The sequence below is a fragment of the Actinomycetota bacterium genome (genome assembly GCA_040905475.1).
In the GTDB taxonomy this organism is placed as follows: Bacteria; Actinomycetota; AC-67; order AC-67; family AC-67; genus DATFGK01.
Genome location: JBBDRM010000012.1, coordinates 1 through 45,061, shown reverse-complemented (window position 1 = coordinate 45,061; position 45,061 = coordinate 1). Strand labels below are relative to the sequence as shown.

The 45,061-nt window shown below is 68.1% G+C and carries 46 protein-coding genes and 1 pseudogene; 26 read left to right on the top strand and 21 right to left on the bottom strand.

Annotation, left to right across the window (positions count from 1 at the left end):
- Positions 1-70 precede the first annotated feature (70 nt).
- A complete protein-coding gene (locus WEB06_01450; protein ID MEX2554278.1) occupies positions 71-1,153 on the top strand; it encodes an isocitrate/isopropylmalate dehydrogenase family protein in 1,083 nt (360 codons plus the stop codon).
- A gap of 66 nt (positions 1,154-1,219) precedes the next feature.
- Here the strand turns inward: WEB06_01450 and WEB06_01445 are convergent, their stop codons facing one another.
- Complete coding sequence (locus tag WEB06_01445; GenBank protein MEX2554277.1) at positions 1,220-1,942, bottom strand: DUF559 domain-containing protein; 723 nt, start codon at positions 1,940-1,942, stop codon at positions 1,220-1,222.
- Between the two features lie 413 nt (positions 1,943-2,355).
- Between WEB06_01445 and WEB06_01440 the strand changes: the two genes are divergently transcribed.
- The 5 genes from WEB06_01440 (at position 2,356) to trpS (ending at position 6,622) form a co-directional block, all read left to right on the top strand.
- Positions 2,356-2,835 carry a VOC family protein gene (locus WEB06_01440; protein MEX2554276.1) on the top strand — a complete coding sequence of 160 codons (480 nt, stop codon included), beginning with the start codon at positions 2,356-2,358 and terminating at the stop codon, positions 2,833-2,835.
- Between the two features lie 317 nt (positions 2,836-3,152).
- The gene (mdh, locus tag WEB06_01435; protein ID MEX2554275.1) at positions 3,153-4,085 is read left to right on the top strand and encodes a malate dehydrogenase; all 933 of its coding nucleotides are present in this window, start codon (positions 3,153-3,155) and stop codon (positions 4,083-4,085) included.
- Positions 4,086-4,144: 59 nt separating this feature from the next.
- Positions 4,145-4,993: a fumarate hydratase gene (locus WEB06_01430; protein MEX2554274.1), complete on the top strand. Its 849-nt coding sequence runs from the start codon at positions 4,145-4,147 to the stop codon at positions 4,991-4,993.
- Position 4,994: 1 nt separating this feature from the next.
- Positions 4,995-5,615 (top strand): FumA C-terminus/TtdB family hydratase beta subunit, encoded by a 621-nt coding sequence (locus WEB06_01425; GenBank protein MEX2554273.1) that lies wholly within the window; start codon positions 4,995-4,997, stop codon positions 5,613-5,615.
- Positions 5,616-5,629: 14 nt separating this feature from the next.
- A complete protein-coding gene (trpS, locus tag WEB06_01420) occupies positions 5,630-6,622 on the top strand; it encodes a tryptophan--tRNA ligase (protein ID MEX2554272.1) in 993 nt (330 codons plus the stop codon).
- 7 nt (positions 6,623-6,629) lie between these two features.
- Here the strand turns inward: trpS and WEB06_01415 are convergent, their stop codons facing one another.
- From WEB06_01415 to sdhC, 5 genes are read right to left on the bottom strand one after another with little or no spacing between them, the layout of a single operon-like run.
- Positions 6,630-7,349 carry a succinate dehydrogenase iron-sulfur subunit gene (locus tag WEB06_01415; GenBank protein MEX2554271.1) on the bottom strand — a complete coding sequence of 240 codons (720 nt, stop codon included), beginning with the start codon at positions 7,347-7,349 and terminating at the stop codon, positions 6,630-6,632.
- Positions 7,350-7,351: 2 nt separating this feature from the next.
- The gene (locus WEB06_01410; protein MEX2554270.1) at positions 7,352-8,023 is read right to left on the bottom strand and encodes a CADD family putative folate metabolism protein; all 672 of its coding nucleotides are present in this window, start codon (positions 8,021-8,023) and stop codon (positions 7,352-7,354) included.
- A gap of 9 nt (positions 8,024-8,032) precedes the next feature.
- The gene (gene sdhA, locus WEB06_01405; GenBank protein ID MEX2554269.1) at positions 8,033-9,769 is read right to left on the bottom strand and encodes a succinate dehydrogenase flavoprotein subunit; all 1,737 of its coding nucleotides are present in this window, start codon (positions 9,767-9,769) and stop codon (positions 8,033-8,035) included.
- Positions 9,766-10,209 carry a succinate dehydrogenase hydrophobic membrane anchor subunit gene (locus WEB06_01400; protein ID MEX2554268.1) on the bottom strand — a complete coding sequence of 148 codons (444 nt, stop codon included), beginning with the start codon at positions 10,207-10,209 and terminating at the stop codon, positions 9,766-9,768. Before WEB06_01400 ends, sdhA begins: the two co-directional genes overlap by 4 nt.
- Positions 10,210-10,593 carry a succinate dehydrogenase, cytochrome b556 subunit gene (sdhC, locus tag WEB06_01395; protein ID MEX2554267.1) on the bottom strand — a complete coding sequence of 128 codons (384 nt, stop codon included), beginning with the start codon at positions 10,591-10,593 and terminating at the stop codon, positions 10,210-10,212. It lies immediately after the preceding gene.
- Between the two features lie 89 nt (positions 10,594-10,682).
- Between sdhC and WEB06_01390 the strand changes: the two genes are divergently transcribed.
- From WEB06_01390 to WEB06_01380, 3 genes are read left to right on the top strand one after another with little or no spacing between them, the layout of a single operon-like run.
- On the top strand, positions 10,683-12,275 hold the full coding sequence (locus WEB06_01390; GenBank protein ID MEX2554266.1) for a methylmalonyl-CoA mutase family protein: 1,593 nt from the start codon (positions 10,683-10,685) through the stop codon (positions 12,273-12,275).
- 4 nt (positions 12,276-12,279) lie between these two features.
- Positions 12,280-13,653, top strand: a complete 1,374-nt coding sequence (locus WEB06_01385; GenBank protein MEX2554265.1) for an NAD(P)H-quinone dehydrogenase — start codon at positions 12,280-12,282, stop codon at positions 13,651-13,653.
- Positions 13,654-13,657: 4 nt separating this feature from the next.
- Positions 13,658-14,746, top strand: a complete 1,089-nt coding sequence (locus WEB06_01380; protein ID MEX2554264.1) for a hypothetical protein — start codon at positions 13,658-13,660, stop codon at positions 14,744-14,746.
- Here WEB06_01380 and WEB06_01375 read toward each other — a convergent pair.
- The gene (locus WEB06_01375) at positions 14,722-15,981 is read right to left on the bottom strand and encodes a hypothetical protein (GenBank protein ID MEX2554263.1); all 1,260 of its coding nucleotides are present in this window, start codon (positions 15,979-15,981) and stop codon (positions 14,722-14,724) included. The two genes, WEB06_01380 and WEB06_01375, sit on opposite strands and share 25 nt — an antisense overlap.
- Positions 15,982-16,012: 31 nt before the next feature.
- Positions 16,013-17,776 carry an acetyl-CoA carboxylase biotin carboxylase subunit gene (locus WEB06_01370; GenBank protein MEX2554262.1) on the bottom strand — a complete coding sequence of 588 codons (1,764 nt, stop codon included), beginning with the start codon at positions 17,774-17,776 and terminating at the stop codon, positions 16,013-16,015.
- Between the two features lie 77 nt (positions 17,777-17,853).
- Between WEB06_01370 and WEB06_01365 the strand changes: the two genes are divergently transcribed.
- Entirely contained in the window at positions 17,854-18,618 is a 765-nt protein-coding gene (locus tag WEB06_01365) for a biotin--[acetyl-CoA-carboxylase] ligase (protein ID MEX2554261.1), read from the top strand.
- Between the two features lie 6 nt (positions 18,619-18,624).
- Here WEB06_01365 and WEB06_01360 read toward each other — a convergent pair whose 3' ends face one another.
- Entirely contained in the window at positions 18,625-19,506 is an 882-nt protein-coding gene (locus WEB06_01360; protein MEX2554260.1) for a hypothetical protein, read from the bottom strand.
- Positions 19,507-19,922: 416 nt separating this feature from the next.
- Positions 19,923-20,816 carry a GerMN domain-containing protein gene (locus WEB06_01355; GenBank protein ID MEX2554259.1) on the bottom strand — a complete coding sequence of 298 codons (894 nt, stop codon included), beginning with the start codon at positions 20,814-20,816 and terminating at the stop codon, positions 19,923-19,925.
- Positions 20,817-20,988: 172 nt separating this feature from the next.
- On the opposite strand from WEB06_01355, the gene WEB06_01350 reads away from it, so the two are divergent.
- The 8 genes from WEB06_01350 (at position 20,989) to WEB06_01315 (ending at position 26,845) form a co-directional block, all read left to right on the top strand.
- Positions 20,989-22,101: an acetyl-CoA acetyltransferase gene (locus WEB06_01350; protein MEX2554258.1), complete on the top strand. Its 1,113-nt coding sequence runs from the start codon at positions 20,989-20,991 to the stop codon at positions 22,099-22,101.
- A gap of 2 nt (positions 22,102-22,103) precedes the next feature.
- Entirely contained in the window at positions 22,104-22,478 is a 375-nt protein-coding gene (locus WEB06_01345; GenBank protein ID MEX2554257.1) for a VOC family protein, read from the top strand.
- Positions 22,479-22,480: 2 nt separating this feature from the next.
- On the top strand, positions 22,481-23,656 hold the full coding sequence (locus WEB06_01340) for a thiolase domain-containing protein (GenBank protein MEX2554256.1): 1,176 nt from the start codon (positions 22,481-22,483) through the stop codon (positions 23,654-23,656).
- Between the two features lie 5 nt (positions 23,657-23,661).
- The gene (locus WEB06_01335) at positions 23,662-24,024 is read left to right on the top strand and encodes a pyridoxamine 5'-phosphate oxidase family protein (GenBank protein ID MEX2554255.1); all 363 of its coding nucleotides are present in this window, start codon (positions 23,662-23,664) and stop codon (positions 24,022-24,024) included.
- On the top strand, positions 24,024-24,662 hold the full coding sequence (locus WEB06_01330) for a Zn-ribbon domain-containing OB-fold protein (GenBank protein ID MEX2554254.1): 639 nt from the start codon (positions 24,024-24,026) through the stop codon (positions 24,660-24,662). Before WEB06_01335 ends, WEB06_01330 begins: the two co-directional genes overlap by 1 nt.
- On the top strand, positions 24,662-25,126 hold the full coding sequence (locus WEB06_01325) for a Zn-ribbon domain-containing OB-fold protein (GenBank protein MEX2554253.1): 465 nt from the start codon (positions 24,662-24,664) through the stop codon (positions 25,124-25,126). The genes WEB06_01330 and WEB06_01325 overlap by 1 nt, the downstream gene beginning before the upstream one ends.
- A 74-nt stretch (positions 25,127-25,200) precedes the next feature.
- Entirely contained in the window at positions 25,201-25,677 is a 477-nt protein-coding gene (locus WEB06_01320) for a DinB family protein (protein MEX2554252.1), read from the top strand.
- 19 nt (positions 25,678-25,696) lie between these two features.
- Positions 25,697-26,845: an acyl-CoA dehydrogenase family protein gene (locus tag WEB06_01315; protein MEX2554251.1), complete on the top strand. Its 1,149-nt coding sequence runs from the start codon at positions 25,697-25,699 to the stop codon at positions 26,843-26,845.
- 6 nt (positions 26,846-26,851) lie between these two features.
- On the opposite strand, the gene WEB06_01310 is transcribed toward WEB06_01315, so the two are convergent.
- The 3 genes from WEB06_01310 to WEB06_01300 are packed head-to-tail and all read right to left on the bottom strand — an operon-like array spanning position 26,852 to position 30,029.
- Entirely contained in the window at positions 26,852-27,448 is a 597-nt protein-coding gene (locus WEB06_01310; GenBank protein MEX2554250.1) for a hypothetical protein, read from the bottom strand.
- A complete protein-coding gene (locus WEB06_01305; GenBank protein ID MEX2554249.1) occupies positions 27,448-28,635 on the bottom strand; it encodes a TrkA C-terminal domain-containing protein in 1,188 nt (395 codons plus the stop codon). The genes WEB06_01310 and WEB06_01305 overlap by 1 nt, the downstream gene beginning before the upstream one ends.
- Positions 28,635-30,029 (bottom strand): magnesium transporter, encoded by a 1,395-nt coding sequence (locus tag WEB06_01300; protein MEX2554248.1) that lies wholly within the window; start codon positions 30,027-30,029, stop codon positions 28,635-28,637. The genes WEB06_01305 and WEB06_01300 overlap by 1 nt, the downstream gene beginning before the upstream one ends.
- 93 nt (positions 30,030-30,122) lie before the next feature.
- Between WEB06_01300 and WEB06_01295 the strand changes: the two genes are divergently transcribed.
- Positions 30,123-30,941, top strand: a complete 819-nt coding sequence (locus WEB06_01295; GenBank protein MEX2554247.1) for a TylF/MycF/NovP-related O-methyltransferase — start codon at positions 30,123-30,125, stop codon at positions 30,939-30,941.
- Positions 30,942-30,966: 25 nt separating this feature from the next.
- Here the strand turns inward: WEB06_01295 and WEB06_01290 are convergent.
- The 4 genes and pseudogenes from WEB06_01290 to WEB06_01275 form a co-directional block, all read right to left on the bottom strand.
- A pseudogene (locus WEB06_01290) lies at positions 30,967-31,087 on the bottom strand (chromate resistance protein ChrB domain-containing protein).
- Positions 31,054-31,284: a hypothetical protein gene (locus tag WEB06_01285; GenBank protein ID MEX2554246.1), complete on the bottom strand. Its 231-nt coding sequence runs from the start codon at positions 31,282-31,284 to the stop codon at positions 31,054-31,056. The pseudogene WEB06_01290 and the gene WEB06_01285 overlap by 34 nt, the downstream one beginning before the upstream one ends.
- A gap of 11 nt (positions 31,285-31,295) precedes the next feature.
- Positions 31,296-31,796 (bottom strand): DinB family protein, encoded by a 501-nt coding sequence (locus WEB06_01280; GenBank protein MEX2554245.1) that lies wholly within the window; start codon positions 31,794-31,796, stop codon positions 31,296-31,298.
- An 8-nt stretch (positions 31,797-31,804) separates the two neighbouring features.
- Positions 31,805-32,947 (bottom strand): acyl-CoA dehydrogenase family protein, encoded by a 1,143-nt coding sequence (locus WEB06_01275; GenBank protein MEX2554244.1) that lies wholly within the window; start codon positions 32,945-32,947, stop codon positions 31,805-31,807.
- Positions 32,948-33,090: 143 nt separating this feature from the next.
- Between WEB06_01275 and ccrA the strand changes: the two genes are divergently transcribed.
- Together ccrA and WEB06_01265 are read left to right on the top strand one after the other, a co-directional pair.
- Positions 33,091-34,275 (top strand): crotonyl-CoA carboxylase/reductase, encoded by a 1,185-nt coding sequence (gene ccrA / locus WEB06_01270; GenBank protein MEX2554243.1) that lies wholly within the window; start codon positions 33,091-33,093, stop codon positions 34,273-34,275.
- A gap of 53 nt (positions 34,276-34,328) precedes the next feature.
- Entirely contained in the window at positions 34,329-34,862 is a 534-nt protein-coding gene (locus WEB06_01265; GenBank protein ID MEX2554242.1) for a DUF2231 domain-containing protein, read from the top strand.
- On the opposite strand, the gene WEB06_01260 is transcribed toward WEB06_01265, so the two are convergent.
- Together WEB06_01260 and WEB06_01255 are read right to left on the bottom strand one after the other, a co-directional pair.
- Positions 34,816-36,060 carry a winged helix DNA-binding domain-containing protein gene (locus WEB06_01260; GenBank protein ID MEX2554241.1) on the bottom strand — a complete coding sequence of 415 codons (1,245 nt, stop codon included), beginning with the start codon at positions 36,058-36,060 and terminating at the stop codon, positions 34,816-34,818. The genes WEB06_01265 and WEB06_01260 overlap by 47 nt on opposite strands.
- Before the next feature lie 30 nt (positions 36,061-36,090).
- A complete protein-coding gene (locus tag WEB06_01255) occupies positions 36,091-37,269 on the bottom strand; it encodes an acetyl-CoA C-acetyltransferase (protein ID MEX2554240.1) in 1,179 nt (392 codons plus the stop codon).
- A gap of 90 nt (positions 37,270-37,359) precedes the next feature.
- Between WEB06_01255 and mce the strand changes: the two genes are divergently transcribed.
- The gene (gene mce / locus WEB06_01250) at positions 37,360-37,758 is read left to right on the top strand and encodes a methylmalonyl-CoA epimerase (GenBank protein ID MEX2554239.1); all 399 of its coding nucleotides are present in this window, start codon (positions 37,360-37,362) and stop codon (positions 37,756-37,758) included.
- 10 nt (positions 37,759-37,768) lie between these two features.
- Positions 37,769-38,779 carry a glycosyltransferase family 2 protein gene (locus tag WEB06_01245; protein MEX2554238.1) on the top strand — a complete coding sequence of 337 codons (1,011 nt, stop codon included), beginning with the start codon at positions 37,769-37,771 and terminating at the stop codon, positions 38,777-38,779.
- Here the strand turns inward: WEB06_01245 and WEB06_01240 are convergent.
- Entirely contained in the window at positions 38,766-39,227 is a 462-nt protein-coding gene (locus WEB06_01240; protein ID MEX2554237.1) for a hypothetical protein, read from the bottom strand. The two genes, WEB06_01245 and WEB06_01240, sit on opposite strands and share 14 nt — an antisense overlap.
- A 594-nt stretch (positions 39,228-39,821) precedes the next feature.
- Between WEB06_01240 and WEB06_01235 the strand changes: the two genes are divergently transcribed.
- The 3 genes from WEB06_01235 (at position 39,822) to WEB06_01225 (ending at position 44,455) form a co-directional block, all read left to right on the top strand.
- A complete protein-coding gene (locus WEB06_01235) occupies positions 39,822-41,210 on the top strand; it encodes an ammonium transporter (protein ID MEX2554236.1) in 1,389 nt (462 codons plus the stop codon).
- 177 nt (positions 41,211-41,387) lie between these two features.
- The gene (locus WEB06_01230) at positions 41,388-41,705 is read left to right on the top strand and encodes a winged helix-turn-helix domain-containing protein (protein ID MEX2554235.1); all 318 of its coding nucleotides are present in this window, start codon (positions 41,388-41,390) and stop codon (positions 41,703-41,705) included.
- A 5-nt stretch (positions 41,706-41,710) separates the two neighbouring features.
- Positions 41,711-44,455, top strand: a complete 2,745-nt coding sequence (locus WEB06_01225) for a cation:proton antiporter (GenBank protein MEX2554234.1) — start codon at positions 41,711-41,713, stop codon at positions 44,453-44,455.
- Between the two features lie 2 nt (positions 44,456-44,457).
- Here WEB06_01225 and WEB06_01220 read toward each other — a convergent pair.
- A partial coding sequence (locus WEB06_01220; protein MEX2554233.1) for a class I SAM-dependent methyltransferase occupies positions 44,458-45,061 on the bottom strand: 604 nt, incomplete at its 5' end.

Sequence of the window (45,061 nt, the reverse complement as noted above, 5' to 3'; positions counted from 1 at the left end):
GGCCCCCCCGCCACTTTGTTCCCCTCTGTGACCGCACCGATAATGGGTCTCCCTCACGCAAGGAGAACCCATGACCTATCGAGTGACCTTTATCCCCGGCGACGGGGTCGGCCCCGAGCTGTCCGAAGCCACCCGCCGCGTCCTTGAAGCGACCGGCGTCGCGTTCGACTGGGACGTCCAGGACGCCGGCGTCGACGTGATGGACAAGTACGGGACCCCATTGCCCGACCACGTCCTCGAGTCGATCCGCGCCACCAAGGTCGCGATCAAGGGCCCCATTACCACCCCCGTCGGCACGGGCTTCCGCAGTGTCAACGTCGCTCTTCGGAAGGAACTCGACCTCTACTGCTGTCTGCGGCCCTGCAAGTCCTACGAGGGCATCCCCGGCGCCGTCCCCGGCGTCGACATCGTGATCTGCCGCGAGAACCACGAGGACCTCTACGCCGGCATCGAGTTCGAGCAGGGAACCGCCGACGCCAAGAAGGTCATCGACTTCCTCAACGGGATCCAACCCAAACAGATCCGGGAGGACTCCGGGATCTCGATCAAGCCGATCTCGATCTTCGGCACGACGCGAATCGCCAAGTTTGCGATGGAGTACGCGCGCAAGTACAAGCGCGCCAAGGTCACAGCCGTCCACAAGTCCAACATAATGAAGTTCTCCGACGGGCTCTTCCTCCACACCTGCGAGGCGGTCGCCAAGGACTACCCAGATATCGAGTTCGAGGAACGCATCGTGGACAACCTGTCGATGCAGCTCGTGAAGCGGCCGCAGGAGTACGACGTGCTCGTGCTCCCGAACCTGTACGGCGACATCATCTCGGACCTGTGCGCCGGGCTCATCGGCGGGCTCGGGATCGCGCCTGGGGCGAACCTCGGCGACGAGGTCGCGGTGTTCGAAGCGACGCACGGCAGCGCCCCGAAGTACAAGGGTCAGAACAAGGTCAACCCGATGGCGATGATGTTCTCCGGCGTATTGATGCTCCGTCACCTCGCCGAGGACGCAGCGGCCGACGCGCTGGAAGGCGCGCTCGCGGCGGTCATCAAGGAGGGGAAGAGCGTCACCTACGACCTGAAGGAGCGCCGCGACGACCCCACGGCGGTCGGCACCAGCCAGGTCGCCGACGCGGTCATCGACAGGCTGAACGCGTAGCGACGGAACGGTGGCGCGGGGTCGCGAAGTCTGGCCCAAAACCCGACTCGAAACACCACGTTCGGGTCAAGGTTCTGGTCGCGCACGTCGTGCGAGGAGCGCGCGCACGTCGGCGGCGACGCGCCGTGGTCGCTTCGTCGCATCGTCCCACGTCACCCGGTAGACGACCCATCCCAGACTCGTGAGGGCGTTCGAGCGAAAGAGATCGCGACTCCAGTCGGCCTTCGCCGAGTGGAATCGACGGCCGTCGGCCTCGACGGCGACGCGTACCGCGGGATACGCGAAATCCACCCGGGCGACGAACCGGCCGTCTTCCGTGCGAACCTCGTACTGGCGAACCGGTCGCAGGCCTTCGTCGACGAGCAGTCGCCACACGATCGTCTCGAGCGTGCTCTCTGTGGCCGATGAGGGCAGGTCGCCGAGGAGCTCGCGCAGGATCCCGCGGCCGATGACCGTGACGGCGGATCGCTCGAGTGCGTCCTCGAGCTGGCCGCGGGTCGTGAGACGCCGGCGCAACGCCGACTCGATCGCGAGCTCCACCACTGAGGGTCTGACGACCCCGCAGAGGTCCAGAACTGTCTTGGGGACGGACGTCACACGGAACGCACCTCGGATCGTGATGTCGCCGGGCCGCCAAGCCCGGGCCCGATGCACGACGAGCCCCGGGTCGGAGGCTCGTCGCCGTCCCGAGGTCGTCAGCTCGACCGGCGCGGACTCAAGCCCATCGAGGCCCCACACGATGGACGCGGCCCTGTGCGAGGCTGCCGCTCCGGTCCCAAGCCAAAGCATGCTCGCGAAAAGCTTCTGTCTCCAGATCTCGGTAGGATCTCGCGGCAGGCACAGGCCATACACGCCTGGGCGGAGCCTCCTCCAGCGCTCGGCTCGGACGAGGCGCCGTACCGTTTCGAGAGAGACGCCGGCCGCGATAGCCTGAGCTCGGGCGATCGTCCCGTGCTGTGTCGCGGCGAGCGTGGCGCAGGCGGCGAGGCTCGTCGGGACGTGACCTGGCATCGGAACCATCGGGCGGCCGACTGTATGACGGGGCCGGCAACGTGGCACGGGATGGTGACCTGATGGACCCGATCGCGGCCGCCCCGAAGTTTGGCCCGAAGACGTGCGTTCCGGACGCGTTTTAGGTCACACTTGCCGAACGCATCGAAGCAGAACGGCGCGAAACCGACGTGAGAGGGCGAGAGGCACTCGTGGCGAAGACGTCTGGCATCCTCGGCGTCGACCACGTCGCCGTCTTCACCGCGCGTATCGAGCGGGCGGAGAGCCACTACGGCGATCTGTTCGGCGCGACCGTGCTGTTCCGCGCGACGACCCATCATGGGACGTGGGTTGCGATCGACGCCGACGCAACCTGGGACCAGATCCGCCGGCGCGGGCTGCGGGTCGAGGCGTCGTTCCTCCGCGCCGGCGTGGTGACGATCATCGCGGCCGACGAACCCTCGCCGGGGAAGGGCGGCCCGCTGAATCACGTCGGCCTCGGCACCGGCGACGCCGAGTTCAAGCGCATCCGCGACCGGGTGCGTGCGCTCGGATTACGCGAGCACGAGGGCGATTCAGACACGTTCAAGTTCCGCGACGAGCTCGGGGTCCTGTGGGAGGTCTCCCGCGGGATGGAGGCGGCGCACCGGCCGCCGAAGCGCCTGGACCTCGGAACCGGCCGGGTGACCTGACCGAACCGTACTTCTGCACACTCCGTGGCTTCACGGATATGTACTCGCTCGGCGCATCTCGACGGACCGCCAAGGGACTGGGATAGGGCGATCATCACGTCGACCTGTTCTACCTAGGGCACGTAGCGATTCCTCCGGCCCGGGTACGAGGCCAACCGCGTCGCAGCGTGGATCCCGGCGCTCGGCGGCGTCCAGGATCAGCCGGAGCGAGGCATCACCGTCGCCGACCTCGGAGCGAGCCACGGCGTCCTCCATCGTCTTGAGGGACTCCACGCGCGGTCAATACGATGGGCGCTCGCGCCTATGGAAGGGACGTCATGAAGATCACCGTCGTCGGAGCAGGTAAGTACGGTTCCACCACCGTCCAGCGCATCGCCGAGAAGGGGATCTGCGACGAGGTCGTGATGACCGACATCGTCGAAAGCCTGCCACAGGGGCTCGCGCTCGACATGATGCAGTCCCGTCCGATCGAAGCGTTCGAGACCCGCGTGACCGGGACCAACACCTATGACGAGACGGCCGGGTCGAGCATCTGCGTGGTGACGGCCGGGCTTCCGCGCAAGCCGGGCATGAGCCGCATGGACCTGCTCGAAGTCAACGCGAAGATCATCCGAAGCGTGGCGGAGCAGTTCTGTCCCAGCTCTCCCGACGCGGTCGTGATCGTGGTCACGAACCCGCTCGACGAGATGACCTACCTCTTCCGCGAGGTGTCGGGCTTCCCGGCCGAACGCGTGCTCGGACAAGCGGGCATGCTCGACACCGCGCGCTTCAAGCACTTCGTCGCGGAGGAGCTCGGCGTCTCTCCTCTGGACGTCGAAGCGATCACGCTCGGCTCGCACGGAGAGACGATGGTGCCGGTGCCGAGCCGGGTGACGGTCAAGGGGAAGCCGCTCACGGAGCTGGCCGACGCCGGCACGATCGAGCGCGTCGTGCAGCGGACCCGCGACGGCGGCGCCGAGATCGTCGCACTGCTCAAGACCGGCAGCGCGTACTACGCGCCGTCGTCGGCGGCCGTCGCGATGGTCGCTGCGGTCGCCCAGGACTCGGGGGCGATCATGCCTGCCTGCGCCTGGCTCACCGGTCAGTACGGCGTCGAAGGCGTCTACCTCGGCGTGCCGGCCAAGCTCGGCGCCGGGGGTGTGCAGGAGGTCGTGGAACTGCCCCTGGCCGACGACGAGGTCGCCGCGCTCCGGGAGGCAGCCGAGGCCGTGCGGACGAAGTGCGCCGACGTCGCCAAACTGGCTGGGTAGTTGTAGCTCCCGCGCGAGCGCTGGATCCCATCCTGCGCCCGCACGGCTAGACTGACCGGGTGGTCCGCGAGCTACACGTCGACGAGATCGCCGGCGCACTAGCGAAGCTCTGTATCGACATCTGCTACCGCATGTCGCCCGACATGAAGGCAGCGGTGAAGCGCGCCCGAGAACTCGAGGAATCGCCGATCGGACGCGAGATACTCGATCAGTTGATCGCCAACACGGAGATCGCCGCGGAGGGCGAAGTACCGTACTGTCAGGACACCGGAACGACCGTGGTGTTCGTCGAGGTCGGGCAGGACGTGCATCTGGTCGGCGGAGCGCTGGAGGCGGCGATCAACGAGGGCGTCGCCCGTGGTTACACGGAAGGCTTTCTCCGCGGCTCGATCGTGGCCGATCCATTGTTCGAGCGAAAGAACTCCGGCGACAACACCCCGGCGGTCGTCCACACCCGTGTCGTGCCCGGCGATCGCGTTCGGATCACCGTGGACGCGAAGGGCGCCGGAAGCGAGAACATGAGCCGCCTCGCGATGCTCAAGCCGTCCGACGGCATCGAAGGTGTCCGGGCATTCGTTCTCGATACCGTCGAGCGCTCGGGCCCCAACGCATGTCCGCCCGGCATCGTCGGCGTCGGCGTCGGCGGCAACTTCGAGGGCGTCGCGCACTTGGCGAAGCGCGCGCTGACGAGACGTGTCGGGGACCCGAACCCCGATCCCCGCTGGGCCGCGTTCGAGCGGGAGCTACTGGACGGCGCGAACGCTCTCGGCCTAGGCCCCGAGGCGCTCGGCGGCACGCAGACCGTCCTCGCCGTGCACGTCGAGTCGGCGCCGACCCACATCGCCTCGCTCCCCGTCGCCGTCAACATGGAGTGCCACGCGCACCGCGCCGGGCACGTGGAGGTCTAGCGTGCCGGTCTCGGAGCTGCCCGGCGGACTGAAGCGCGTCGAGGCGCCCCTCTCCGACGACGACGTCCGGGCGCTGCGTGCCGGCGACCGTGTGCGCATCTTCGGCCGCGTCTACGGCGCGCGGGACGCGGCACACAAACGCCTGATCGAGATGCTCGACCGCGGCGATCAGCTCCCCGTCGATCTCGCCGGTCAGATCGTCTACTACGTCGGCCCGACTCCGGCGCGACCGGGCGCCGTGATCGGCGCGGCCGGGCCGACGACCGCAGGGAGGATGGATCGCTACACGCCTCCGCTGCTCGAGCTCGGACTCAAGGCGGCCGTCGGAAAGGGCGGCCGCGGCGAGGCGCTGCGCCCCGAGTTCCAGAAGCACACCGCCTGTTACCTCGCTGCGCTCGGCGGCGCCGGCGCGCTCGCGAGCCGCACGGTCAAGCAGGCGCGCGTCGCCGCGTTCGATGAGCTCGGGCCCGAGGCCATCTTCGAGCTGGAGCTCGAGGATTTCCCCGCCTGGGTCGTGAACGATTGCTATGGTGCCGACCATTACGCGACGGTCGCAGAACCGTGGCGGAAGTCGTCCTCGCCGGGCACCTCGCAAGCCTCGAGCGAGCTGGGAGGAGGGTAGGAGCGGTGAAGCGCATCCTGTCGGGCATCCAGCCGTCGGGCGAGGTGCACCTCGGGAACTACATCGGCGCGCTCCAACATTGGGCTGCGCAGCAGGACGAGAAAGACTGCTTCTACTGCATCGTCGACCTCCACGCGATAACCGTGCCGCAAGATCCGAAGACGCTGCGAGAGGCGACGCTCGACCTCGCGGCGACGTTGATCGCGAGCGGCATCGATCCCGAGCGGGCGACGCTCTTCGTTCAGTCGCACGTGCCGGAGCATCCGCGGCTCGGTTGGGTGCTCGAGTGCGTCGCTACCTTCGGCGAGCTCAAACGCATGACGCAGTTCAAAGACAAGGCCGCGAAGCAGAAGGAAGGCAACGTCAGCGTGGGGTACTTCACCTACCCCGTCCTTCAGGCTGCCGACATCCTGATCTACCAGGCGGACGAGGTCCCGGTTGGGGAGGACCAGCGCCAGCACATCGAGCTGACCCGCGACATCGCCCAGCGCTTCAACGCGAGGTTCGGCGAGACGTTCGTCGTGCCGCAGCCGACGATCCCGAAGGTCGGCGCCAAGATCCTCGATCTCCAGAACCCGGCCGCGAAGATGTCGAAGTCGGCGGATTCGCCGCGGGGGACGGTCAAGTTGAGCGACACGCCCGATGAGATCCGCAAGAAGATCAAGACCGCCGTCACCGACTCGGGCCGCGACGTCGTCGCGAGCCCCGACCGCCCGGCGATCACCAACCTGCTCACGATCTACTCGGTCGCGTCCGGAAGGACGATCGCCGAGCTCGAGCAGGAACTCGCGGGGAAGGGGTACGCGGAGCTCAAGGGCGGGCTCGCCGACGCGTTGATCGCGTTCCTCGACCCGATCCAGAAGCGTTACACGGATCTCCAGAACGACCCCGCGGAGCTCGCCCGCCTGCTCGAGATCGGCGCCGAGAAGGCGCACGTCGTCGCCTCGAAGACGTTGGCGACGGCGTACGACCGGGTCGGGTTCCTTCCGCGGAGCGACGGGCGGTAACGAACGCTCAGATCTTTCGGAACAGGATCTGCTGCTTCACTTCCTGGATCGCGCGTGTCACGTGGATCCCGCGCGGGCATGCGTCGGTGCAGTTGAACGTCGTCCGGCAGCGGAAGGCGCCTTCCTTCTCCGCGAGGATGCGCAGCCGATCCTCGGCGCCGTGGTCTCGAGAGTCGAACACGAACCGGTGCGCGTTGACGATGGCCGCCGGCCCGAAGTACTCATCGTTCGACCAGTACACGGGGCAGGACGTCGTACACGCTGCGCACAGGATGCATTTGGTCGTGTCGTCGTACCGCTCGCGCTCCTCGGGCGACTGGAGCCGCTCGCGCTCGGGAGCTGGATCGTCGTTGATCAGGTAAGGGAGCATCGAACGGTACGAGTCGAAGAACGGCTCCATGTCGACGATGAGATCCTTCTCGACCTTCATCCCGCGGATCGGCTCTACGGTGATGGGTTGTTTCAGGTCCTTGATCAGCACCTTGCACGCGAGCATGTTCTTCCCGTTGATGAGCATCGCGTCCGACCCGCAGATGCCGTGCGCGCAGGAACGGCGGAAGCTCAGCGTCCCGTCCACGTACCACTTCACGTGATGGAGGGCATCGAGCACGCGGTCCATCGGCTCGTACGGGACGGTGTAGGACTCCCAGTGGGAATCGTCGTCCGCATCCGGGTTGAACCGAAGGACCTTGAGGACGAGCGCGCCCTCCTTGCGCTTGCGCGCCACGGTTAGGCCGCCACCTCCGGGCACCACACTCGCGTCACGCCGTCGAGCAGACTCCAGAGGGCGTCCAGGCCTTCGGAGGCGGCCTGCACCGCGGCGGCCCGCCGGTCTGCCGGAGCCGTACGCTCGAGCAGGTCCCGCGCCATGTCCGCGTGCCATTCGTCGACCTCGAGGTGGACGGTGAAGAAGCGGAGCGTCGCCTGGTCGTCGATGCTGTAGTGGCGCTTCAGGCCGTCGATCTTCGACTCGGCAACCGCCGGCACCATCGACTCGTACGCGTAGAGCGAGGCGAGGCCGGCCGCGACACCGGATGTGGCGACGCGACGGAACGTCTCGTCGCAGGCGGCCGTCTCGGGAAGCGGCGCCGCGGCGCGGACGTCCTCGCGCCGGCACCCGATCCCTTCGGCGAACCGGAGCCACAGCTCGGGGTGGTTCTCGGAGCCGCGCTCCTCGTCGATCAGGTTCTCGAGCAGGTACTGCCGCGTCTCGAGGTCCGGCGTCTCGGAATGCACCGCCGACAGGTACGTCGGGAAGGAGAGCACGTGGCGGTAGTACTGGCCGGCGTAGCCGCGGAGCGCTTCCATCGAGAGCGTGCCGTTGGTCCACGCCGTGTAGAACGGGTGCTTCAACAGATGCTTGCGCTCGACGAGGGCGTCGATCTCACGTGTCCAACCCATCTTCCCCTCCTAGTACTTCCGCTCGACCGGCTCGTACCGGGTGATCGTAACCGGCTTGTACGAGAGCTTGATGGTGCCGTTGGTCTTCCAGGCGAGCGAGTGTTTCAGCCAGTTGACGTCGTCGCGCGCCGGGTAGTCCTCTCGCGAGTGTCCTCCCCTGCTCTCCGTGCGCGCACGCGCGGCGTGAACGAGGGTCTGCGCCAGATCCAGCAGGAAGCCGAGCTCGACGGTCTCCATGAGGTCGGTGTTGTAGGAGCGGCCCTTGTCGTGCACTCCGACGCCGAGCTCGAAGCGCTCCTGGAAGCGCGCCAACAGATCTTCCTGCTCGCGCAGGCCCGTCTCGGTCCGGTAGACGCCGGCGTTTTCGTCCATCGACCGCTGCAGCTCGTCGCGGAGCCCGCCGGCCGACTCGAGCCGGGTCCGCTCGAGCAGCTCGTTCAGCATCCGCTTCACGTCCCGCTCGGGCTCGTCGCCCAGCGGCGCGTGGTCGAGCCGCTGCGCCTCCTCGGCCATCGCCACGCCGCCGCGCCGCCCGAACACGTTGATGTCGAGCAGGGAGTTGGTGCCCAAGCGGTTGGCGCCGTGCACCGAGACGCAGGCGCATTCACCGGCGGCGTAGAGGCCGGGCACCGGCGTGTTGGCTTCGTCGGCGATCACCTGGGCGTCGATCGTGGTCGGGATGCCGCCCATGGCGTAGTGGGCCGTCGGCTGGATCGGCACGCCTTCCTTCAGCGGCTCGACGCCGAGGTAGATCCGCGCGAACTCGGTGATGTCGGGGAGCTTCTCCTCGACCACCTTGGGGTCGAGGTGATCGACGTGAAGGAGCACGTAGTCCTTCTTCGGCCCCAGCCCCCGGCCCTCGCGGATCTCGACGAATATCGCACGTGAGACCATGTCGCGCGGCGCGAGGTCCTTGATGGTCGGGGCGTAGCGCTCCATGAACCGCTCGCCCTCCGAGTTGCGAAGGATCCCGCCTTCACCCCGCGCCGCCTCGGACAGCAGGATGCCGATCCCGTAGACACCGGTGGGGTGGAACTGGAAGAACTCCATGTCCTCGAGCGGGAAGCCGCGCCGGAGCACGACCGCAGGGCCGTCGCCGGTGAGTGCGTGCGCGTTCGACGTGACCCGGAACATGCGCCCGTAGCCGCCGGTCGCGAACAGCACGGTCTTGGCGCGGAACACGTGCAGCTCGCCCGTCGAGAGCTCGTAGGCCACCAGGCCTGCCACGCGGTCGTCCGCCATGAGGAGGTCGAGGACGTAGAACTCGTTGAAGAACTGGACGTCGTGCTTGATGCACTGCTGGTAAAGCGTTTGGAGGATCATGTGGCCGGTGCGATCGGCCGCGTACGCGGCTCGGCGCACCGGGCCTTCACCGTGATTGCGGGTGTGGCCCCCGAACCGCCGCTGGTCGATCTTCCCGTCCGGTGTGCGGTTGAACGGCAACCCCCACCGCTCCAGATCGAGAACAGCGTCGATCGCCTCCTTGGCCATGATCTCGGCGGCGTCCTGATCGACGAGGAAGTCGCCGCCCTTGACGGTGTCGTAGACGTGCCACTCCCAGGAATCCTCTTCGACGTTCGCGAGCGCCGCGCACATGCCGCCCTGCGCCGCGCCGGTGTGCGAGCGCGTCGGATACAGCTTCGAGATGACGGCGGTGCGGACGTCCCGCGACGCCTCCAAGGCTGCCCGCATCCCGGCGCCCCCGGCGCCGACGATCACCGCGTCGTAGGTGTGGAACGTCGTCATCCGCCGAGCACCGCCGAGCGGCCCTTGGCCGGATCGAAGGTGAGGATCACGAGCGTCCCGAGCAGGATCAGGATGAACGTGACCATGTAGAGAGCGCTCTTCAGCGCCGCGCGCGGGCCGGGGCGGCGCACGTAGTCCTCGATGACGACCTTCATGCCGTTCGCCCCGTGCAGCATGCCGAGGAACAGCATCGTCCAGTCCCAGGTCTGCCAGAACGGGCTCGACCACCGGCCCGACACGAACGCGAAGTCCACGCGATCCACGCCCTCGCCCAGGATGTGCACGATGGTGAAGTGGCCGAGCACCAGGACGACCAGGATCATCCCCGAGATCCGCATGAAGAACCAGGTCCAGAGCTCCATGCTCCCCGAGCCCGGCCGGGGCCGCGCGTATGCGGAGCGACGCTCGCGTGGCGCTGTAGGGCGGGTCGTGACGGCCATCTACAGGCTCCGGAAGAAGCCGCGGCCCATGAAGTAGAGCGCGGGGATCATGAGGATGATGTACAGGCCGAGGACGATCCCGAACAGCTCTTTGTGGCGGTCCGAGAGCTTCGGGAAGAAGTCGATCGCGATGATCTTGAGGCCGTTCAGCGCGTGGAAGAGCACCAGCCCGGCGAGCGCGATCTCCATCAGCCGGATGATCGGGTTGTGATAGACGGCCACCACGCGGTTGTAGAGCTCGGGCCCCCATCCGACGAGAGCCGTGTCGACGATATGGGCCAGAAGGAACAGGAAGACGGCGACACCGGTGATGCGATGGAACGCCCAGGACCACTGGCCCTGGCCACCGCGGTAGACGGTCCCGATCTTCTCGGGGACGCGCACGCCTTTCCCCCCCTGCGACGTGGGCACTCACGCGAGGGAGCGGCACGCACAGCGCGCCCCGCTCCCATCCCCGACTATAGCATTAGGCCATGAGCGACGAATCCGCGGTGGGCGACGAGCGGACCACCCCGTCCGGCATCCCCATCGAGCCGCTCTACCTCCCCGAGCACGCGGCCGATCTGGACCCCGAACACGATATGGGGAAGCCCGGCGAGTTCCCGTTCACGCGCGGCATCTACCCGGACATGTACCGGGGCAAGACCTGGACGATGCGCCAGTACGCCGGGTACGCGAGCGCCAAGGAGTCCAACGCACGGTACCGATACCTCCTCGAGCACGGGCAGACGGGCCTATCGGTGGCCTTCGATCTGCCCACGCAGATGGGCTACGACTCCGACGACCCCGTCGCGCAGGCCGAGATCGGCAAGGTCGGTGTGGCGATCGACTCGCTCGCCGACATGCGGACCCTCTTCGACGGCATCCCGCTTGACAAAGTGTCGACGTCGATGACGATCAACGCCCCGGCCTCGTTGCTGCTGCTCCTCTACGAGCTGGTGGGGGAGGAGCAGGGAGTGCCGGCGGAAAAGCTCACCGGCACGATCCAGAACGACATCCTCAAGGAATACATCGCGCGCGGGACCTACATCTTCCCGCCCGAAGGATCGATGCGGCTCATCACCGACACGTTCGCGTACTGCGCCGACCGCCTGCCGCGGTTCAATTCCATCTCGATCTCGGGCTACCACATGGCCGAAAAGGGCGCGACGGCGGTGCAAGAGGTCGCGTTCACGCTCGCCGATGCGGTCGCGTACGTGGAGGCCGGGCTGAAGGCCGGCCTCGACATCGACACGTTCGGCCCGCGGCTCTCGTTCTTCTTCGTGGCGCGCGAGACCCTGTTCGAGGAGGTCGCGAAGTTCCGTGCCGCGCGCCGGCTGTGGGCCGGCATCATGCGCGACCGCTTCGGCGCGAAGGACCCGCGATCGCAGATGCTCCGCTTCCACACGCAGACCGCCGGCGTTCAGCTCACGGCCCAGCAGCCGGAGAACAACGTCGTCCGCGTCACGATCCAGGCGCTGGCGGCCGTGCTCGGCGGGACGCAGTCGTTGCACGCGAACGCCTTCGACGAGGCGCTCGCCCTGCCGTCCGAGAAGGCGGCGAAGATCGCGCTCCGTACGCAACAGATCCTCGCGCACGAGTCCGGCGTCGACGCCACCGCCGATCCTCTCGCCGGGTCGTGGTACGTCGAGTCGCTGACGCGGGAGGTAGAGCGCAGGGCCAAGGCGTACATCGAGGAGATCGACCGTCGCGGCGGCGCGGTCGCGTGCATCGAGTACATGCAGGATGAGATCGAGGAAGCGGCCTTCCAGGAAGCGCAGGACATCGAAGCCGGGCGCCGCATCGTCGTCGGCGTGAACAAGTACGCCGAGGCCGAAGAGGACCATGTGGAGCTCCTCCGCGTCGATCAGAACGTCCAGGAGGACCAGATCCGCCGTCTCGCGGAGGTGCGGGCCGGCCGCGACCAGGCCGCGGTCAAGGAGTCGCTGGAGGACGTGCGTGCCGCTGCGCGCGGGACCGACAACCTGCTCGTGCCGATGCGCGAGGCGCTGAAGCGATCGGCGACCGTCGGCGAGGTGTCCAACGTGCTTCGGGAAGTGTTCGGCGTCTACCGGCCAAAGAGATAGCCTCGTGCGCATCGTCATCGTAGGCGGCGGCCCCGCGGGGTACGAGGCGGCGCTCGTCGCCGCGGAGCTCGGCGCGGAGGTGACCGTCGTCGACCGCGTTGGCCTCGGCGGCGCGTGCGTGCTTTTCGACTGCGTCCCGTCCAAGACGCTCTGCACCAGCGCCGAGGCGGTGACCTGGCTCGAAGCCGCGCCCGCGCTCGGACTCGCCTCGGCCGACAACCCGCCGCGGCCCGAGGTGAACCTGTCCACGATCTTCTCGCGGATCATCTGGCTCGCGGAGGCCCAGTCCCGGGACATCGAGAAGAAGCTCGCCGTCGCCGGGGTGCGGGTGGTAGCCGGAGCGGCGCGACTCTCGGATCCGCGAACCGTCATCGCCGAGACCGACGGAGAGGACGAGCGTCTCGACGCCGACGTCGTCCTGGTCGCGACGGGCTCGTCGCCGCGCGAGCTGCCCACGGCACTCCCGGACGGGCGCCGGATCCTGAACGCACGGCAGGTCTACGACCTCGAGGACGTGCCCGAGCATCTGATCGTCGTCGGCTCCGGCGCCACCGGCGCCGAGTTCGCGCACGCTTTCAACCGGCTGGGAGCCCGCGTAACCCTCGTCTGCTCACGCGACCGCGTGCTCCCGAGCGAGGACCCCGATTCGGCGCTGGTCCTGGAAGAGGTCTTCGAGCGGCGCGGCATGGAGATCCTCAAGAACGCGCGCGCAGGCGGCGCCCGCGCGACCGATCACGGCGTCGAGGTCGAGCTGGCCGACGGCAGGGTGCTCGCCGGTTCGCATGCACTGTTCACGGTCGGACAGGTGCCGAACTCGGCGGATGCGGGGCTGGAGGCGGCCGGCGTCGCGATCGCCAAGGACGGGTCGATCCCGGTGGACGGAGTCAGCCGCACGAACGTGCCGACGATCTACGCGGCCGGCGACGTGACGGGGCGGATGATGCTCGCCAGCACCGCGGCGATGCAGGGGCGCATCGCGATGTGGCACGCGCTTGGTCAGGCCGTATCCCCGATGCGCTGGGAAGAGGTCGCCGCGACCGTGTTCACCGACCCCGAGATCGCGACCGTCGGACTCTCCGAGGCCGAATGCGCGGAGCGCGGGATCCAGGTCGACGTCCGCAAGCTGCCGTTCGCGACCAACGCGCGCGCGAAGATGGTCGGCCTCGAAGACGGTTTCGTGAAGGTGCTCGCGACGAGGGGAACGCACGCCGTCGTAGGCGGAACGGTCGTCGCGCCGCACGCGAGCGACCTCGTCCTGCCGCTCTCGCTCGCCGTGCACGCTCGCCTCGGCGTCGAGCAGCTCGCGCAAGCGTTCTCGATCTACCCCTCGTTCGGAGGGAGCATCCAGGAAGCGGCACGCCAGCTCATGCGGGGGTAGACGGATGATCGTGCTCCGGGTGCTCGCTACAGCCTCGGGCGTTTTCCTCATCCTCGCGACGCTGATGTCGGCCGTCCGCACCGTCATCCTGCCCCGCGGCGTTCCGGTGCGACTCGGGCGAGCCGTTTTCCGGACGATGCGCCTGCTCTTCGAGCTCCGCGTGGGTCGTGACGCGTCGTACGAACGCCGCGACCGGATCTTCGCGCTGTACGCGCCGGTGACGCTGCTCGTGCTGACGGTGGTGTGGCTCACGATGGAGTTCATCGGGTACACGCTCGTCTACATCGGGATCGGGATCGATCCTCCGCGCGAGGCGATGGTGGTGAGTGGATCGGCGCTCCTCACGCTCGGGCTTATCCATCCGGAAGAGTTCGGGGCTACGCTGGTTTCGTTCACCGAGGCGGCGGTCGGCTTAGTCGTGCTGGCGCTGTTGATCTCGTACCTGCCGACGCTCTACGGCGTGTTCTCCCGCCGGGAAGCGGCCGTCGAGACGCTCGAGGTCCGCGCCGGATCGCCTCCGACGGCCGTGGAGCTCATCGAGCGTTACTGGCGCATCGAGTTCTTCGACGAGCTTCCCTCGCTCTGGGAGAAGTGGGAAGCATGGTTCGTCGAGCTTGCCGAGACCCATACCTCGTTCCCGGCGTTGGTGTTCTTCCGCTCGCCCGAACCCGGGCAATCGTGGGTCACGGCCTCGGGGACGGTGTTGGACGGCGCCGCGCTGTACCTGGCGGCCGTCGACCGGCCGCGTGAGCCGCGAGCCGAGCTGATGATCCGGGCCGGGTATATCGCCCTCCGCCGTGTCGCGAGCTTCTTCCGCATCGAATTCGACAACGACCCGCAGCCGGACGATCCGATATCGATCCAGCGCGAGGAGTTCGACGAAGCCTGCGAGCGACTCGCCGCGGCGGGGGTTCCGATGCGGAGCGACCGGGACGCGGCATGGCGGGATTGGGCGGGCTGGCGGGTCAACTACGACACGGTTCTGCTGTCGATGGCCGCGCTGACCGAGGCGCCGCCCACCCCGTGGACGGCGGATCGCTCACCGATCGTCGCGGAGTTCTCTGAGCATCAACCGGCGTGGCGGCGCTTGTAGCCGACCAGGAGCAACCCACCGGCACCGGAGACACCGGCCAGCGCGAGGAGCCACCACGGCGGCTCAGTCCCTCCGGCACGGCTGCCGTTCCCCGATGCGATCCCCAGGGTGGAAGGGCTCGGTGACGTGGTGACCACGCTCGACGCGACCGGGGTCGGGGTCGCCGTCGCGGCCGGCAACGGTGACGGCGACGGCGGAATCGAAGGCTTCGGTTTGGGTTTCGGCTTGGGAGCCGCCGGTGCCGGCGCGGGAGCGGCGCCGCCCGACTGCTTCGCCTTCCCCGAGTTCGGGCTGATCATCAGCGATGAGGCGTCGACCGCCTCGAACGCGCTCGCCGGCACCGACTTGAGCTCGTCGAGCATGTCGTTCGACCAGTCGTCGGACGCCGCGCCGGTGAAGTACCAGTCGGAGCCGTTGTCGGCCAGGATCATCCCGTGCTTCTTCATCGCCGCGAGGATCGTCTTGGTGTCCGAACGGAAGCCTGAGGTGCTGAAGCTCGCCTTCAGGCGGAAGCGCGCGCCCATCGGCGGGAGGTTCTTGTTGCTCGTGGCGCCGGCCTGATGCCGCGCAGGCCACACGAAGGACCTGTCGGTCTGCGAAGCGGTCATGCGGATCGCGTGGTCGACCTTTCCGGCCTTCACCTCGTCGAGCCGCACGAGCCCGGCGAAGATCGGCAGCCCGGCTGCGTCTGCCGAGGTCCAGCCGGCGGGCCGCAACGCGTTCGACTTCAGGTTCCAGATCGCGCCCGAGCCGGCCGTCGACCCGCCTCCGGGCGCGTATTCGGCGTCGAAAAGCTCGTAGAGCGTGCACGCGTCGCGGTCGATCATGATCGCGTGCCGGTCCGAACCGCCTTCGATCGGCGTGTCGGTGCCGAACGGGTACGGCCCCGGGTCACTCTCGTCCGGATAGGAGAAGTCGACCGGGACATCGGCGTGCGAGGAACCGACGACCGTGTACGGGATCCCGTACGGCATCGGCTCACCAGACGACCCGAAGTCCGGGTGAAGGTCCGTGCTCGCGCCGTCCATCGACGCCATCCAGGCCGCGCTCCGCGGGTGCACCGGAAGCTTCGAGATGTCCGAGTGCCACACGTTGTCGGCCGGGAAAACCGGGCACCCCGACGCTCCCGGCGGCGATAGAGCGCCGGCGCCTGCAGCGGGAAACGCTGCGAGCCCGGCGGCGACCAGGCAGGTCCGTACGGCACGCGCTCGGCGCATCTCCAGGAGTATCGGCATCACGGGCCGCCGTCCCCAGGGGACCGTCGGCCTACTCGATGACGGCGAGCGGGGCCCCGGTCTCGACGTTCTCCCCGGCCGAGACATGCAGCTCCCCGACCGTGCCGTTCCGCGGGGCGCTGATGTGGTTCTCCATCTTCATCGCCTCGAGCACGATCAGAAGGTCGCCCGCTTTGACCGCGTCGCCGACCGCGACGACGGTCTTGACCACCGTGCCCTGCATGGGCGCCCGGACCGTCTCCTTCACGTGCGGCCCCGCGCCCGAGCCGGCCTTCGCCTCCGCGACCGGCGCCGCGGGACGCGAAACGGCGGGGACGGCCGCGGTGCCGACGGCCGTGAGCCCATGCACGGCCACGTCGAACCGCTTCCCGTCGATCTCGACGGTGACCGTGCGCTCCGGTGCGGCGGTTGCGTCGGCCGTCTTCGCCGGGACCGGCTGCGTCAGCCCCGACAGGTCCAGCTCGTTCTCGACGAAGCTCGTCGAGAACTCGCCGGAAGCGAACCGCGGGTGCTCCATGATCATCCGGTGGAACGGGATCGTGGTCCTCACTCCCTCGATCACGTATTCGTCGAGCGCCCGCACCATCCGCGCGCGCGCCCCGTCGCGATCCTCCGCCCACACGACGAGCTTCGCGATCAGCGAGTCGTACGAGCGCGGGATCTCCGAGTCGGCCCCGAACCCTGAGTCGATGCGCACGCCGGGACCGGACGGCTCCCGGTACGCGCCGATGCGGCCGGGCGAAGGGAAGAACTTCTTCGCGGGATCCTCGGCGTTGATGCGGCACTCGATCGCGTGCCCGCGGGTGCGGATGTCGGATCGCGAGAACGGCAGCTCCTCGCCGGCCGCGATCCTGATCTGCCACTGCGCGAGGTCGATCCCGGCGCACAGCTCGGTGACCGGATGCTCCACCTGCAGCCGCGTGTTCATCTCCATGAAGTAGAAGCTGCGCAGATCGGCGTCGAGAAGCGTCTCGATCGTGCCGGCGTTGACGTAGCCGACCTGGCGCGCGATCGACACGGAGCTCTCTCCGAGCGCTCGGCGCACCTCCTCCGAAACGACCGGCGACGGCGACTCTTCGACGAGCTTCTGGTGCCGCCGTTGGAGCGTGCAGTCGCGCTCGCCCAGGAAGAGCACATTGCCGTGCGTATCGGCGAGGATCTGGGCTTCGATGTGGCGTGCCCCTTCGAGGTAGCGCTCGAGGTAGACCTCGTCACGGCCGAACGACATCGCCGACTCGCGTTGCGCCGACGCGAATGCGTCGTCGAGCTCTTTGTCGGAACGCACCACCTTGAAGCCCCGGCCGCCGCCGCCGAACGACGCTTTGATCGCGATCGGGAAGCCGTGCTCCTCGGCGAACGCGCGCACCTCATCGGGGCCACCGACCGGCTCGAGCGTGCCGGGCACGACCGGTGCGCCGGCCTCGACGGCGGCCTGCCGCGCGGCGACCTTGTCGCCCATCCGCTCGATCGCTTCCGCCGAAGGCCCGACGAACACGAAGCCGGCTTTGGTGATCGCCCGCGCGAAGTCCGCGTTCTCCGCCAGGAAGCCGTAACCGGGATGGATCGCCTCGGCCCCGGCGCGTTCGGCTACCTCGAGGATCCGGTCGATGTTGAGGTACGAGGCCGCCGGCGCGGCCTCCCCGAGCAGGAAAGCCTCGTCGGCGTGGCGCACATGGAGGGCCTCGCGGTCGGCCTCCGAGTAGACGGCCACCGAGCCCACGCCGAGCTCGCGGAGCGCGCGCAGAACGCGCACCGCGATCTCTCCTCGATTTGCGACGAGAACTTTCGAGAACATGGCGACCTCGGGCGGAGGGTAGCAGACGGCCGTTCGGGCCTCACGCCGGGTCTTTCCCCTGGTAGCCTCGCCGCCGGATGGAACCCGAGCCGTTCGACCCCGCCGCGTTCGAGCAGGCCGCCCGCGCGGCGTCGTGGGTGCGCCGCGTGATCTGCTCGGCCGAGACGGACTCGACGAACGCAGAGGCGCTGCGCCTGGCGGCGTCCGGTGAACCCGAAGGGTGCGTGGTCGTCGCCGATGCTCAGACGGCCGGCCGAGGCCGCCTGGACCGTTCCTGGTGGTCCGAGCCCGGCCGTTCCTTGCTCACCTCCTGGCTCGTCCGGCCGGCCCTGCCCGTCGAGCGGTGGCCCACGCTGACCCTGGTCGCCGGGCTCGCGGCCGCTCGCGCCCTGATCGCATCGGCGGGGGTCGAAGTGCGGCTCAAATGGCCGAACGATCTGCTCGTCGGCGGCCGAAAGCTGGGCGGCCTGCTGGCCGAAGCCGACGGCCGGGGCGCATTGGTCGTCGGGCTCGGCGTGAACGTTCGCCAGACCGAGTTCCCGCCGGAGCTCGCCGGCCTCGCGACGAGTGTCGCTCTCGAGGGAGGCCGGCCCGTGGACCGGGCATGGCTGCTCGCGGCCACGCTCTCCGGCTTCGGTGCGCGCATGGGAGCGCCGGAGGGAGCGCTCGACGAGTACCGGACGTTGTGCGACACCCTCGGGAAGCGGGTGCGGATCGAGCGCGCCGGCGCGGAATCGCTGGAGGGGATCGCGCGCGACCTATCGGCGATCGGCGCTCTACTCATCGAGTCCGGACGCGAGATCGTCGAGATCGCTGCCGGCGACGTCGTGCATCTTCGCTGACGTTTCCTACGAGATCGAGGTCATCGTGATCTGGAACGTCATGTTGAACACGGCCGAAAGGTTGCCCAGCTGTTCGGGGATGTTCTCGAATGCGAGGGTGCCGGTCATCTTGAGATCGCCGAGTGCCGACAGCAAGAATCCGCTCTCGGTAGCCATCGACTGGATCAGATTCGTCGTGAAGTACCCGTTGAACGTCATCGCGGCGTTGCGCAGCTCGGAAGGCGCGTCGGTGCCGACGAGATCGGCGAGGTCGGCGAAGCTGATGCGGAAGTTGAACGGCGTGTTGGTCGCCGAGCGTATGACCGCCGCCTCCCGGCCGTCGATCACCTCACGGCGAACGAGCGTGGCGTCGCCTCGGTAGCGGATCGTTTCGCCGAACGGGTTTGCCATATCGAGGTCGATATCCCAGCTCTCTCCCGGGTCAACCTTGTGGTGCGGGAGGATGGGGCCGAAGGCTTCCGGGCCGAACATGCCGGCCAGGTCCGAGACCGGATCTGCCTCTCCAAGCTCGAGGAGCCCGGTCCCCTTCGCTTCGAGCACGCGTCCGTCCGGCGCCATGCGAACGTTCAGCGGGGTCGGCGGCGCGGGCACGTTGATCGTTCGTTTGCCCTCGACCACGCGGATCTTCTCGACGGCGTACTGGATCGTCGCCACGCCGCCCTTGTCTACCGCGGTGGTCTTCTGACTCAGGACCATCTCCATGCTGCCCTTGAGAGCCTCGCCGCCGAAGGCCAGGCTTCCGGCGCTTATGTCGAAGGTCATGGCGAGCCCGTACCGGTGTGTCTCCCCGTTCTGGAAGGCGTACTTGAGATTCGCTGCGCCGGCCGACGGGCCGAACGCGAGGAACGCGAGCACGCCGACGACGACCAGGAGGGATCCGGCCGTCATGACCACCGGACGCCGTCGGGATCTCGCCGGCCCGACCGGCCCGGCGGGGAGGGTCGGGTCGGACGGGACCGGAGGAGGTGCCCCCGGTGATTGAGGCGCCTCAGGAGCAGTCGTCGGCACGCCGGGCTGCCGCTGGGGAGCCGGCGGCGGAGCCGCCCGCTCGGGGCTCGCGAGATGGCCCTGCGGGCAGTAGCCGTCTCTCCCGACCTGTCTGCGGCACTGGGGGCAAAGCATCGCCTGAACTCCTAGCTCGACCGACTTTTACCCTATCGGACACGTCTTGGTGACGGAATGACTCATAGCGGCCATTTGAGTTCGGGCCAACGGTCCTATCGGTCGTTACGCGGCCCGACTGAAGGGGCCCGCCGCGGCGCGGCGGGCCCGTTGTCGTGGGGTGGGCGGCGGAGCTGCGGAGGTCAGCCGACCTTGATCGTCCGGTCCTCCATGAAGTCGATGGATCCGTCCATGGCGCTCGCCTCGAACACTTCCAGGGTCCACGTCTGCGGCGTGGAGGGCACGTCGAACTTGATCCTCTTTGTGAAGGGCTCGCGAGCGGGCGCCGCCTCGAGTGCGGTTGCCGAGGTCTGAACCACGACCCTGCCCTTCGCGTCGCGCAGGATGATCCCGACGTTCGCTTCGAACGTCTGAGCGAGCCCGCTGAGGTTCAGGGTTCCACTCGACGACGTTCCATCGAGCGGGCTCCACAGCGTGATCGGCGAGAGGACCTCGATCTCCGGGTCGCGGTCCCAGGGCTGATCCGAGAGGCCGACGTGGCCCCAGAAGTCCTCTATCCGGCGGCCGTTCGACGCTGTTCCCGAGTCCTTGCCCTCGATCGTGAAACGCACCTTCGCGATCGTGGAGAACTCGGTCAGCGTGTAGACGATGGACTGGATCGCGAGCTCCTCGACCCGTGCACCGCCGCTTCCCTCGAGCACTTCGGCGCTCCAGTCGACGGTGGCCACCTCGTCGTTGATCACGACGCTGTTGATCCTCGCGGACTTCGGGAAGGGCACGGTGTGATCCTCGTCCTGCGCCGTGCCGTGCAGCAGCTCCTCGAGCGCCGCGCGGGCGATCGCCTGTGTCTTCGCGACGTGGTGCCGCTCGGGGGTGAGGAACACATCCTCTTCGCCTGCGACCAGGTAGTAGATCGCCACCCGGGTCGTACCGGTGCTCTGAGTGGGGGCAAGGGGGCTGGGCGAATCTGCGGTTGGGGTTCCCGAGGTCTGCGAGCCGGGCGTGACCCCCTGCTGCTGGGTCGAGCAAGCCGCGGCCGCCGCCGCCAGCGTGAGCGTCGCGATGAGCTTCTTCATGGCTTCCTCCTCGATCGGGGATCGACTGCAGAGAACGACCCCCAGCGACGAGGGTACGTTGCAACCCGACCCCAGATATGTACCTTCGGGTAGGCGTCTGCGCTCGCGCGATCGGATGGTCCGAAACGCCCCGCGTTGCCGCTCCTTCTCGGGCGTTGATAGGTTTCCGCGCGTGCCGGGGCTGGAACGCGTTGCCATCGTGGGGGTCGGCCAATCGGGCTTCGCCCCGATAACCGCCGGCATCTCCTACAAAGAGCTCATCTTCGAGGCCGCCCAGCGCGCCTACGCCGACGCCGGCGTGAACCCAAGGGACGACGTCGACTCCTTCGTCTCCGTCGCAGAAGACTTCCTCGAAGGTACGAGTATCTTCGACGAGTACACCCCCGACCAGGTGGGTGCCGCGCAAAGACCGATGCACACCATCACCGCCGACGGCCTCTTCGGGCTCGCGACCGGGGTGATGCTGATCCTTTCCGGGGTCGCCGAAGTGGTGGCCGTCGAGGGCCACTCGAAGATCTCCGATGTGCTCACGCTGGATCGGATCATCGACTTCGCGCAGGATCCGGTGCTGAACCGGCCACTGGAGATCCACCCGTCCCACGTGGCCGGACTCGAGATGCGGCGCTGGATGGAGTCGAGCGGCGCCGGCGAGGAGCAGGTCGCCCAAGTCGTGGTGAAGAACCACCGCAACGCGCTGGACAACCCCTCCGCCGCCTACCCGGCGTTGACCACGGTCGAGCAAGTGCTCGCATCGCAGCCGGTCGCGGAGCCGCTGCGCGCCGGCCACATCGCAGGCCGCGCGGACGGTGCCGTGGTCGTCGTCCTCGCCTCCCAGAAGGCGGCCAAGCGCCTCGCCGGCCGTCCGGTCTGGGTGACCGGCGTCGGATGGTCTCAGGACGCGCCCTCGCTCGAGAGCCGGGATTGGACGCGTGCGCGGTATCTGAAGCTGGCGGCCGACCGTGCCTACGCGATGGCCGGCATCAAGCAGCCGAGCAAGAAGATCTCTTTGGCCGAGGTCAACGACTCGTACGCGTACAAGGAGCTGCAGCACCTGGAGGCGCTCGGGCTCGCCGGCAATGGCGTCGTCGTGAACCCCGGCGGCGGATGCATCGGGCGGGGGAACCTTTTCGAAGCCAACGGTCTCGCTCAGACGGCGGAGTGTGTCGTGCAGTTGCGCGGCGAAGCCGGACGGCGTCAGGTCAAGAACGCGAGCACCGCGCTCTCGGCATCGTGGCGCGGCGTGCCGACGTCGACCGGTGCGGTCGCGGTGTTCGAGGCGGAGTGACCATGCTGAAGCGCGTCTACAACGCGCACTACTGGACGAAGGGGATGGACGCCTCGGTGTCCTTCTACCGTGACGTTCTCGGCTTGACGTTCGCCTCGCGCAGCGGCGACGACTGGGCAGAGTTCGACGCCGGCGGCACGACGGTCGCGCTGCACGGAACCTACGAGGGTCACGCGCCGCCGACCGACGGGGCGACGGTTGTGTTCGAGGTCGACGACCTCGAAGGCGAGATGCGCGCCCTCGGCGGGCGCGGCGTCGCGTTCGAGGGCGAGGTCAACGAGGTTCCGGGATACGGACGGTTCGTGTCGTTCCGCGATCCCGACGGGAACCTCCTCCAGATGTTCGAGCGTGCCGACGTCGCCCAGGGCGAGGAGTAGGGATGGGCAGGAAGGTCGCGGTCGTCGGCGCGGGGATGACGAAGTTCGTCCGACGCGCGCAAGAGACCGGCAAGGAGCTCTCCTGGCAGGCTGCGTCGGCGGCGCTCGACTCCTGCGAGCTCGGGCTCAAAGACGTCGACATGGTCTGCCTCGGCTCGGCGCCGGACGCGTTCGACGGCGTACACATGAAGGGCGAGTACCTCTCGGACGGCGCCGGAGCATGGGGGAAGCCATATATGCGGGGGTACGTCGGCGGGGGGACGGGCGTCTTCACGCCGATCCAAGGCTGGTACACCGTGGCGTCGGGGCTTGCGGACGTGGTGTTGTGTGTTTGCGAGGAGAAGATGTCCTCGACCCAGCCGCACGCCCAGGGCGCGTTCATCACGATCTTCGACAACTTCACCGAGCGGCCGCTCGGGCCGAACCTCCTCTGGATCTTCGCGCTCGAGATGCAGCGCTACATGGCGGTGCACGGGCTCGACAAGAAGGACATCGCCGCGGTAAGCGTCAAGAACAAGCGCAACGCAGCGAACCATCCTGCGGCTCTGTTGGGGGACGCGAACATCACCGTCGAGGATGTCCTGAACTCCGAGGTGCTCGCGTGGCCGGTGCAGCGGCTGGACGTCTCGCCGGTCTCCGACGGCGCCGTCGCGATCGTGCTCGCTTCGGAAGACGTTGCCAAACGGATCACGCCGAAGCCGGTATGGGTGTCGGGCGTCGGCTGGGAGCTCGACACCGCGTACTGGACCAACCGAGACCTGTATTTCCCGTCGTACGTCGAGCGCGCCGCCCGTCGCGCGTACGACATGGCCGGCATCAAGGAGCCGCGCAAGGAGATCAACCTCGCCGAGCCGTACGACCCGTTCGACTACAAGGAGCTGCACCACCTCGAGGGGCTGATGCTGTTCGACAAAGGGAAAGCTCCGGATGCGATGCGGGACGGCGTGCTGTACCGGGACGGCGATCTGCCGTCGTGCCCGTCGGGCGGGCTGCTCGGGGTCGGGAACCCGATCGCGGCGGCCGGCCTGATGAAGATCGCGGAGCTGTTCTGGCAATTGCGCGGCGAGGCCGGTGGCCGGCAGGTCCCCGGCTCGCCGAAGACGGGGGTCGCGCAGGCGTGGGGCGACTTGATGCAGGTCGGCACGGTGGTCGTCATGCAGAACGGGAAGAAGGCGTAGCGCGTGTGGACGGGCTCGCGTTCATCGCCGACCGGCCGCTCGGCGTGCTCGCCACGGTCGGCAAGGACGGCACACCGCACGCCGTGCCGATCGAGGTGCTCGTTCGAGACGGCAAGGTCTACTGCTGGTGCGAGGGGGATTCGGTGAAGGCGCGCAACGCGAAGCGGAACGGCCGCGCTGCGCTCATGGCCTACAAGGGAACGTCGGGAGCGCTCGTTCGCGGACCGGTCCGGCTGTTGACCGAGGCGGATCCGTCGTACGAGTCGATCGCGCGCGGGTTCCTCGACAAGTACCAGCGCGAAGAAACCTTCGGAAACGACAGCCTCATCGAGTTGACGCCCGAGCGCGTCGCGACCTGGGAGGACTGATGCCGCGCGACGGCTCCACGACGCAACCGCTCGATCTCCGCGGTCCGACGTCGCTGTCCGACAAAGAGTTCCGCTCGGGCATCGGCGTGGACTTCGCGGTCGAGGCCCGCTATGCATGGGACGCCGGCGTCGCCATCGGGGGCTACCTCGATGGGTTGAAGCGGGGCGTGATCCTCGGTCGTATCTGCCACGGATGCGATCGGACGCTGGTTCCGCCCCGCATGTTCTGCGAACAGTGCTTCCGTCCGACGGACGCGTGGACGACCGTGCGGGACACCGGCACCGTCAACACGTTCTCGCTCGCGTACATCACGTGGGATATGCGCGAGCTCACCGAGCCCGACATCCCCGCGGTGATCGACCTCGACGGAGCCTCGCCGGGGATCGGGATCATGCACAAGCTCGGGGACGTCGACCCGAAGACCGTTCATACCGGGATGCGCGTGAAGGCGGTTTGGAAACCGCCCGCGGAGCGCGAAGGCTCGATCCTCGACATCGCGTACTGGACGCCCATCGAGCGCGGCTCCAAGAAGGCGAAGCGGAAAGCGCCTGCGAAGCCGAAACCGAAGGCGAAACCGAGATCCGCGGCGGGCGCCAAGAAGTCTTCGAAGTCAAAGGCGAAGGGCGGGCGGCGCTGATGCTCGAGAAGATCACCAACCCGGAACGCGTCCGGATCGTCGAGGGAGAGATCCCGGTTCGCCACCGGTACACACCCGGCATCGCCGGCGACCGGTTCTTCCGGGCCCTCAGGGACAAGGGTCAGATCCTCGGCACTCCGTGCGCGGCCTGCGACGTCACCTACGTCCCCGGGCGTGCGTTCTGCGAGCGCTGCTTCGCGGCGTTGGAGGAGTGGGTTCCGGTCGGGCCCGGCGGGACGCTCGAGTCGTTCACCGCGGTGCACGTCGATCTGCACGGTGAGCGGGTGCTCGAGTCGCAGCCGGTTGGGCTGGTCAAGCTGGATGGAGCAACAACGGTGATGGTTCATCGTCTCTCGTTGGGTCGCGGCGTGCCGCGCATCGGCGCCAGGGTCGAGGCCGTTCTCAGGCCGAAGAAGGCCCGCATCGGGTCTATCAACGACATCGAAGGCTTCCGGCTCGTCTGACGCGGAAAATCTCCCGCGGGGATCGGGACCCGCCGCCTATTCTCTGCCGGGTCGTGCGCGGGGAGGGGAGATCTATGGACGCCGAGCAGCGAACCGAGCTCCTGAAGCGCTACATGGACGGGCACAGGGTCGTCCTCGATGCGCTGGAAGGGATCACCACCGCCGAGCTCGATCGTCGTCCGGCGCCGGACGAATGGACGGCGCGCGAGATCGTCCATCACCTCGCCGACAGCGAGATGACCTCCGCGATCCGCCTGCGGAAGCTGCTCGCCGAGGACAACCCGGTGATAGAGGGGTACGACGAGGCCGAGTTCGCGCGACGCTTCACCTTCGACCGGCCGCTCGAGGCTTCGCTGGACGCGCTGGCCGCAACGCGAGCCACGAGCGCGGAGATCGTTGAGCGCATCGGCGAAGCCGATTGGCGGCGCACGGGACGGCACTCCGAGAGCGGGCCTTACGGGGTCGAGACGTGGCTCGAGATCTACGCGAACCACGCGCACGACCACGCCGACCAGATACGGCGCGCGCGCGGAGCCGTCGAGACCTCCTGAGGCGATACGCTACGGCCCCATGGACTTCCGGTTCACTCCCGAGCAAGACGAGTTCCGAAAGACGGTTCGTTCGTTCGCGGAAGAGGTCATCGAGCCGCGCGCCCAAGAGATGGACGAGACCGGCGAGTTCCCGGTCGACATCGTCAAGCAGATGGGCGCGCTCGGCCTGTTCGGCCTCCCGTTCCCCGAGGAATACGGTGGCTCCGGCGCCGACTTCACGACGCTCTGCATAGCCATCGAAGAGCTCGCTCGGATCGATTCATCGATGGCCATCACGCTCGAGGCCGGCGTCGGCTTGGGGGCGATGCCGATCTACCTGTTCGGGAGCGAGGAGCAGAAGCAACGGTGGCTCGTCCCCCTCGCGCGCGGCGAGCACATCGCCGGGTTCGGGCTCACCGAGCCCGGCGCCGGCTCGGACTCCGGAAACACCCAGACAAAGGCCGTTCTCGACGGCGACGAGTGGGTTATCAACGGGTCCAAGGCGTTCATCACCAACGTCGGTACACCGCTGTCGCTGTTCGTCACGCTGACCGCCGCGACGGGGGAGCGCGGCGGTCAGAAGGAAGTCTCCAACATCGTCGTGCCCGTCGGGACGCCCGGCTTCACGATCGGCAAGGCGTACAAGAAGATCGGATGGCATGCGTCGGACACACGCGAGCTCGCGTTCGACGACTGCCGCGTCCCGGAGGAGAACCTGCTCGGGACGCGTGGGGAAGGGTTCCGGAACTTCCTCATCATCCTGGACGGCGGCCGCGCCGCCATCGGCGCGCTCGCGGTTGGGCTCGCGCAGGGCTGTCTCGAGCAGTCGGTCGCGTACGCGAAGGAACGCAGGCAGTTCGGCAGGCCGATCGCCGACTTCCAGGCGATCCAGTTCAAGCTCGCCGATATGGCCGTCGCGACGGAGCTAGCGCGACTCGCGGTCTACCGGGCCGCATGGATGAGCGATCAGGGGATGCCGTTCAAGAAGGAAGCCTCGATCGCGAAGCTCTTCGCGTCGGAAGCGGCCGTCACCGCCGCGCGCGAGGCCGTCCAGATCCACGGCGGCTACGGTTACATCAACGAGTCGGCGGTCTCTCGCTTCTATCGCGATTCGAAGGTGCTCGAGATCGGTGAGGGCACGAGCGAGGTTCAGCGGATCTTGATCGCCCGGGACCTGCTCGGCTCGTAGGGCTCGTCAGCCGCCGGGCGCGACCGACCCGGCCGTTCGGAACTGGACCTCCTTGAAGGCCTCGATGTCGTAGGTCTGATACGCGACCGCACCCAGGGCGCCGACGAGCACGACACCGGCCACCATCCCTTGGAAGATGCGCCGCGCTCTCATCCCGATCGCGGCCACGGCCATGCCGCCGGCCGCGCCGCCGGCCAGCGTGAGCAACCCGATCCGGAGGATGAAGCTTCGGATCGCGGTCCCGCCTTCCTCCTTGATCAACGTCGCGAGCGAAGATGGGTCTTTGGTGGCGAGCAGCGCGTCGGGCAGCGACGGCTCGCCGACGACGCTGATCACGGTGCCGCGGAAGCTCAGGAATCCGGTGTGCGTGTTTGCCTCGGCGAAGCCGGGGGTGAGCCGGCCGGCGACGTTCACCGCGAGCTCGGTCGTGCCGGAGGTCGACGGCCTCATCTTCATCTCCACCACGATCGGCCCTATCCGATACGGGGCCGATCCGAAGGCCGATATCGCGACCAGCGATCCCGCGGCGCCGAGCAGCATGGCCGCTGCGAGCCAACGCACTTGCGCGACTTGATGCGGTGGGGCGATCGCGGACCCTTCCATCACTTCTCCTTCTCATCCGGCGAGGCACAGATGTCTTCGAGCTCGGAGGCGCCGTCCTCGGGCCCGACGGCGAGGATCCGGTCCCCGGCCTGAAGCGTCAGCGCCCCACGGGGCCGATAGATCCAGCGTCCTGCGCGCTGCACCGCCAGGACGTCCATCCCGGTCTCCGTCCGAAGGGACAACGCGCGGAGGCTGCGGCCGTCGGCGGAGGAGCTCTTGGATACCGTGACCTCCGCGACCACCTCGTCCGCCTCGGCGAGCGCCTCCGCGATGATCGGATGCGGTTCTTCCTCGCGCTCGACGAGCAAGGTCATCTCTTGCGCGGCGTCGGCGATCCGCTCGGCGGCGAAAGCCAGATGCAGGAGCCCACGGAGCTCGTCGGAGTCGGCGCCCTCGCTCACGGCGCGCAGGACCCATCGCTCGAGCTCGTGATGCATCTCGTCGGTTGCGTCCTCCAGCGAAGCCACCTCGGCCGCGAGGCCCTTGTCGTGGAACAGGACCGCGGAGTACGCGAGCCCGACGGCGACCTCGGATGCGTTCTTCATCTCGACGAGGAGGTCGACGGCACGGTCGATGCCGGTCAAGGTCTTCTCAGCCGGCTCACGGAGGTCCCGTCGCGGGGCGCCGGCGAGCTCGCGCACGAGGTCCACGCCCTCCTCGGGGCCTTGAAGGAACAAGACGTCGCCGCCGGCCAGCACCTCGTCGCCTTCCGGAGCGAAGATCCATTGAACGTCGCGCCGGATCGCGATCGCCCACATACCGGTTTCGGTCGGGAGTGCGAGCTCCTCGAGGGTCTTGCCTTCGATCAGGTTCTCGTCGCGGAGCCGCACGCGCGCGACGACCTCCTCCGCGTGGCGGAGGTCGTCTCGCAGCTGGCTCGGGACCCCGAGATCCTTCAAGACCACGCGCGCGATGTCCTCAGCGGCATCGCCGATCTTCTCGATGGTGCTGGCGAGCCCGAGTACACCCGACATCGCTTCGGCGTCTTCCGGCGACCGGGCGGCAAGGATCGCGATCTGGCGCAGACGGTCGATGATCAGCCCCATCTTGTTCTCGAGCTCGAGGACCTCCTGTGCGATGCGGTCGTCGCCGAAGAAGACGGCGGCATAGGCCAGGTCGACCATCAGCTCCGAGACGTCCTTCGCCTCGGCCAGGAGGTCTTTTACGGTCCGCGGCTCCTCGGGCATCAGCGAACTCCCAACAGGACCACGACGCCGATGACGCTGACGACGCCGACGAGGTCCATCGCACTGGTGATCATCGGGATCCCATGATTATCGGGGTCGAGGCCGAAGCGGAAGGTAGCGACCGCCGTCGCGTAGGCCATGATCGCCGCCCCCACCGTACAAAGGTACCCGGCGAGCAAGGCGATCCCGATCATCTGGAATACGCCGGGGCTCGCGAACCCGAGCGCGATCGCCACGTAGTGACTGGTGAGTCCCGTGAGTCCGAAGTTCAGCAGAGCCCAGGGCCCCGCGAGCGAGATCTCCAGCGCCGCGAGGCGCTCCGGGAGCAGGCGCGGCCGGATGGAGCCGAGGTGGAGCCGGCTGGCGAGCCTGCTGGCGACGATCCCCCCCAGGGCCCCGGCGTTCTCGAGGAACGGGGGCATGAGCACGAGGAGCGCGGGAAGGCTGGTGAATCGGTCGAGCCGGTGTTCCACGATGGTGCCGGCGAGGATGTTGACCAGGCCGGTCAGAGCCAGCACAAGAACGCTTTCGCGGAGGATACGACGAGCGGTCGGGAGCTTGGTTCGGAATGTCTGCACCAAGCACAACGCGCACGCGAAGGCGCACGCGAGGCCCACCCCGAGCGTCACGTTCTCGGCCTTGGCGATGTAGGAGGCTGCGAACAGCGCCGGCAACGTGATGAGATCGCCCATGAACGTGATCAGCGGGGCGGCGACCGAGTCCAGGTCCCACTCGCGGCGATGGCCCTCGCGCGCAAGCAGGACGGTGAGCCCCAGGATGAACGCGCTCGACACGACGCCGCCGATGACGCTGATCACGACGTAGTCCCAGATAGAGATGCTCGGAAGACCCGTGGCCGCCGACACCGCGCGGGCGGCTCCCGCGAGGAAGAGCGACGTCGTGAACGTGAGCAGTGTCGCGGCGTAGATGTTCTGATAGAGAACCCCGCGCTTGTCGAAGCCGAACCGGAAGAGCCCGGCGTGGATACTCGTCCCCAGCCGAGAGCCGAGGGCGCCGAAGATCGCACCGCGCATCCCGATCGCCGCGGGGATGAGGATGAACAGCCCCGGCAAAGCCTTCAGCCGGTTCGACATGAATCCGAGCGCCAAGCCCGTCGGAAGGTTGCCGACGGCCGACACCGACAAGGCCACCATCCCCTGCCGGAGCGTTACGCGCTCCGCGCGCCAGTAGGCGAAGACGTCTCGCAGCGCGCGGGCCGGGCGCGCGACCGCGACGACCGGCGCTCGCGCGGCGGTCTTCGCCGCCCTCGCCGGGACCCGCGCGACCTGGACGGAGACGCGCGACAGCTGACGCGCGCGCTCGATCCTGCGCTTGCGCCGTTCGGCCCGAAGCCGGTCGCGGTCCGGGGTCTGCGTCCTCGCCGGCCACCGCACACCTCACCTCCTTCATTGCGGGGCTATCGTACCCCCGGCTCGATGCGGGTCCCGGCACAAGGGCAAACTGCCGATCATCGGGGGTAGTGTTCGATGCCTATGCTCTCCGGCTTCGCGAAGCGGCTGCTCGAACGGACCGTGGCCAGGCGCGGCTATCAACTCGTCCCGGCGAGACAAGCCGATCCGCGCAAGGTGCCGGCCGATCTCGGCGACGACGCGAAACGGCTCTTCGAGCAGGTCCGGGATTACACGATGACGACGCCCGAGCGCGTCGCCTCTCTGCAGGACGCCGTTCGGTACGTAGTGTCGGCGGGCATCCCCGGCGCGATGGTCGAGTGCGGCGTTTGGCGCGGCGGCAGCATGATGGCCGTCGCGCACACGCTGCGAGCGATGGGCAGCGAGGACCGCGATCTCTACCTGTACGACACGTTCTCGGGGATGCCGAGCCCGGAGGCGCGGGACGTCGACCTCCTCTACGGCGTTTCCGCGGCCGAACGTCGGGCCCGGCACCAGGAGAAGCTCGGGAGCGATCCGATCCCGACCACACTTCAACTCCTTCCGCTCGAGGACGTGCGCCGTCTCATGCTCGACACGGGATACCCGGCGGAACGGCTCCACTTCGTGGCCGGTCTCGTCGAGGAGACGATCCCTCGTGAGGCGCCCGAGGCGATCGCCGTGCTCCGGCTCGACACGGATTACTACTCTTCGACCCGCCACGAGTTCCAGCATCTGTACCCGCGCGTCTCCGACGGTGGCGTCGTGATCATCGACGACTACGGGCGGTGGAAGGGATCTCGGGAAGCGACGGACGAGTACCTCGCCGAGCACGGCTTACACGTGCTTCTGCACCGGATCGACGCCGCCAGCCGGATGATCGTGGTTCGTCGGCCTCCCGGCCCGCGCGCCTTCTAGCCCGCTCGCGCGTTCCGGCACGACGGAAGGTCGCTTCAGGTTTCGATGTACCGGCGGATAGGCCAAGGACACGCGATCCGATCGGTCTTCGGCCGCGCCCTGGTGAGCCACTTCATTGCTCCACGGGCTCGATCTCGGTGGCGTAGAGGTTGAAGATGCGCCCGTCGTCGAGCTTCACCTCGAACGCTCCTTTGGCGCCGTCGAAGCCCGGCGTGACCCACTCGATGACGCCTTCCATCCCGATGATGTCCTGGGGCACCGGTGTGCCGGGCTCGGGATCGGGACGAAGCGCCACGACCTTCACCCGTTCGCCGGGCTGGAGCTGATCCTTCTTGCGTGCCATGAGACCTCTCTTCAGTCGCCGGTCGAGCCGTCGATCAGCTCGCGGGTGATGTCGGCGTGCCCGGCGTGCCGCGCCGTCTCCTCGATCATGTGAACGAGGATCCAACGCAACGTTCTCGGCTTCCCCCGCGCGTCTACCGCCGAGAAGTCGTCGAGCGATGGAGCAGCTTTCACGATCTCGCTCGCTCTCGCGTACTGGGACCGGTAGAACGCTGCGACGTCCTCGATCGTCCGATCCTCGGGAACCTTGAAATCGATGTCGGGATCCTCTTCGCTGCCCGGGATCGGCTCATCGGGCTCTCCGGCGAAGCAGGTCCGGAACCACCACTGTTCCACGTAGGCGAGGTGCTGGACCAGGCCGATGAGCGAGTTCGCCGTCTCTGCGGGTTTCCATCGCGCCTGCTCCTCGGTCAGGCCCTGGAGCTTGGCGATCATGGTCTCGCGGTAGTAGTCGAGGAAAGCGACGAGCATGGTGCGCTCGTCGGCCGCATACGGTGGATCCACTCGCTCCATGCTCCTCCTCAGCGGGTCAGTGTGCGGGCGATGACGAGCCGTTGTATCTGATTCGTGCCCTCGTAGATCTGCGTGATCTTGGCGTCACGCATCATGCGCTCGAGCGGGAAATCCTTCATGTAGCCGTAGCCGCCGAGCACCTGCACCGCGTCGGTCGTCACGGCCATGGCGGTGTCGGACGCATACGCCTTCGCGATGGCCGCCCAATACGACACGCGAGGGTCTTGCTCGGCTACGGCAGCCGCCGCCTTGTACACGAGCAGCCGCGAAGCCTCGACCCGCATCGCCATGTCGGCGAGCATGAACCCCACGCCCTGGAACTCCGCGATCGGCTGGCCGAACTGACGGCGTTCCTTCGCGTAGGCGGTGGCCAGGTCGAACGCTCCCTGCGCGATGCCGAGCGCCTGCGCGCCGATCGTCGGCCGCGAGAAGTCCAAGGTCCGCATCGCGTACGTGAAACCAAGGTTCTCCTCGCCGACGAGATCCTCGGGCTCCGCCCGGTATCCGTCGAGGATGACCTCGCGCGTGGGCGAGCCTCGGATCCCCATCTTGTGCTCCTCGCGGCCGATCGAGAACCCCGGGGAATCACGGCGGACGACGAAGGCTGAGATGTTCTTCCCGCGACTCCCCTGCGGATCCGTCACCGCGAACATCAGATACGTGTCGGCCGGTCCGGCGTTCGTGATGAACCGTTTCGTTCCGGTGAGCACCCAGCCCCCTCCGTCGCGGATCGCGCGGGTGCGCATGGCGGCAGCGTCGGATCCCGAGCCGGGCTCGGTCAGGCAGTAGGCGATCTGCCGCTCGCCGCGGACGACCGCACCGAGGACGTCCTTCCGCTGCGTGTCACTGCCGGCGAGCATGATCGGGATGGACCCCAGCCGATTCACCACCGGGATCTGTGAGACGGCGGCCGACCAGCGGCTGATCTCCTCGACCAGGAGGACGAACTCGATGGGCCCTCCGGAGCCGCCGACGTCCTCCGGATACCCAACGCCCATGAGCTCGTTGTCTACGAACAGCCGGTGCATGTCCCAGGGGAACTCGTCGGCCTCGTCGATCTCCGTCGCGCGCGGCCCGACCTTCTCGTCGACGAGCCGGCGAACGGTCTGGCGGAAGAGCTCTTGCTCCTCGCTCAGCCGGAACCCCTCCATCGCGCTCACCCTAGCGCAGCCGGTTTGACGCTGGCGCGGAGAACAGCAATAACTGGCGGACCAAACCGCGAGGAGGTTCCGCAGTGCCCAAAGACCTATACGCCGTCGGCGAGATCCCGCCCATCGGGGACGTTCCGAAGCGCATGCATGCGCAGCTCATCAGGCCGGAGCGATTCGGCGATCCGGAGAAGGCGTTCCAGATCGAAGAGATCGAGGTTCCCGATCCCGGCCCCGAGGACGCGCTCGTGCTCGTGATGGCCGCCGGGATCAACTACAACAATGTGTGGGCGGCGCGCGGGATCCCGGTCGACATCACGAAGGTTCACGGCCGGTTCGGCGAACCGACCGATTTCCACATCGGCGGCTCGGACGCTTCGGGCGTCGTCTACGCGACCGGCGACAAGGTGAGCACCCTCAAGATCGGCGATCGGGTCGTCGTGCACTGCGGTCAGTGGGAGTCCGACGACCCGATGGTGAAGGCCGGCGAGGATCCGATGTTCGCGAACTCGTTCCGGATCTGGGGCTACGAGTCGAACTGGGGATCGTTCGCGCAGTTCACGAAGGTCCAGGCGCATCAGTGCATGCCGAAGGCGCCGCACCTCACGTGGGAGGCGGCGGCCGCGCCGACGCTGGTCGGCGCGACCGCGTACCGGATGCTGACCGGCTGGCCCCCGCACGCGGTGCGGCCGGGCGACGCGGTGCTGGTGTGGGGCGGCGCCGGAGGGCTGGGCTCGATGGCCATCCAGATCGTGCGCGAGCTGGGGGGCAAGGCGGTCGCCGTCGTGTCGAGCGACGACAAGGGTGAGTTCTGCAAGAAGCTCGGCGCGGTCGGCTACATAAATCGAAAACGCTTCGACCACTGGGGCGTGCCGCCGCACTGGACCGACACCGAGGGCTACAACAACTGGCTCACCGGCGCGAAGGGGTTCGGAAAGGCGCTTTGGGATGCGCTCGGGGAGAAGCGGAGCCCCCGCATCGTGTTCGAGCATCCCGGCGAGGACACCGTCCCGACGTCGATCTTCGTGGCCGACACCGGTGGGATGGTCGTGATCTGCGCCGGAACGACGGGCTACAGCGCCGTCGTCGATCTCCGCTATCACTGGATGCGGCAGAAGCGCTTCCAGGGATCGCACTTCGCCAACGACGAGCAGTCGAACGCGTTCAACGATCTCGTCGTGGCCGGCAAGATCGATCCGTGTCTGTCGAAGACGTTCTCCTTCGAAGCGATCGGAACCGCGCACCAGCTGATGTTCGAGAACCGCCACCCCGAAGGAAACATGGCGGCGCTCGTGAGCGCGCCGGAGCCGGGGTTGAAGGATCTGCCGTAACGGTTGCCGCCACGCGATCGCGGGGAAGAACGCCTCGACCAGGAGGTGATCGCATGGGTCGGTTCGGCTTGGGCTCGACGTTCAGGATCCGGGACCGGAAGTTCTACGGCTTGCGAGGGTTCGAAGGGAAGCCACTCCACCCGCCGTTCACCGATATCCCCGTCGGCGCATACGTCATCGCGCCGGTCCTCGACGTGATCGGGTACATCGGTCGCGACCGGACGTGGGGACGCGACCTCTTCGTCGCGGCCGGCTACACCTTGCTCGCCGGCGCGATCGGGTCTCTGTTCGCGGTGCTGACCGGCTTCGTCGACTGGCTCAAGATGCGGCCGGGTTCGGAGGTGCGCCGGATAACGAACAGCCACTTCCTCGCGATGGTCGTCACGAACGTTCTCGTGGTCACGGATCTCCTCCACCGGCGCGGGATCGACGAAGAGGTGGTTTCCGTGGGGCTCATGATCCATAGTCTCGCCGTGCTCGTCGTGATGACGTTCGGCGCCGCGATCGGCGGTTCACTCGTATTCGACAAGGGGTACCGCGTCAGGATGCGGCAGGCGGCCGCCGGCGAGCCGGGCGAGCAGGCTTAGCCTTCGCCGAGGCGGGCTTCACGACCGGCGCCGGCTCCGGCTTGGTCGCGGGCTTCGTCGCCACCGGTCGCTTCGCGAGCGGCTTCAGATGCGCGCCCTGCCCGGCGGTCGCGATCGGCTTGCCGATCTTCACGCGGCTGATCTGCGTGTCGCGCGCATGGAAGTACGCAGCGACCAGTCCGGCCTCGGCTTCGATCGCGGCCATCGCGCGGGGCGCCGGCTCCTCGAAGAGGCCGATCCGGATCGCGATCCGCTTGTCGGCGAGCGTGTAGTCCCACAGCCCGGCGACCTTCCCTTCGACCAGGATCATGCTTGTAGCGTTGCCACCTTTGTCGTACAGGTAGGGCAAGACCTCGGCGTCGGCGAAGCGCGTCCGCGACGGTTCCGCGTACCCCATCGTGTAGGAGTCCCATGCCGGCAGGAGGTTGACGCGGTTCGCGACCGGCCGCGTCCCTTCGAAGCCGCGAACGTCCTTCTCGAACATCAGGAGGCCGTCCCCCAGGTCGGCCGGATCGTGGGCGCGTATCGCGGCCTCGGCCTGGGACGCCGGCACGCCGGCCCACCACGCGAAGTCCTCGACGGTGACCGGGCCGAACGCCTTGATGTAGTCGCCCGCGAGCCAGGTCAGCGCTTCCGTTGGGTCGGCGTCCGGGAGCTCGTGCCCGAGCCAGACGCGCATCGCGGCGTACGTGAAGAGGTTGGACTGCACCGTCTTCGGCTTCACGCGGATCAGCTTGCCCTCCGCGCAGAGTGCCTGAAGGACCGGCGTTAGCTTCTCCGGCGGATCCTTGATCGCCTCGCGGATCGCGTCGGCGGTCATCGGCCGCCCGGCGGCCAACAGGATCTCCCGTTCGAGCCGCGTGTACTCGTCCTCGGTTATCCCTTCGCGTTTCAGGAGAAACACGTACGGCGCTGAGGTATCGGTCGCATGGAACGCCATGTGCGCGGTTTCGACGTGCAGCATCCACACCGTTCGGCGCATCGCCGGCAGTCGCAACGCGATGCGCGACTCGACCGCGCCCTCCACCATGCCCTGCCCGAGTCGCGGGACGCGCGCGAGCAGCGAGAGCGCGCCTTGTGGGTTCGCGCTGTAGACGCCGATGATCGAGCGGAGGCAATCGTCGATGCCGCGGGACGACCGGTCCAGCCGCTGGCGTCTCCACGACCACCAGCGGATCTGCTCGAGGTCGGCGCTCACCCGGCTCCCGCGCCGCTCGCCGAGCTCGCGCTACACCTTGATGATCAGCGCGTCGCCCTGACCACCGCCGCCGCAGAGCGCCGCGGCACCGGTTCCGCCGCCGCGCCGCTTGAGCTCGTTGGCGAGCGTGAGGATCAGGCGCGCGCCGCTCATCCCGATCGGATGCCCGAGCGCCACCGCACCGCCGTTGACGTTGACGCGGTCCTCGGAGACGCCGAGATCCTTGCCCGATGCGATCGCGACCGACGCGAACGCTTCGTTCATCTCGTAGAGGTCCAGCCCCGCCGCGTCGAGGCCGGCCTTCGAGGCCGCCGCCTTGATCGCGTTCGCGGGCTGCAGGTGAAGCGAGTTGTCCGGGCCGGCGACCTGACCGTGCGCGACGACGGTCGCGATCGGTTCGAGTCCCAACGATCTTGCCTTGTCGGCGCTCATCACGACCATAGCCGCGCCGCCGTCGGAGATCTGCGAGGCGTTGCCCGCGGTGATGGTGCCTTCTTTCTGGAACGCCGGTGCCAGCTTCGCGAGCGACTCGGCCGTGGTGCCCGGCCGGATGCCCTCGTCCTCTTCGATCAGGATCGGCTCGCCCTTGCGCTGCGGGATCTGCACCGAGACGATCTCGTCGCGCAGGCGGCCGGCTTTGGTCGCGTCGGCGGCGCGCTCGTGCGAGCGAGCGGCCCACTCGTCCTGCTCGGCCCGGCTGATGCCGCGCTTGGAGTTCACGGTGTCGGAACCGTCGCCCATGTGCTTGTGGTCGAACGCGTCCCACAGGCCGTCCCAGATCATCAGGTCGACGAGCTTGGCGTCGCCCATCCGTGCGCCCGTGCGTCCCTTGGGCATCGCGTACGGGGCGTTCGTCATGGACTCCATGCCGCCGGCGATCGCGATCTCGATCTCGCCGGCGCGGATCAGCGTGTCGGCGAGGTGGACGGCGTTCAAGCCGGACAGGCAGACCTTGTTGATCGTGATGGCCGGTACGTCCATGGGGATGCCGCCCTTGGTCGCTGCCTGGCGAGCCGTGATCTGCCCCTGGCCGGCCTGCAGCACCTGACCCATGATCACGTAGTCGATCTGCTGGCCGGACAGGCCCGCGCGCCGCAGCGCTTCGGCGATCGCGAATCCGCCCAGATCCATGGCGGTGAAGTCGGCGAATCCTCCCAGGAACTTGCCGATCGGCGTGCGTGCGCCGGAGACGATAACCGTTTCGCTCATCGAGAGAACCCCCTGCTCTTGAGGCCTTCTGGCGCGATCTGCCAGGTTCTCCATCCTAGCGCGCCACGCGGAGCGGGTAGAATCCGGCCGATGTTCGACCGGGTAGACCACGTGGGCATCGCGGTGAAGGACCTCGAAACCGCGATCGCCTTCTACGAAGCCGCGTTCGGCGTGAAGCTCGCACACCGCGAGACCGTTGAGGAACAGGGCGTCGAGGAAGCGATGTTCCGCGTGGGCGAGTCCTGGATCCAGCTCCTCCGGCCGCTCGGTCCGAACACCCCCGTCGGCAAGTACATCGAGAAACGGGGCGAAGGTGTGCACCACATCGGGTACGGCGTGTCGGACCTGAAAGCCGTCCTGGAGCACCTGAAGGGCGAGGGGATGCAGCTGATCGACGCCGAGCCACGTCGGGGCTCACGGGGATCGATGGTCGCGTTCGTTCATCCCAAAAGCGTCGGGGGCGTTCTGGTCGAGCTGGTGCAGGAGTGACCTCGGTCCGGTGACGTCGCGCCCCGTCCCGCCCGAAGTCTCGATCGTCATCCCGGTCTACAACGAGCAAGAAAGCCTCCCCGAGCTGGCCCGGCGATTGCGCGCCGTGCGTGACTCGCTTCCGCCGAGCGAGGTGATCCTTGTGGACGACGGCTCGACCGACGGCTCCAGCGCCGCGCTCGACGCGCTCCACCGGGAGGATCCCTGGTTCCAGGTCGTGCGCTTCACGCGCAACTTCGGCCAGACCGCGGCGATGGCCGCCGGGTTCGACCACGCGCGCGGGCGCGTGATCGTGACGATGGACGCCGACCTCCAGAACGACCCCGCCGACATCTCGAAGCTCCTCGCGAAGCTCGATGAAGGCTTCGACGTCGTCAGCGGCTGGCGCGTCGATCGCAAGGACAAGTATTGGAGCCGGCGGATCCCGAGCGGCATCGCGAACCGGCTCATCTCGCGGATCTCCAAGGTTCAGCTCCACGACTACGGCTGCACGCTGAAGGCCTATCGCCGCGACGTCGTCGATGAGCTCGAGCTGTACGGCGATGCGCACCGATTCCTGCCGGCGCTCGCCGCGGTCGTGGGGGACCGCGTCGCCGAGATCCCGGTCACGCATCACCCGCGCGAGCACGGTCGCTCGAAGTACGGGATCTCTCGCGTGTCGAAGGTCTTCCTCGACCTCCTCGCGCTCCCGTTCATGTTGCGCTTCTTCAACCGGCCGATCCGGTTCTTCGGCGGATTGGGGCTGATGTTCGGCGCGGTGGGCTCGGCGGTGCTCGGCTACCTCGCGTACCAGCGGCTCGTGCTCGATCGCTCGATCGGGACGCGGCCGCTGCTGTTCCTCGGTGCCCTGCTGGTGATGATGGGGGTGCAGTTCATCTCGCTCGGCCTCATCGGCGAGCTGGTGATCCGTACCTACTACTCGTCCCGCGGACGCCACGCGTACCACGTCCGGCGCGCGCTCACCGGATGCACGCCGGGCCATCACACCTGCGGCGCCGGAGAGACGATCACGCTTTCGTAGGCGTTCTGCGCCGGGCCGAGGCGGCCGCGCGTGCCCATCGAAGCATCTCCCCGCGCAAGTGATCGAGCCCGGCCGCGCCGACCCGGTAGTAGATATCGCTTCCGAGTCGCCGCGGTCGGGTTCCCGAAGGCCGGAGCCCGACCGCGCTCGCGGTCGACGACCACGGGAACAGCTCGAGCTCAACGGGGAACAGGAAGACGGTGGAGCGGATCCAGCCGGTCGCCCGGCGTAACGGACACACACCGCTCAACGCAGGCGTCTCCAGGCGAACACTGGGGAGCTCGAGGACGAGACGTCCTCGGTCCACCTCGAGGCACCAGTGCTCATGCCCTTCCGGCGCGCCGCTCCCGACGTCGAGAAGAGCCAGATCGAGCGCGGTCGCTGCGGAGTCGGGCGGAAGGTTCACGACGCGCTCCATGTAGGACGGTCCGGGGAACCGATACGTCATCTCGGTGACCTCCTGGTCTCATTTGGGCTCCGGCTCACGGTAGAGGCGCTTTGTTTCACCGATGAGTCATCGGCGTGAAGTCGTGGTGAACGTCGGAGGAAACGGCCGGAATTAACCTGCGTTTCATGGGAACGAAACCGCCCCGCAACATGCGTGTGCCAGCATGCGCGCGGGAGGTGACGCGGATGGAGCTGATCGTAGGAGCGCTGCTTGAGGTCATGGACGACGAGGACTTGTGCGCGGCTCCGCAGCGCGACCGCCTCGATGAGGCGCTCGCGGCGCGCTGCGCGTCGCTGTAGGGCTCGGGCACCGGCTCGACGGTCACGGGGATTCGGCCGGGAGACCCAGCAGAAGATGCCCGCCAGGCCGGGACGTTCGCCGACGACGTCGGGCGTCCCGGCCCTTCTTTCTGTGCCGGCGATGCGCGAGATTTGATGGAGGGACGAAAAACTCTTTTACGCGGTCGTAACGGCGATGACACAGGGATGAAACAGGCGCCCGTTATGGTCGCTCCGACGCTCGAGGACTGGAGGTCGGATGGGCACACGCAAGCGCAGGTTGCTCGTGCTGGGGGGAGCCGCGGTCGTCTTCTTGATGGCATCCCCCATCGCTGCATGGGCGCAGGGGGCCGAGGGACCGTCGGCGGAGACAATCGCGATCGATACGGTCTGGACCCTGTTGGCGGCCTTCTTGGTCTTTTTCATGCAAGCCGGATTCGCGATGGTCGAGGCTGGGTTCACGCGACAGAAGAACGCCGCGAACATCGTGATGAAGAACCTGATGGACTTCGGCATGTCATCCATCGCGTTCTGGGCGGTCGGATTCGCGCTGATGTTCGGAGCCGGGAACGCGCTCTTCGGAACGAGCGGCTGGTTCCTCAGCGGTGGAGAGGGCACCTTCGATTCGCTTTCGTGGGCGACCCCGCCGCTTTCCGCGAAGTGGATCTTCCAGGTGGTGTTCGCCGGAACAGCGGCGACCATCGTTTCGGGAGCCATGGCAGAACGAACGAAGTTCAAGGCGTACATCCTGTACAGCGGCCTCATCTCGGGCCTCATCTATCCGATAGCCGGGCACTGGATCTGGGGTGGAGGCTGGCTCGCAACGCGAGGATTCCTCGACTTCGCCGGCTCGACCGTCGTGCATTCCGTCGGCGGATGGGCGGCCATGGTCGGCGCGATCATGCTCGGCCCGCGGATCGGCAAGTACGGTCCCGACAAGAAGCCTCGCGCGATCCCCGGGCACAGCATGCCCTTGGCCTTCCTCGGCGTGTTCATCCTGTGGTTCGGCTGGTTCGGGTTCAACCCCGGCTCCACCCTGGCGGCGAACGAGCTCGCAGCGCACATCGCCGTGACGACGAACCTGGCGGCGGCCGCCGGAGCGATCATGGCCATGTTCACCGCATGGATGTTCGGCAGGAAGCCGGACGTCGGCATGACCGCGAACGGTGCCCTGGCCGGCTTGGTCGCGATAACCGCTCCGTGTGCGTTCGTCGAACCCTGGGCGGCCGTCGTGATCGGAGGCATCGGCGGCGTGCTCGTGTACTTCGCGGTCAAGGCGTTCGATAAGGCCGGCGTGGACGATCCTGTCGGGGCGGTCTCCGTACACGCGATCAATGGTGTGTGGGGCACGCTCGCCGTTGGGATCTTCGCCGCCCCGCGCCTTGTGGAAGGACTGACCAACGTCACTCCTGGTCTCGCATACGGTCATGGCTTGGGCCAGCTCGGGACGCAGGCGCTCGGGGTGGTCGCCGTTGCCGGCTGGACAATCGTGAGCGCGGCGATCGTCTTCGGATTGATCAAGGCCACCGTCGGGCTTCGCGTGAGTCGTGAAGAGGAGATCGAGGGCCTCGATATCGGCGAGCACGGCATGTGGGGATACCCCGAAGCTTTCCTCGGGCCCACGGCACTCGCGACGCCGGAGGCGATCGCGACCGCACGAAACGGCGTGAAAGCCGAAGCGGACGTGGTGCATCCCAGGATCTAGTCACGCGCACGCCGAGGGTGGAGGAAGGATGGTCCTTCCTCCACCTTGGCTTCTCAAGTCAGGGGCGCGGGACCGGCTGGCAGGATGCGTCGCTTCACCGGTTCGTCCGACAAAGATTTAATCCGCAGGAAACACGGGCGAAAAAGGCCGGTAACGTCCCTCACCTACTCTGGGAGCATGACGAACGCGGCTCCGGTCACGATGGGGGCCATCGTCCTCGGCAGATTGTGGGTAGACGTCGAGAGCTACCGCGCCGAGTTCGCCGGTCGCGCTCTCACCCTCTCGCGCTCCCAGCTCGAGCTCCTCGCGATCCTGGCCGCCAATAGGAACCGCGTTGTGTCCCGAGACGAGCTTTCCGAGGCGCTTCGGCTTGCGCGAGGCCGGTCGGTCGACGTCCTCCTGTCCGGCCTGCGGCGTGAGATCGGGCGGGACTTCGTGAGGAATATCCGCAACCGCGGCTGGATCGTCGAGCCCGGCACGCTCGAAGAGCGGTAGCCGGCATGGATGCGGCGCCGCTCCTATTGCGGCTGTTCGCCGTCCTCGTCGCGGCGCGGATCGCCGCCGAGGTCGCGGAGCGCTTCCGCCAGCCGGCCGTGCTGGCAGAGATTGCGGCGGGGATCATCATCGGTCCGTCGCTTCTGGGCCTCGTGCACCATGACGAAGCCCTCTCGCTCCTGGCCGAGCTCGGAGCGATCCTGTTGCTGTTCGAGGTCGGTCTTCACATGGACCTCGCCGATCTCCGGAGCGTCGGTGGGGACTCCATCCGCGTTGGCGTTATCGGGGTCGCCGTACCGATGGGTGGAGCGCTGGCCGTGGTTCGGGTGGTGGGTGTCGACGGATCCGCGGGACTGTTCCTCGCCGCCGCGCTCACGGCGACCAGCGTCGGCATAACCGCCCGCGTGTTCGCGGATATGCGCGCCCTGACCACGCCCGAGGCCCGGACCGTGCTCGGAGCGGCGGTCGCAGACGACGTCATCGGTCTACTCATCCTCACCATCGTGTTGCGGGTCTCGACCGGCGGCGGTCTGGATGCGGCCGGCGCGGCCGGCGTGCTCGGGGCGGCGCTGGCGTTCGTGGTCGTCGGAACCGCCGTCGCTCACTGGATCGTTCCACGCGGCCTCGCCGCGGTCGCAGAACGGGCACGCGCCGATGGCACGCTGCTGGTCGCCGGCGTCGCCCTGGCGCTGGGGCTTGCAGGCGTCGCGTCGTGGGCGAAGCTGGCCCCGATCGTCGGCGCGTTCGTGGCAGGCGTCGCCGTGGGCTCGAGCTCGGCCGCCGACGACCTTCAGCGGAGGCTGGCGCCACTCGGCCACCTGCTGATCCCGATCTTCTTCCTGTCGATGGGGGTCGACACCCAACTCGGAGCGTTCACCGACTCGAAGGCCATGGCCATCGCCGGCGTGCTGCTCGTCGTCGGCTTCGCCGGGAAGATCGTGGCCGGCCTCGGAATGAAGCGCGGATCAGGCGACCGTCTGCTGGTCGGCATCGGGATGATCCCTCGCGGAGAGGTCGGGCTGATCTTCGCCGCACTCGGCCTGTCCGGCGGGATCCTCGACGCGCAGCAGCACGCCGCGCTGATCCTAGTGGTGCTGGCGACGACCGTCGCGACGCCTCCACTTCTTCGCGAGCGGACGCGGCGCATCCGCCGTGCGGCGACGGCCGCGATATCTCCGATCGAGCCACCCGGGGGCTGGCTCGAGATCACCGCCGAGACGGTCGAGCTCTCGACGATGCTGGGAGCAGAGCCGCCCACCGAGGAGGCCGCGCGGATCGGGCTCGACGCCGCGATCGCGTGCGCCACGCGGCGTCCCGGCGGGCGCTTGCTCTCGTGGCTCTCGGCGTTGCCGGACGAGTCGGTGATCTGGGATGAGGACCTGCGCCGCCGGCTCGTCGCTTTGCTGCTGGCCGGCTCCGGGCGTTCCTGGAGGTTCCTCGAGCTCAGCGGCCTGATCGCGATCCTCCTCCCCGAGATCGACGCGGCCTTACGCCGTCGGATCCGGGATCCGTTCGACCTGGATCCCGTCGGTGCGATCGTGTGGCAGGAGCTGTCCGATCTGACGGCTCTCATCCGAGCCGGGAAGGATCCGGCGGTCGAGGTGTGGGAGCGGATGGACAGGCGCGACCTGGTCGTGCTCGGCGCGTTGGCGCGCGGGGCATTCGACGGGCGGGGGAGCCCGGAGGCAGTCTCCCGTTTCGCGAAGGGGATCGGACTCCCCTCGGCGGACGCCGAGACGGCGGCCATGCTGACGGCCGAACGGCACATCCTTCCCGCGGCGGCGACCCGGCTCGACCTCGGCGCCGAAGAGGACGTCCTCGAGATCGCGTCCCACATCGGGACGAAGGAGCGGGCGGACGGCCTGTACGTGCTGGCGACGGCGAGTGCATCCGATCCGACCCAGCGCGAAGCGATCCGCGAGCTGTGGAAGCTCGTCTCCGATGTGCTGTCGGACCCTGAGCTGGTGGATGCGTCGGCGTCGGATCTGCTCGAGCTCCGGCGCGACGAGGTCGGCCGCGCTCTGGAACCAGTCCTCCCCCGCGATGAGGTCCGGGCGCACCTGGCCGACGCGCCGCGCCGGTATCTCCTTTCGCAGGACGTCGCGGCGATCGCTCGGCACGTCCGCATGACCGAGACGCGCCCCGTCCGCGGAGAAGTGCGTCTCGAAGCCGAGCCGGACGGCGAGCCCGGACGATGGATCTTGCACCTCGCGTTCGTCGACCGGCGCGCCGCGCTCGCCGATGTCGCCGGCGCGATCTCCGCGAAGGGGATCTCGATCGACGAAGCCGTGGTTTCCACGTGGCGGAGCGGTATCGCCGTCGACGTGTTCCAGGTTTCTGCCGGCCCGCGGACGGATTGGGACGAGCTAAGGAGCGCGGTCACAGCCGCGCTCGACGGCGAATCAGAAACGCCGGTCGAGCCGGTCGACGCGACGGTCGCATTCGACGACCGCGCCTCGCCTTGGCACACGATCGTCGAGCTCCGCGCGCCAGACCGCCGGGGGTTGCTCGCGCGCGTCGCCGCATCGCTCGCCCGGGCCGGCGCGCAGATCCATCAAGCGACCGCCGCCACCCGCGACGGCGAAGCCGTCGATACTTTCTTCGTCACGGGCCGGCGCGGCGGCAAGCTCGATCCGGCGGAGCAGCGATCGGTGCGGGCCGCGCTCGCCGGAAAGCCGGTTCGACGCTTCCGCCCGCGCTTCGCGGTCCGAGACGCCGGCCGGCTCGTCGCCGGGTCGCGGAGGGACTAGCCTCAGCCGGGCACGCGACCGGTCAGCAGGAGCATGATCGCCCAACGTTTCAGGCCTGGGATGCGTGCGAGCCCCCGGTCGACCGCATCCCAAAGGCTTCCCCATGATCGCGGTGCCGGCGGCGTGTAGAGGAGTCGTTCCAGACGCACGTCCTCGAGCCCGGCCGCACGTCCCCACGCCTCCAGCGAGGCCGGCGAGATCTTGAAGACGTTGCGTTCGGCCGGCGTCGAGGCGCCGACGAGCATCGTTGAGGGGAACTTCCAGTTCGGCTCCATCGCGGCGACCCGGCCGCCGGGCCGAGTGACGCGCGCCAGCTCCGCAACGCCGCGGCCCGGCGACGAGAGGTGGTGCAAGGTTCCCGAGCAGAACGCCGCGTCGAACGTTCCATCGGCGAACGGCAGATCATGCGCATCGGCGATCCCGAGCGCGACCCGCCCCGTGTACGGCTCGAGCCGCTGCGAGGCGATCGCGAGCATCGGCTCGGAGGCGTCCAGCGCCGTCACGACGACCGTCGTGTTATCGAGGAGCCATCGCGCGTGAAGCCCCGTTCCGGTGCCGACCTCGAGCACATGACCGCCGCGCGACGCGCCCAGCGCGTCGGCGATG

Coding starts and splice junctions, on each gene's coding strand:
- WEB06_01450 (MEX2554278.1), top strand. CDS start 71: ATGACCTATCGAGTGACCTTTATCCCCGGCGACGGGGTCGGCCCCGAG.
- WEB06_01445 (MEX2554277.1), bottom strand. CDS start 1,942: ATGCTTTGGCTTGGGACCGGAGCGGCAGCCTCGCACAGGGCCGCGTCC.
- mdh (MEX2554275.1), top strand. CDS start 3,153: ATGAAGATCACCGTCGTCGGAGCAGGTAAGTACGGTTCCACCACCGTC.
- WEB06_01410 (MEX2554270.1), bottom strand. CDS start 8,023: ATGGGTTGGACACGTGAGATCGACGCCCTCGTCGAGCGCAAGCATCTG.
- sdhA (MEX2554269.1), bottom strand. CDS start 9,769: ATGACGACGTTCCACACCTACGACGCGGTGATCGTCGGCGCCGGGGGC.
- WEB06_01400 (MEX2554268.1), bottom strand. CDS start 10,209: ATGGCCGTCACGACCCGCCCTACAGCGCCACGCGAGCGTCGCTCCGCA.
- WEB06_01390 (MEX2554266.1), top strand. CDS start 10,683: ATGAGCGACGAATCCGCGGTGGGCGACGAGCGGACCACCCCGTCCGGC.
- WEB06_01380 (MEX2554264.1), top strand. CDS start 13,658: ATGATCGTGCTCCGGGTGCTCGCTACAGCCTCGGGCGTTTTCCTCATC.
- WEB06_01375 (MEX2554263.1), bottom strand. CDS start 15,981: ATGCCGATACTCCTGGAGATGCGCCGAGCGCGTGCCGTACGGACCTGC.
- WEB06_01370 (MEX2554262.1), bottom strand. CDS start 17,776: ATGTTCTCGAAAGTTCTCGTCGCAAATCGAGGAGAGATCGCGGTGCGC.
- WEB06_01365 (MEX2554261.1), top strand. CDS start 17,854: ATGGAACCCGAGCCGTTCGACCCCGCCGCGTTCGAGCAGGCCGCCCGC.
- WEB06_01360 (MEX2554260.1), bottom strand. CDS start 19,506: ATGACGGCCGGATCCCTCCTGGTCGTCGTCGGCGTGCTCGCGTTCCTC.
- WEB06_01355 (MEX2554259.1), bottom strand. CDS start 20,816: ATGAAGAAGCTCATCGCGACGCTCACGCTGGCGGCGGCGGCCGCGGCT.
- WEB06_01345 (MEX2554257.1), top strand. CDS start 22,104: ATGCTGAAGCGCGTCTACAACGCGCACTACTGGACGAAGGGGATGGAC.
- WEB06_01340 (MEX2554256.1), top strand. CDS start 22,481: ATGGGCAGGAAGGTCGCGGTCGTCGGCGCGGGGATGACGAAGTTCGTC.
- WEB06_01330 (MEX2554254.1), top strand. CDS start 24,024: ATGCCGCGCGACGGCTCCACGACGCAACCGCTCGATCTCCGCGGTCCG.
- WEB06_01325 (MEX2554253.1), top strand. CDS start 24,662: ATGCTCGAGAAGATCACCAACCCGGAACGCGTCCGGATCGTCGAGGGA.
- WEB06_01320 (MEX2554252.1), top strand. CDS start 25,201: ATGGACGCCGAGCAGCGAACCGAGCTCCTGAAGCGCTACATGGACGGG.
- WEB06_01315 (MEX2554251.1), top strand. CDS start 25,697: ATGGACTTCCGGTTCACTCCCGAGCAAGACGAGTTCCGAAAGACGGTT.
- WEB06_01310 (MEX2554250.1), bottom strand. CDS start 27,448: ATGGAAGGGTCCGCGATCGCCCCACCGCATCAAGTCGCGCAAGTGCGT.
- WEB06_01305 (MEX2554249.1), bottom strand. CDS start 28,635: ATGCCCGAGGAGCCGCGGACCGTAAAAGACCTCCTGGCCGAGGCGAAG.
- WEB06_01295 (MEX2554247.1), top strand. CDS start 30,123: ATGCCTATGCTCTCCGGCTTCGCGAAGCGGCTGCTCGAACGGACCGTG.
- WEB06_01285 (MEX2554246.1), bottom strand. CDS start 31,284: ATGGCACGCAAGAAGGATCAGCTCCAGCCCGGCGAACGGGTGAAGGTC.
- WEB06_01280 (MEX2554245.1), bottom strand. CDS start 31,796: ATGGAGCGAGTGGATCCACCGTATGCGGCCGACGAGCGCACCATGCTC.
- WEB06_01275 (MEX2554244.1), bottom strand. CDS start 32,947: ATGGAGGGGTTCCGGCTGAGCGAGGAGCAAGAGCTCTTCCGCCAGACC.
- ccrA (MEX2554243.1), top strand. CDS start 33,091: ATGCATGCGCAGCTCATCAGGCCGGAGCGATTCGGCGATCCGGAGAAG.
- WEB06_01265 (MEX2554242.1), top strand. CDS start 34,329: ATGGGTCGGTTCGGCTTGGGCTCGACGTTCAGGATCCGGGACCGGAAG.
- WEB06_01255 (MEX2554240.1), bottom strand. CDS start 37,269: ATGAGCGAAACGGTTATCGTCTCCGGCGCACGCACGCCGATCGGCAAG.
- mce (MEX2554239.1), top strand. CDS start 37,360: ATGTTCGACCGGGTAGACCACGTGGGCATCGCGGTGAAGGACCTCGAA.
- WEB06_01240 (MEX2554237.1), bottom strand. CDS start 39,227: ATGACGTATCGGTTCCCCGGACCGTCCTACATGGAGCGCGTCGTGAAC.
- WEB06_01235 (MEX2554236.1), top strand. CDS start 39,822: ATGGCATCCCCCATCGCTGCATGGGCGCAGGGGGCCGAGGGACCGTCG.
- WEB06_01230 (MEX2554235.1), top strand. CDS start 41,388: ATGACGAACGCGGCTCCGGTCACGATGGGGGCCATCGTCCTCGGCAGA.
- WEB06_01225 (MEX2554234.1), top strand. CDS start 41,711: ATGGATGCGGCGCCGCTCCTATTGCGGCTGTTCGCCGTCCTCGTCGCG.